Source organism: Dyella kyungheensis, from assembly GCF_016905005.1.
Lineage (GTDB): Bacteria > Pseudomonadota > Gammaproteobacteria > Xanthomonadales > Rhodanobacteraceae > Dyella > Dyella kyungheensis.
The window spans coordinates 109,277-166,240 of the sequence record NZ_JADIKC010000002.1 but is presented as its reverse complement, the minus strand read 5'-3'; the positions used below and the strand labels follow the sequence as shown (position 1 = coordinate 166,240).

At 65.0% G+C, this 56,964-nt stretch carries 50 protein-coding genes (1 of these 50 running past the window's edge); 28 read left to right on the top strand and 22 right to left on the bottom strand.

Features of this window, described 5'->3' with window-relative positions; all coding sequences use genetic code 11:
- Window positions 1-158: 158 nt before the first annotated feature.
- The 4 genes from ISP20_RS03945 (at window position 159) to hemC (ending at window position 3,661) form a co-directional block, all read left to right on the top strand.
- A complete protein-coding gene (locus tag ISP20_RS03945; protein ID WP_204634768.1) occupies window positions 159-824 on the top strand; it encodes an alpha/beta hydrolase in 666 nt (221 codons plus the stop codon).
- Between the two features lie 63 nt (window positions 825-887).
- Window positions 888-1,934: a sensor histidine kinase gene (locus ISP20_RS03940; RefSeq protein ID WP_204634767.1), complete on the top strand. Its 1,047-nt coding sequence runs from the start codon at window positions 888-890 to the stop codon at window positions 1,932-1,934.
- Between the two features lie 11 nt (window positions 1,935-1,945).
- Window positions 1,946-2,650, top strand: coding sequence for a LytR/AlgR family response regulator transcription factor (locus ISP20_RS03935; RefSeq protein WP_204634766.1), 705 nt, complete (start codon window positions 1,946-1,948; stop codon window positions 2,648-2,650).
- 93 nt (window positions 2,651-2,743) lie between these two features.
- A complete protein-coding gene (gene hemC, locus ISP20_RS03930) occupies window positions 2,744-3,661 on the top strand; it encodes a hydroxymethylbilane synthase (protein ID WP_204634765.1) in 918 nt (305 codons plus the stop codon).
- A 74-nt stretch (window positions 3,662-3,735) separates the two neighbouring features.
- Here hemC and ISP20_RS03925 read toward each other — a convergent pair whose 3' ends face one another.
- Both ISP20_RS03925 and ISP20_RS03920 read right to left on the bottom strand, forming a co-directional pair.
- Window positions 3,736-4,560: a DUF481 domain-containing protein gene (locus tag ISP20_RS03925; RefSeq protein ID WP_204634764.1), complete on the bottom strand. Its 825-nt coding sequence runs from the start codon at window positions 4,558-4,560 to the stop codon at window positions 3,736-3,738.
- Between the two features lie 112 nt (window positions 4,561-4,672).
- On the bottom strand, window positions 4,673-5,572 hold the full coding sequence (locus ISP20_RS03920; RefSeq protein WP_204634763.1) for a hypothetical protein: 900 nt from the start codon (window positions 5,570-5,572) through the stop codon (window positions 4,673-4,675).
- 143 nt (window positions 5,573-5,715) lie between these two features.
- Here ISP20_RS03920 and ISP20_RS03915 point away from each other — a divergent pair, with 143 nt between their 5' ends.
- Window positions 5,716-6,687, top strand: coding sequence for a helix-turn-helix transcriptional regulator (locus ISP20_RS03915; RefSeq protein WP_204634762.1), 972 nt, complete (start codon window positions 5,716-5,718; stop codon window positions 6,685-6,687).
- 94 nt (window positions 6,688-6,781) lie between these two features.
- Window positions 6,782-7,741 carry a patatin-like phospholipase family protein gene (locus ISP20_RS03910; RefSeq protein WP_204634761.1) on the top strand — a complete coding sequence of 320 codons (960 nt, stop codon included), beginning with the start codon at window positions 6,782-6,784 and terminating at the stop codon, window positions 7,739-7,741.
- Window positions 7,742-7,745: 4 nt separating this feature from the next.
- Here ISP20_RS03910 and ISP20_RS03905 read toward each other — a convergent pair whose 3' ends face one another.
- The 3 genes from ISP20_RS03905 to ISP20_RS03895 all read right to left on the bottom strand — a co-directional run bounded on the left by ISP20_RS03905 (window position 7,746) and on the right by ISP20_RS03895 (window position 9,970).
- Window positions 7,746-8,114, bottom strand: a complete 369-nt coding sequence (locus ISP20_RS03905) for a DUF488 domain-containing protein (protein ID WP_204634760.1) — start codon at window positions 8,112-8,114, stop codon at window positions 7,746-7,748.
- Between the two features lie 194 nt (window positions 8,115-8,308).
- Window positions 8,309-9,025, bottom strand: coding sequence for a glycosyltransferase (locus ISP20_RS03900; protein ID WP_204634759.1), 717 nt, complete (start codon window positions 9,023-9,025; stop codon window positions 8,309-8,311).
- A 120-nt stretch (window positions 9,026-9,145) separates the two neighbouring features.
- Window positions 9,146-9,970, bottom strand: a complete 825-nt coding sequence (locus tag ISP20_RS03895) for an AraC family transcriptional regulator (RefSeq protein WP_204634758.1) — start codon at window positions 9,968-9,970, stop codon at window positions 9,146-9,148.
- Window positions 9,971-10,210: 240 nt separating this feature from the next.
- Here ISP20_RS03895 and ISP20_RS03890 point away from each other — a divergent pair, with 240 nt between their 5' ends.
- The 5 genes from ISP20_RS03890 to ISP20_RS03870 all read left to right on the top strand — a co-directional run bounded on the left by ISP20_RS03890 (window position 10,211) and on the right by ISP20_RS03870 (window position 15,443).
- Complete coding sequence (locus ISP20_RS03890) at window positions 10,211-10,450, top strand: hypothetical protein (RefSeq protein ID WP_204634757.1); 240 nt, start codon at window positions 10,211-10,213, stop codon at window positions 10,448-10,450.
- 170 nt (window positions 10,451-10,620) lie between these two features.
- Entirely contained in the window at window positions 10,621-10,992 is a 372-nt protein-coding gene (locus ISP20_RS03885; protein WP_204634930.1) for a MarR family winged helix-turn-helix transcriptional regulator, read from the top strand.
- A 28-nt stretch (window positions 10,993-11,020) separates the two neighbouring features.
- Window positions 11,021-12,490, top strand: a complete 1,470-nt coding sequence (locus tag ISP20_RS03880) for an efflux transporter outer membrane subunit (protein WP_204634756.1) — start codon at window positions 11,021-11,023, stop codon at window positions 12,488-12,490.
- A gap of 11 nt (window positions 12,491-12,501) precedes the next feature.
- Window positions 12,502-13,698: an HlyD/EmrA/EmrK family protein gene (locus ISP20_RS03875; RefSeq protein ID WP_204634755.1), complete on the top strand. Its 1,197-nt coding sequence runs from the start codon at window positions 12,502-12,504 to the stop codon at window positions 13,696-13,698.
- Window positions 13,699-13,922: 224 nt separating this feature from the next.
- Window positions 13,923-15,443, top strand: coding sequence for a DHA2 family efflux MFS transporter permease subunit (locus ISP20_RS03870; RefSeq protein ID WP_204634754.1), 1,521 nt, complete (start codon window positions 13,923-13,925; stop codon window positions 15,441-15,443).
- 200 nt (window positions 15,444-15,643) lie between these two features.
- On the opposite strand, the gene ISP20_RS03865 is transcribed toward ISP20_RS03870, so the two are convergent.
- Window positions 15,644-16,159, bottom strand: coding sequence for a lipid A 3-O-deacylase (locus ISP20_RS03865; RefSeq protein ID WP_204634753.1), 516 nt, complete (start codon window positions 16,157-16,159; stop codon window positions 15,644-15,646).
- 258 nt (window positions 16,160-16,417) lie between these two features.
- Window positions 16,418-17,338, bottom strand: coding sequence for a bestrophin family protein (locus ISP20_RS03860; RefSeq protein WP_204634752.1), 921 nt, complete (start codon window positions 17,336-17,338; stop codon window positions 16,418-16,420).
- 122 nt (window positions 17,339-17,460) lie between these two features.
- On the opposite strand from ISP20_RS03860, the gene ISP20_RS03855 reads away from it, so the two are divergent.
- From ISP20_RS03855 to ISP20_RS03835, 5 genes are all read left to right on the top strand, one after another.
- Complete coding sequence (locus tag ISP20_RS03855) at window positions 17,461-18,054, top strand: DUF2239 family protein (RefSeq protein WP_204634751.1); 594 nt, start codon at window positions 17,461-17,463, stop codon at window positions 18,052-18,054.
- A 26-nt stretch (window positions 18,055-18,080) separates the two neighbouring features.
- Window positions 18,081-19,559 (top strand): MATE family efflux transporter, encoded by a 1,479-nt coding sequence (locus ISP20_RS03850; RefSeq protein ID WP_204634750.1) that lies wholly within the window; start codon window positions 18,081-18,083, stop codon window positions 19,557-19,559.
- 83 nt (window positions 19,560-19,642) lie between these two features.
- Window positions 19,643-21,298, top strand: a complete 1,656-nt coding sequence (locus ISP20_RS03845; protein ID WP_239535305.1) for a multicopper oxidase family protein — start codon at window positions 19,643-19,645, stop codon at window positions 21,296-21,298.
- Between the two features lie 524 nt (window positions 21,299-21,822).
- The gene (locus tag ISP20_RS03840; RefSeq protein ID WP_239535304.1) at window positions 21,823-23,847 is read left to right on the top strand and encodes an alkaline phosphatase family protein; all 2,025 of its coding nucleotides are present in this window, start codon (window positions 21,823-21,825) and stop codon (window positions 23,845-23,847) included.
- Window positions 23,848-23,919: 72 nt separating this feature from the next.
- On the top strand, window positions 23,920-24,381 hold the full coding sequence (locus ISP20_RS03835; RefSeq protein WP_204634749.1) for a DUF3617 domain-containing protein: 462 nt from the start codon (window positions 23,920-23,922) through the stop codon (window positions 24,379-24,381).
- A gap of 445 nt (window positions 24,382-24,826) precedes the next feature.
- Here ISP20_RS03835 and ISP20_RS03830 read toward each other — a convergent pair whose 3' ends face one another.
- The 3 genes from ISP20_RS03830 to ISP20_RS03820 form a co-directional block, all read right to left on the bottom strand.
- A complete protein-coding gene (locus tag ISP20_RS03830) occupies window positions 24,827-27,982 on the bottom strand; it encodes an efflux RND transporter permease subunit (RefSeq protein ID WP_204634748.1) in 3,156 nt (1,051 codons plus the stop codon).
- 298 nt (window positions 27,983-28,280) lie between these two features.
- Window positions 28,281-31,436 carry an efflux RND transporter permease subunit gene (locus ISP20_RS03825; protein WP_204634747.1) on the bottom strand — a complete coding sequence of 1,052 codons (3,156 nt, stop codon included), beginning with the start codon at window positions 31,434-31,436 and terminating at the stop codon, window positions 28,281-28,283.
- Between the two features lie 218 nt (window positions 31,437-31,654).
- Complete coding sequence (locus tag ISP20_RS03820) at window positions 31,655-32,407, bottom strand: GntR family transcriptional regulator (RefSeq protein WP_204634746.1); 753 nt, start codon at window positions 32,405-32,407, stop codon at window positions 31,655-31,657.
- A gap of 221 nt (window positions 32,408-32,628) precedes the next feature.
- On the opposite strand from ISP20_RS03820, the gene zwf reads away from it, so the two are divergent.
- The 5 genes from zwf (at window position 32,629) to ISP20_RS03795 (ending at window position 38,106) form a co-directional block, all read left to right on the top strand.
- Window positions 32,629-34,089, top strand: a complete 1,461-nt coding sequence (gene zwf / locus ISP20_RS03815) for a glucose-6-phosphate dehydrogenase (RefSeq protein ID WP_204634745.1) — start codon at window positions 32,629-32,631, stop codon at window positions 34,087-34,089.
- 134 nt (window positions 34,090-34,223) lie between these two features.
- On the top strand, window positions 34,224-34,937 hold the full coding sequence (pgl, locus tag ISP20_RS03810) for a 6-phosphogluconolactonase (protein WP_204634744.1): 714 nt from the start codon (window positions 34,224-34,226) through the stop codon (window positions 34,935-34,937).
- Between the two features lie 70 nt (window positions 34,938-35,007).
- Window positions 35,008-36,825 carry a phosphogluconate dehydratase gene (gene edd, locus ISP20_RS03805; RefSeq protein WP_204634743.1) on the top strand — a complete coding sequence of 606 codons (1,818 nt, stop codon included), beginning with the start codon at window positions 35,008-35,010 and terminating at the stop codon, window positions 36,823-36,825.
- 37 nt (window positions 36,826-36,862) lie between these two features.
- Window positions 36,863-37,504, top strand: coding sequence for a bifunctional 4-hydroxy-2-oxoglutarate aldolase/2-dehydro-3-deoxy-phosphogluconate aldolase (locus tag ISP20_RS03800; RefSeq protein WP_204634742.1), 642 nt, complete (start codon window positions 36,863-36,865; stop codon window positions 37,502-37,504).
- A gap of 74 nt (window positions 37,505-37,578) precedes the next feature.
- Window positions 37,579-38,106 carry a hypothetical protein gene (locus ISP20_RS03795; protein ID WP_204634741.1) on the top strand — a complete coding sequence of 176 codons (528 nt, stop codon included), beginning with the start codon at window positions 37,579-37,581 and terminating at the stop codon, window positions 38,104-38,106.
- A gap of 39 nt (window positions 38,107-38,145) precedes the next feature.
- Here ISP20_RS03795 and ISP20_RS03790 read toward each other — a convergent pair whose 3' ends face one another.
- A complete protein-coding gene (locus tag ISP20_RS03790; RefSeq protein ID WP_204634740.1) occupies window positions 38,146-38,511 on the bottom strand; it encodes a hypothetical protein in 366 nt (121 codons plus the stop codon).
- A 159-nt stretch (window positions 38,512-38,670) separates the two neighbouring features.
- Between ISP20_RS03790 and ISP20_RS03785 the strand changes: the two genes are divergently transcribed.
- Entirely contained in the window at window positions 38,671-39,204 is a 534-nt protein-coding gene (locus ISP20_RS03785) for a DUF2501 domain-containing protein (protein WP_204634739.1), read from the top strand.
- A 96-nt stretch (window positions 39,205-39,300) separates the two neighbouring features.
- Here the strand turns inward: ISP20_RS03785 and ISP20_RS03780 are convergent, their stop codons facing one another.
- The 5 genes from ISP20_RS03780 to cyoA are packed head-to-tail and all read right to left on the bottom strand — an operon-like array spanning window position 39,301 to window position 44,123.
- Entirely contained in the window at window positions 39,301-40,071 is a 771-nt protein-coding gene (locus ISP20_RS03780) for an SURF1 family protein (protein WP_204634738.1), read from the bottom strand.
- Window positions 40,072-40,105: 34 nt separating this feature from the next.
- Window positions 40,106-40,495, bottom strand: coding sequence for a cytochrome o ubiquinol oxidase subunit IV (gene cyoD / locus ISP20_RS03775; protein ID WP_204634737.1), 390 nt, complete (start codon window positions 40,493-40,495; stop codon window positions 40,106-40,108).
- Window positions 40,492-41,124, bottom strand: coding sequence for a cytochrome o ubiquinol oxidase subunit III (gene cyoC, locus ISP20_RS03770; RefSeq protein WP_425490767.1), 633 nt, complete (start codon window positions 41,122-41,124; stop codon window positions 40,492-40,494). Before cyoC ends, cyoD begins: the two co-directional genes overlap by 4 nt.
- 1 nt (window position 41,125) lies before the next feature.
- Complete coding sequence (gene cyoB, locus ISP20_RS03765) at window positions 41,126-43,099, bottom strand: cytochrome o ubiquinol oxidase subunit I (protein ID WP_204634926.1); 1,974 nt, start codon at window positions 43,097-43,099, stop codon at window positions 41,126-41,128.
- Window positions 43,100-43,145: 46 nt separating this feature from the next.
- Complete coding sequence (cyoA, locus tag ISP20_RS03760; RefSeq protein WP_204634736.1) at window positions 43,146-44,123, bottom strand: ubiquinol oxidase subunit II; 978 nt, start codon at window positions 44,121-44,123, stop codon at window positions 43,146-43,148.
- Between the two features lie 144 nt (window positions 44,124-44,267).
- Here cyoA and ISP20_RS03755 point away from each other — a divergent pair, with 144 nt between their 5' ends.
- A complete protein-coding gene (locus tag ISP20_RS03755; protein ID WP_204634735.1) occupies window positions 44,268-45,599 on the top strand; it encodes an MFS transporter in 1,332 nt (443 codons plus the stop codon).
- A 3-nt stretch (window positions 45,600-45,602) separates the two neighbouring features.
- Here the strand turns inward: ISP20_RS03755 and ISP20_RS03750 are convergent, their stop codons facing one another.
- The 4 genes from ISP20_RS03750 to ISP20_RS03735 form a co-directional block, all read right to left on the bottom strand.
- Window positions 45,603-47,789 (bottom strand): sensor domain-containing diguanylate cyclase, encoded by a 2,187-nt coding sequence (locus tag ISP20_RS03750; RefSeq protein WP_204634734.1) that lies wholly within the window; start codon window positions 47,787-47,789, stop codon window positions 45,603-45,605.
- Window positions 47,790-47,883: 94 nt separating this feature from the next.
- Window positions 47,884-48,189 (bottom strand): DUF1272 domain-containing protein, encoded by a 306-nt coding sequence (locus ISP20_RS03745; protein ID WP_204634733.1) that lies wholly within the window; start codon window positions 48,187-48,189, stop codon window positions 47,884-47,886.
- Window positions 48,190-48,243: 54 nt separating this feature from the next.
- A complete protein-coding gene (locus ISP20_RS03740; protein WP_204634732.1) occupies window positions 48,244-48,708 on the bottom strand; it encodes a GNAT family N-acetyltransferase in 465 nt (154 codons plus the stop codon).
- A 1-nt stretch (window position 48,709) separates the two neighbouring features.
- Complete coding sequence (locus tag ISP20_RS03735; RefSeq protein ID WP_204634731.1) at window positions 48,710-49,102, bottom strand: rhodanese-like domain-containing protein; 393 nt, start codon at window positions 49,100-49,102, stop codon at window positions 48,710-48,712.
- 78 nt (window positions 49,103-49,180) lie between these two features.
- Between ISP20_RS03735 and ftrA the strand changes: the two genes are divergently transcribed.
- The 4 genes from ftrA to ISP20_RS03715 all read left to right on the top strand — a co-directional run bounded on the left by ftrA (window position 49,181) and on the right by ISP20_RS03715 (window position 53,482).
- Complete coding sequence (gene ftrA, locus ISP20_RS03730) at window positions 49,181-50,170, top strand: transcriptional regulator FtrA (protein WP_239535300.1); 990 nt, start codon at window positions 49,181-49,183, stop codon at window positions 50,168-50,170.
- A 34-nt stretch (window positions 50,171-50,204) separates the two neighbouring features.
- Entirely contained in the window at window positions 50,205-51,062 is an 858-nt protein-coding gene (locus ISP20_RS03725) for an EamA/RhaT family transporter (RefSeq protein ID WP_204634730.1), read from the top strand.
- A gap of 348 nt (window positions 51,063-51,410) precedes the next feature.
- Complete coding sequence (locus ISP20_RS03720) at window positions 51,411-53,012, top strand: S10 family peptidase (RefSeq protein ID WP_204634729.1); 1,602 nt, start codon at window positions 51,411-51,413, stop codon at window positions 53,010-53,012.
- Window positions 53,013-53,107: 95 nt separating this feature from the next.
- Entirely contained in the window at window positions 53,108-53,482 is a 375-nt protein-coding gene (locus tag ISP20_RS03715; protein ID WP_204634728.1) for a nuclear transport factor 2 family protein, read from the top strand.
- 457 nt (window positions 53,483-53,939) lie between these two features.
- Here the strand turns inward: ISP20_RS03715 and rpoD are convergent, their stop codons facing one another.
- Both rpoD and dtd read right to left on the bottom strand, forming a co-directional pair.
- Entirely contained in the window at window positions 53,940-55,793 is a 1,854-nt protein-coding gene (rpoD, locus tag ISP20_RS03710) for an RNA polymerase sigma factor RpoD (protein ID WP_204634727.1), read from the bottom strand.
- A gap of 165 nt (window positions 55,794-55,958) precedes the next feature.
- Window positions 55,959-56,399, bottom strand: coding sequence for a D-aminoacyl-tRNA deacylase (gene dtd / locus ISP20_RS03705; protein ID WP_204634726.1), 441 nt, complete (start codon window positions 56,397-56,399; stop codon window positions 55,959-55,961).
- Between the two features lie 137 nt (window positions 56,400-56,536).
- Here dtd and ISP20_RS03700 point away from each other — a divergent pair, with 137 nt between their 5' ends.
- Window positions 56,537-56,964: the beginning of an LpxL/LpxP family acyltransferase gene (locus ISP20_RS03700; RefSeq protein ID WP_204634725.1), read on the top strand. Its footprint extends 454 nt past the window's final position; 428 of the gene's 882 nt are visible here — the first part of the coding sequence; it begins with the start codon at window positions 56,537-56,539; its stop codon lies beyond the right edge, outside the window.

The following is a 56,964-nucleotide window of genomic DNA, read 5'->3' as shown; positions in this document are numbered from 1 at the left end:
GCCTAGGCAGGTAATCTTGGCGGTTCCCCCCCGAGTCCATGAAGGGCTACCGCCCGGCACCTTGTCGGCCAACCTGCGGGCCATGCGTTCCGTGAGGTTCCCCTGCGTGTCTTCAAGGCATGCTATTTCCCCTGAAAGACCCAGCACGGCGAATCCCTATGCTCCTTCCCTCCGTTGAGATCGAAACCGCCCCGAATCCGGGCCACAGCGTGATCTGGCTGCACGGGCTGGGCGCCGACGGCAACGACTTCGCGCCCATCGTGCCGGAGCTGGTCTCGCCTTCGTGGCCGGCGCTGCGCTTCGTCTTTCCGCACGCGCCGGTGCGGCCGGTGACGGTCAACGGGGGCATGCCCATGCGCGCCTGGTACGACATCGTGGGCGTCGACCTGATTTCCCGCCAGGACGAAACCGGCATGCGCGCGTCCATTGCCAGCGTGGAAGCGCTGATCGCCCGCGAGAACGAACGCGGCGTGCCGAGCTCGCGCATCCTGCTGGCCGGCTTTTCGCAGGGTGGCGCCATTGCGCTGTCGGCGGGGCTGCGCCACGGCGCGGAGCTGGCGGGCATCATCGCGCTGTCCACCTACCTGCCGCTGCAGGACGTCTTCGCCGCCGAGCGCAACCCCGCCAACGGGCACACGCCGGTGTTCTGGGGCCACGGCACCGCCGACCCGATCGTTCCGCTTACCCGTGGCGTCAATTCGCGCGACCTGCTGCAGTCGCTGGGTTATCCGGTCAGCTGGCACACCTATCCGATGCCGCACTCGGTCTGTGCCGAGGAAGTGGCCGACCTGCGCCAGTGGATGACCGTGCGGCTGGGCGCCTGATCGCTGCACGTGCCGGGACGGCGCGCAAAGTAGCGCGCGCACGCATGCGGCATACTTCGGCGCATGAGGGAATCCACCACCGATACACCGACGCCTGGTCGCGCGGAGCTTCGCCCGCTGCCTGACTTCTGCAGCGGGCCGGTGATCTACGCCCTGCTGATCATGGCCTCGATCACGGTCACCGTGATGTGGCTGGCGCCCAACAACAGCCACGGCTGGCGCGGTTTCAGCGTGGGCATGCTGTTCGCCGACTGGCTGGCCGTGGTGATCGGTGTGGCGCTATGCAAATTGCGCCCGCTCTTGATGCGCCTGCCGGGCCGCGCGGGCTATGCCGGCGTGTGGCTGGCGATGGTGCTGATCGTGGCGGTCGGCAGCGCCCTGGTGCACTGGATGGATGCCGCCATGCAGATGGCCCTGCTGAGTGACAGCACCGACGACTTCGTGCTCAACAACACCTTGATCGCCGCCCTGCTGGGCGCCGCGATGCTGCGTTATTTCTACCTGCTGGCGCAGTGGCAGACGCGGCTGGAGGCGGTGACGCAGGCGCAGGTATCGGCGCTGCAGGCGCGCATCCGTCCGCACTTCCTGTTCAACAGCATGAACACGGTGGCCGCGCTGGTGCGCGTGGATCCGGCCGCGGCCGAACGAACGGTGGAAGACCTCTCCGAACTCTTTCGCGCCGCACTGGGCGAGCACAGCACGCGCGACGGCACGCTCGGCGAAGAACTGGGCCTGGTCGATCGCTACCTCGACATCGAGCAGTTGCGCCTGGGCGAACGCCTGCGCGTGCGGCGCGAGCTGGACGACCTGCCCGACGCCTTCCCGCTGCCGCGCCTGCTGCTGCAGCCGCTGGTGGAGAATGCGGTGCGCCACGGCATCCAGCCGTTGCGCGAAGGCGGCGAAGTGATCCTGCGCGGACGGCGCGAGCGCGGCGACATTCTGATCGAAATCGACAACCCGCTGGCTGGCGAGCCCGCGCTCGGCGGCCATGGCCACGGCCTGGACAATGTGCGTCGGCGTGTGGCCTATCGCTACGGTCCGCGCGCACGCGTCGTCGCCGGACCCGAAGGCGATCGCTTCGTGGTGCGTCTCCAGTTGCCTGCAACATAAATCGAATGTCCATGCGCGTACTCATCGTTGACGACGAACCCCTGGCCCGTGCGCGGCTTGCCGCGCTGCTCGGCGAATGCAAGGACGTGGAAGTCGCCGGCAGCGTCGCCGACGGCGAAGCGGCGCTGGCCGCGCTGGGCGAACTGCAGCCGGACGTGCTGTTGCTGGACATCAACATGCCGGGCATCAGCGGCACCGCGCTGGCGCAGCGGCTGGCCGGCAGCAAACGTCCGCTGGTGGTGTTCTGCACCGCCTACGAAAGCCACGCGCTGCATGCGTTCGAGCTGGGTGCGGTGGATTACCTGTTGAAACCGGTGCGCCTGGAGCGGCTCAACGAAGCCTTGCAGCGCGCGCGCCTGCGCCTGCAGAACGCGCCGCGCGAATCGGCCGGTTACCTGCACGGACGCTTGCGCGGGGAACAGGTGCGCGTCGCGCTGGCCGACGTGATCTGCCTGCTGGCCGAAGAGAAGTACGTGGTGGTGCAGCACCGCGGCGGCCAGCTGCTGCTGGAGGAATCGCTGCGCCAGCTGGAAGACGCCTATCCCGACACGCTGATCCGCCTGCATCGCAACTGCCTGGTGCCGGCACAACGCTTGATCGGCCTTAAGACACTCACGGATGGGCGCGTGCTCGCGCGGCTCGGCGGCACGGAACTGATGCCCGAAGTGAGCCGCCGCAACCTGCCGGCGCTACGCAAGCTGCTGCGCATGGGCTGAGGCGTGGGGCCGCCGTGCATGCAGCCGCGACCCTAATTACGCGACAATGAGGCCCCCGACGAAGCTTCGCGCTGCGCCCCCAACGAGACCACCATGACGCCAACCACGCTGCGCATCGCCACCCGCAAGAGCGCGCTCGCCCTTTGGCAGGCCGAACACGTCGTGGCGGAGTTGCGCGCGGTCCATCCGGGCCTGTTCGTGGACCTGGTGCCGATGTCCACGCGCGGCGACGAGATCCTGGACAAGCCGCTCGCCACCATTGGCGGCAAGGGCCTGTTCCTGAAAGAACTCGAAGTGGCGATGCTGGAGGGCCGCGCCGACCTGGCCGTGCACTCGTTGAAAGACGTGCCGTCGGAACTGGAGCCCGGCTTCACCCTGCCGGCGATTTTGCCCCGGGCCGATGCCGCCGACGCCTTCGTCAGCAACGACTACGCCAACCTCGCCGCGTTGCCGCTGGGCGCACGCGTGGGCACCTCGTCGCTGCGCCGGCAGGCGCAACTGCGTGCCGCACGCCCCGATCTGAGCCTGCTGGATCTGCGCGGCAATGTCGGCACGCGACTGTCCAAGCTCGATGCGGGCCACTACGACGCGATCCTGCTGGCCTGCGCCGGCCTCGAGCGGCTCGGTCTCGCCTCGCGCATCCGCGGCCGCCTTGCCGCCCCGGATTGGCTGCCGGCACCGGGACAGGCGGCCATCGCCATCGAGGCACGCTCGGATCGGCCGGAGGTGCTCGCACTGCTCAGCGCGCTGGACGACGCCCAGACCCGGCTCGCCGTCACCGCCGAGCGCGCCATGAACCATGCGCTGGGCGGCAGCTGCACGGTGCCGGTGGGCGCCTGGTGCACGGTCACCGAGCGTGGCCTGCATTTGCGCGGCATGGTGGGCGACGCGAGCAGCGGCCGCTTGCTGCATGCCCAGGCGCAAGCCGAGGGCGACCAGGCCGAGGCACTCGGCAAGCAGGTGGCCGCCGCGCTGTTCGAGCAGGGAGCCGGCGCGCTGCTCGGTCACTGAGAAAGAAAAAACCGCCCGGCGGAGCCGTCGTCGACGGTCGCACCAGGGCGGTTTTTGGCGAAGCGCGCGAACGCTTAGAAGTTGTACAGCAGGTTGGTCGTGACCAGCGAATCGGTGCTCTGCGTACCGGGCTGTACGTCGCTGTTGTAGCGCAGCTGGTAGCCGAGCTTGAGCGCCACCTTCTTGGTCATGCTGACCGACAGGCCGATATCGTTCTGGTAGTACTTGTTGTCCGAGCCCGCTTCGATCAGCAGGGTGTCTTCGAACGCGGTGTTGTCGGTAAGGCGGTACTTGTAGTTGACCAGACCGCGGCCGACCGCTTCGCCGATGGTGTTCTGGCGGACGCGCACCGTCTCGGTGGTGCCGTCGGGCTGGACCACCGCCTGGTCGACATCGGCGGGGCGGTAACGCTTGTAACCGGGGCCGGCTTCGAACGACAGCTCGGTGCGCTCGGTCTTCAGCGCGATGTAGCCGTAGCCCACCGACACGATGCCCTGCCACAGGTTGGCGCCGAAATCGTCGTGCTCGTAGCGGGCCGCCGTCACGATGTAGCTGCGCGGGTCGAGCTTGTAGCCCACCGAAGCGCCACTGTCATAGCGATTCGCCGTGGTGGTGAGGCGATCGATGGTGTTGCCTTGCTGGTCCTGCACCTCGACCTCGCCCTTGGAACGCAGGCCATTGAGGAAGAAGTTGTTCTTCCACAGGTCGTTCTCCTGGCTGACGCCGAGCTTGGCGTTGATGTTTTCCGAACGGGAATTGCCATAGGAAGACGCGAAACCGAATTCGCCCGAACCCGTCCATCCGCCGTTGTTGGCCGGATTGGATGACGCGTCGTCGGCCTGAGCGCCAAAACTGGCCAGCGCTGCGAGCAGGGCGCCTGTCATCAGGGTGCTTTTCATGTCTGATTGTTCCTTTTTCGTTAAAAGATGGAGGCCGCCACCTTAATGGGGCGGATTGAACTGCCTGTGAACCGGGGAGGGGTTGGTTCAGCGCTGACGCGCGGCGGGCCTGTCACGGGCCGCCTGGCAACGCTGCCAGGGCTTCATCATACAAACTAAGCTCGGTCGCCATACCCACCGTGCAGCTCACTGCTGCCAAAGCGGCCAGGGCCAGCCAGCCGTCGCTGAAGTTCATCAGCAGCAAGGCCAGGCACGGCAACGCATAGACCAGCAGTGCCGCCAGATAACGCCCGGGTTGCAATTCCAGCCGACCGCGCGGCCTGCCGACCCGCTGCAACGCGGCCTGCCAGCGCAGGCTTTCCACCAGGCCGCGCAGCAGCGCCAGCGCCAACAGTCCGATGATCCAGGCGCGCGGATGCAGCGCAGCGTCGTCGATGTCCTGGCCCGCGCTGCAAAGCCATAGCCAGAGCCCGCCGCCATAGGTGGCCGAAACCACGCGGCTCAACGGCAACTGGGTCGCCAGGCGGGAGTCCATGTCCGGGGCCTGACGCCGGGCATCGGCATAGGAGGTAACGATCAGGCTGCATAACCCACACAGCGACATGGCGGCGCCCGACAAGCGTGTTGCCCAGAAGGCGTTGTCGCCGCGCGCCAGGCCGGCGACCGCCAGCACCGGCAAAATGCACGCGAGCGCCACCAGCGCCGCCCGCGTGGGTCGCGAACCCTTGCCGATGACCCAGCCATGCCAGTGCGGTGTCCAGCGCGAGTGCAGGCAGGCGGCGAGCAGCCCTATCGCCACCAGCGCGGCGCCCAGGCTGATCGGCACCAACACATCGCCGCGTCCGGCGGGATAGACGCCCACGGCCAGGGCGAGTCCGAGCGTCATCCACAAACCGAAGCCGTCGTAACCGCTCACATGCAGCAGCGCGGCCGCCAGCGGCCGCGGTCGCGCGCGCGGGCTGCTGGCTTGTTCGTCATCGGCGTGCGGTGGGGCCCTGCGGCGTGGCTTCATGATTTTGGCGTCTTTTATGCGTGAAGGAGGGATCACGTGCGCGTGACCTTGGCGTGGTCTTGCTGAATCCGACCATCTGGTGGACTTGCGGCTATCGCAAACGGTGCGCATGCTACGCAGACGCAGCCGTCGAAAAACATTTCATGGACCGTTACGAGCGCATCCTCACCCTGCACCGATTGCTGAAGTCGGCGCACTATCCGGTCCCTCTGCCTCGTCTGATGGACGAGCTGGAGTGCTCGCGTGCGACGCTGTATCGCGACGTGGCGTTTCTGCGCGATGCGCTGGGCGCGCCGATCGAAAGCGCGGGCGGCGAACATGCCGCGTTCCGCTATGCGGTGGGCGAAGGCGAACGCTTCGAGTTGCCGGGCCTGTGGCTCACCTCCGACGAACTGGCGGCGTTGCTTGCCCTCAACGAACTGATCGGCCGCAGCGGACCGGGCGTGCTTGCCGGTGCGCTCGCACCGTTCAAGGCGCGCATCGAACACCTGCTGTCCGACCAGGGCACCGGCAAGACGCTGCCGATCGAACGCATCCGCGTGATCGCCTGGGGCGAACGCAAGCTCGACCAGCAAGTGTTTCGCGTGGTGGCCGGCTCGGTGCTGGAACGCAAGCAGCTGCGCTTCCGTTATCGCGCGCGCACCACCAATGCCGACAGCCACCGCCGCGTGTCGCCGCAACGCCTCACCCACTATCGCGACAACTGGTACCTCGACGTATGGGACCACGATCGCGAAGCGCTGCGCAGTTTCGCCGTGGATCGCATCGCCGAGCCGCAATCGCTGGAAGAACCCGCGCGCGACGTGGCCGAGCAGGAACTCAACGACGCGCTCGCCTCCAGCTACGGCATCTTCGCCGGCAAACCCAAGGCCTGGGCCACGCTGCGTTTCTCGCAGCATGCCGCGCGCTGGGTCGCCGACGAGCACTGGCACTCGCAGCAGAAGGGCGAGTGGCTGTCCGATGGCCGCTACGAGTTGCAGGTGCCCTACTCCAATTCCAAGGAACTGCTGATGGACGTGCTCAAGTACGGTCCGGATGCGGAAGTGGTGGCGCCCTTGTCGCTGCGCGAGGAAATGAAGATCCAGCTGCAGTTGGCGCTGGGTGGCTATCAGTGACGGAAGTGAGTAAACAGGAGTAAGCAGCGAGGAAGCGCCCCGAGGCACTCGCCCACCTGCCGATACTCTCCACTCACTTCTTGTCGTTTGAGCCATGAGCGCCACTGATATCGCCGATCCCTCGACGCTTCCCGCCGAAGCCGTCGTCACCAAGAAACCGACCGTCGCACTCGCACTTGGTTCCGGAGGCGCAAAGGGTCTGGCGCACATCGGCGCCATCCAGGAGATCGAGGCGCAGGGCTACGAGATCGTGGCCATTGCGGGCACCTCGATGGGCGCGCTGATCGGCGGCATCTATGCGACCGGCAAATTGGACGTCTATAGCGACTGGGTCTGCTCGCTGGCCAAGATCGACGTGCTCAAGCTGGTCGACTGGACCTTTTCCGGCGGCGGCCTGATCAAGGGCGAGCGCATCATCGAGACCATGCGCGGCCTGATCGGCGACGCGGCCATCGAAGACTTGCCCATCGCGTTCACCGCCGTGGCGACGGACCTGGACCGCGAGCGCGAAGTCTGGCTCACGCGCGGCCCGCTGTTCGATGCGATTCGCGCATCCATCGCCATTCCCAGCATTTTCCGCCCGCACACGCTGTCGGAGCGACGCCTGATCGACGGCGGCCTGCTCAACCCCGTGCCGGTGACGCCGCTGATCCGCGAGCCGGCGGACTATCTGTTCGCCGTGAGCATGGACGGCCCGCCCGATGCGGGCACGCCGGACGAAGTGCGGGCCACGCCCACCGAAGGCAGCGAAGGCCATCGCTCGCGGATCGGCGATTTCATCAGCAAGCTGGTGCCGCACGGCGCCGACAAGCCGCGCGAACCGGGCATGCTGGAACTGCTGATGCAATCGATGGACCTGATGCAGGCCAACCTGTCGCGCCTGCGTCTGGCCGCCTACGAGCCCGACCTGTTGATCCGCATGCCGCGCAACGTCGCCACTGTGTACGAGTTCTATCGCGCGGGCGAATTGATCGAGATGGGTCGCAAGCAGGCACGCCTGGCGCTGGCCAACTGGCAACCGACGCGTGCCGGCGTATACGCCACACGTCCCTGATGCATCAGGGTTGGCCGTGGGCCTTTAGCAGCGCATCCAGATAACCCTTCAATGCCACCGCGTTGTTGTGCTCTTCATCGCGCGCGCCGAACAGCAGGGTCACCCGATGGCGCGACGCCTGCGTCAGCAGCGGCCGCCAATGCTCGGCGGCGGCATCGAGTTCGGACGCGTAGCGATGGCGGAAACCTTCCCAGCGTGCGGGATCGTGGCCGAACCATTTGCGCAGGGCGGTGGAAGGCGCCAGCTCCTTGCTCCACGCGTCGAGCGCGGCATCTTCCTTCTTCATGCCGCGTGGCCATACGCGATCCACCAGGACGCGATAACCGTCGCTCCTGGCGGGCGATTCGTAGATGCGCTTGACGGCAATGCTCATGGACGGGCGGCCTCCCGAAGCACGAATGATCAGCATACGCTGATGAAGGGCGCGTTGAAGCCAAGTCCTTGTGGCAAGCCTTTTGTGGGAGCGTACTTGTGCGCGACAGCACCCCGTCGAATGGTCACGGCTTTCTGCGAGGTTTGTCGCGCACAAGCGCGCTCCCACAGAAAGCCAGGCTTCCGACGTGTGGATCAGATCTCTTCGACCTGGGTCACCTTGCCGCGACGCATCAGCCACGCCACGCCGCGCAGGTCGGCGATGCCTACCCACAGGCGATCGAGCATGCCGTACTTGGAGGTGCCCGCCGTGCGCGGACGATGACCCACCGGCACGCTGGTGCTCTGGAAGCCCGCGCGCTTGACCAGCGCCGGCAGATAGCGGTGCATGTGGTCGAAATAGGGCAGGCGCATGAACACCTCGCGGTCGAACAGCTTCAGGCCGCAACCGGTGTCGGGCGTGGAATCCCTGAGCATGCGCGAACGCACCGCATTGGCGATCTTGGAAGAAATGCGCTTGTTGAAGCTGTCCCGGCGCGTGGTGCGCCAGCCGGCGAACAAGCGCACATCGGGACCGCTCTGGTCGCGCTGGGCGAGCAGCTTGGGAATGTCGGCCGGATCGTTCTGGCCATCGCCGTCCAGCGTGGCGATCCACGGCGAGCGCGCCGCGCGCACGCCGTTCCACACCGCCGTGCTCTGGCCGCTGCGGGTCAGGTGGCGCACGATGCGCAGCTCCGGGTACTTCGCCTTCTCCGCCGCCAGCACGGCCACGCTGTCATCGCTGGAGTCGTCGTCCACGTAGATGACTTCGAAATCCGCCTTGCCACGCAGGGCGGCGGCGATTTCGGCGAGCAGCGGCGGGATGTTGTCGCGCTCGTTGAACACCGGCACGACGACGGACAGTTGTGGCATGGGGAAGACCTTGGTTTTTAGCAGGGGGCGCATGGCGCCAGCGCGCCATTCTAAAGGGTGGAAGGCTTGTCGTCAGGGCCAGCGGGTGGCTGGTTCCCGGCGGACAGCGACAGGATGGCGTTACTGCGCTGCCTGCGCGGCGAAATACCTGGCCGGCGGCTGCCCGAAGCTGCGTCGAAACATCGCCACGAATGCGCTCACGCTGGCATAGCCCAGCGCATCCGCCACCGCGGAGACGGGCTCGCCATCGGCCAGGCGTTCCAGCCCATGCGTGAGCCGCGCCAACTGCCGCCACTGCGCAAAACTCAACGCCGTTTCGCCGCGGAACAGCCGGCTCAGGCTGCGCGGCGAAAGGCCGGCCCAGGCGGCCCACTCATCGAGGCCGCGGTTGTCGTTGGGGTTCTCCAGCAGCGCCACCGCAATACGCAGCGCGCGCCGGTCCACCGGCATCGGCAGATGCAGCGGTTCGCGCCGGGCGCGGCAGATTTCGTCCAGCAGCACCGTGGTCAGCCGCTCCTGGCTTTCGTCCAGCTGGGGCTCTCCGATCCACGAACTGGCGCGGCGTACCAGTGCGCGCATCAGTTCGGTGACGCCGATGACGCAGGGCTCGATGGGCAGGCAGCCGCATTCGGGGGGCGTGACGAACACGCCCCAGCCGGTCATGGGGCCGCTGAGCGTGACGGTGTGCTGCACGCCCGGCGGCATCCAGCCGGCCCGGTGCGGCGGCAGCAACCACGAGCCCTGGGCCGTGCGCACATGCACCAGGCCGCTTTCCACGCAGTACAACTGCCCGCGCGCGTGCGAGTGCCAGCCGTATTCGCGCGTGCTTTCGGTGTACTCGCTGGCGACTTCGCCTTCCGTCCAGTAGGCGATCACCGGGGGCCCATCGAGGCGTTCGATCAGGGCGTGGAAGGCTTGCTCGTCTGTATGGGAGACATGTCCCATGGCCGGTTCTCGATAAAGTTTGACCAAATAACGCTAACAGTATTTCACCCTTCTGCCCAATCATGCTGACCCGATCCCCACCGCTGCCGCCGCTCGCGGTCCCCTGAACGTGCCGTCGGTCGCGGTTTGATGGTGCGTGCACAGGCGCCGGCTTGATCCGGCGCCGTCACGCCCGCACCCCGACGCTCGTCCTGTTTGAAGCCAGTGGCGTCGACATCCGGCGTCGAAGGGAGCTGATCCATGTCGATGACTGCCGTACGCATGCCCACCGCCGAGAGCGCGCCGCTCGAAGCGTTCGTGGCCTGCGCCCACCAGATGCTGGACCCCAACACGCCGGAGGCGGCCCGCCGCGCGCTGGAACCCCGGCTGGTCGCCTTGCTGCCGACGCTGCGCGCGCTGGGCGTGTTCGAACTGTTCGAAGTACGTCATCCGGCGCTGCGGGAGTGGCTGCAGGACGAGATGCAGGAGGGTGCTCATTGAGGGGATTGCAAAATTTGTCCGGGCAAAGCCTATTCAGAACATATTTGCCTTGACAAATATATTTCCGGCAATAGAATTGCCTTCCCATGAGCCCCTCAACCCCCCTTTCCGTCCAGAAAGACAGCATCGGCGTCCTGATCGGACTGGTTCGCAGCGAACTGGTCCGCAAGATGGAAGCCGAATTGCAGGCCTCCGGTGTGGAACTGCGCTTCACCCAGTTCCTGATCCTCAAGCGGCTCGCCCTGGTCGGCCCGATGTCGGCCAGCGAACTGGCCCGCTCGGTGGAGCTCGACGGCGGTGCCATGACGCGCCAGCTCGACCAGCTCGAAGGCAAGGGACTGCTGCGCCGCCACCCCCATGAGCAGGATCGCCGCGCGCTGCGCATCGAACTGACGCCGGCAGGCGACGCGATGTGGCGGCAGATGACGCCCTGCAACGACCGCGTACTGGAAGCCGCGCAAAAAGCGCTGGACCCCACCGAACGCGAACAACTGCGCGATTACCTGGAGCGTGTGCTGCACGCGCTCCGCGACAAGAACTGACCCGTTTCACTTTCCTGGAATCAAGCCCATGCGTCTGCAACTCCTTGCGGCAGCCACCGGCCTTACTTTCGCGCTGGCGGGATGCGTCAGCAGCGGTGGCCTGCATCCGGAAGGCACGCTGACCGATGCCTCGTCACTGAAGGCCGATCGCAGCCTGTCCGGCGCCACGCTCTCCCCCGCCGCCTGGCCGTCCAATGACTGGTGGACCGGCCTGGGCGATCCTCAGCTGAGCGCGTTGATCGCCGAAGCATTGAAGGACAACCCCAGCCTCAGCGTCGCCGACGCACGCTCCCGCCAGGCGCAGGCGCAAGCCGGTGCGGCCGATGCCGAGCGCGGCCCCAGCGTGACGGCTGGCGCCAACGTGATCGGCCAGCGCCTGCCGCTCACCGCCGCGCCGCCGGATCTGGGCGGCGGCAAGTTCACCTGGTTCAAGGACGCCCGCGCCAGCCTCAGCTGGGACCTGGACCTGTGGGGCGGCAAGCGCGCCGCCTGGGAAGCGGCCGTCGGCCAGCAGCATGCGGCCGAGATCGAGCAGCAGGCCGCACGCATCGAGCTTTCCACCAACGTGGCGCGCGCCTATGTGCAGCTTTCCTATGCGTACGCGCAGCAGGATGTGGCGAAGGCCGAGCATGATCGCGCCGCCACCGCGCGTCAGCTCACCCAGCAGCGCGTCTCGGCCGGTCTCGACAACCAGCTGCAGCTCAAGCAGAGCGACACCGAAGTGGCCAACGCCGACCAGCAACTGGCTGCCACCAACCGCGCCATCGATGCGGCGCGTTCGTCGTTGTCGGTATTGCTGGGCAAGGGTCCGGATCGCGGCCTCGACATCGGCCGTCCGCAGGCGCTCAATCCCGGCGCGCTGACCGTGCCGGCCGATGTGCCGACCGAACTGATCGGCCACCGCGCCGACCTGGTCGCCGCACGCTGGCGCGTGGAATCGGCGGGCAAGGAAATCAAGGTCGCCAAGACGCAGTTCATGCCCAACGTCAGCCTCAGCGCGATGGCCGGCGTGGCCGCGTTCGGCAGCATCAATCCGCTGCAGTTGCCGGCGCGCTTCTACACCTTTGGTCCGTCGCTGAGCTTGCCGATCTTCGACGGCGGCCGACTGCGTTCCAATCTGTCCGCGAAGGACGCGCAGTACGACGAAGCCGTGGCCCAGTACAACCAGACGCTGGTGCGCGCGGTGAACGAAGTGGCCGACGATTACGACGCCGTGCAGTCGGCGCAGGAACAGGTCGCCGCCCAGCAGCGTGCCGTCGATGCGGCTTCGCAGGCCTGGCAGCTCTCCGAGCAGCGTTACAAGGCCGGCGTGGGCAGCTATCTCGAATCGCTGATCGTGCGCCAGCAATTGCTGGGTGCGCAGGAGCGTCTCGCCGCGCTGCAGTCGCAGCAGGTCGACTTCTCCGTGCAACTCATCCAGGCCCTCGGCGGCGGTTTCCGTCCGCAGGCGGCCGCGGCCGATGTGGCCGTCCAAAACTCTTCTGATCATTCGCTCTAAGGGCTATCCCCATGTCTAGCCAGAATCCGCTTGCGGCCGAGACCGCCGCAGTGCAACCCCCCAAGAGCCGTCGCGGTTTCCTGCTGAAGACGCTCGTCGCCGTGCTGGTGATCGCCGCCATCGGCTGGGGCCTGTGGTACTTCTTCGACGGTCGCTGGTATGAAGATACCGACGACGCCTACGTCAACGGCAACATCGTGCAGATCACCCCGCAGGTGTCGGGCACGGTGATCACCATCGGCGCCGACGACGGCGACCTGGTGCACGCGGGCGACGTGCTGGTGAAGCTCGACCCGGCCGATGCCGACGTCGCGCTGCAGCAGGCGCGTGCCAATCTCGCCAACACCGTGCGCAAGGTGCGCGGCCTCTACAGCAACGTGAGTGGCGCGCAGGCCGAAGTGGCAGTGCGCAAGGTGGCGGTGGACAAGGCCCAGGCCGACTACAGCCGCCGTCGCGACCTGGCCAAGTCGGGCGCCATCTCGGCCGAAGAGCTGTCGCACGCACTCGATGCACTGACCACCGCGCAGAGCGCCTTGACCACCGCGCAGCAGCAGTTCCAGACCAACAAGGTGCTGGTGGACGATACCGTCGTCGCCTCGCATCCGGACGTCCAGGTCGCCGCTGCCCATCTGCGTGCCGCCTATCTCGACGACGTGCGCACGGCGCTGGTCGCGCCGGTGGACGGCTATATCGCCAAGCGTTCGGTGCAGCTGGGCCAGCGCGTGGCACCGGGCGCGCCGTTGATGGCGGTGGTGCCGTTGCATGGCGTGTGGGTCGACGCCAACTTTAAGGAAACGCAGCTCAACAACATGCGCATCGGCCAGCCGGTGGAAATCCGCGCCGACGTGTACGGCGGTTCGGTGAGCTACCAGGGCAAGGTCGAGAGCCTGGGCGTGGGCACCGGCAGCGCGTTCTCGCTGCTGCCGGCGCAGAACGCCACCGGCAACTGGATCAAGATCGTGCAGCGCGTGCCGGTGCGTGTGTTCTTCAACGACCCCAAGCAGCTGGAAGCGCATCCGCTGCGCATCGGCCTGTCGACCAAGGTCTCGGTGAACCTGCACGACACCAGCGGCCCGCTGCTGGCCAAGCAGTCGCCGTCGCAACCGGCGTTCAACACCGATGTGTACAAGACGCAGCTGGCCAAGGCCGACGGCATGATCGCGGACATCATTCACGCGAACATGGCGGGTGAGAGTCAGAAGCAGTAATTCGGAGTGCGTGGAAGCCTACGCGTCTCCACGTCTTCCTCAGTACTACACCGTCATTCCGGCGCAGGCCGGAATCCAGTAGCGACACGGCATGAAGACTACGGCACGTGTCAGCCCTGACGTCACTGGATTCCGGCCTGCGCCGGAATGACGAGCAAAAAAAGCAGCGGCCGCTCCGCATCCGCGCAGAGCGCTGAAACTTTCTACCGCAGGTCACCCGTGCGATGAACCAAGAATTCCGTCCACCCAACCTGGCGCTGACCACCGTCGGCCTCTCGTTGGCGACCTTCATGCAGGTGCTGGACACCACCATCGCGAACGTGTCGTTGCCGACCATCGCCGGCAACCTCGGCGTGAGCGTGAACCAGAGCACCTGGGTCATCACCTCCTTCGCGGTGAGCATGGCCATCTCGTTGCCGCTCACCGGCTTCCTCACCCGCCGTTTCGGCGAAGTGCGGATGTTCATTCTTTCAACGCTGCTGTTCTCGATCGCCTCATTCCTGTGCGGCATCGCGCAGAGCATGCCGATGCTGATCCTCTTTCGCGCGATCCAGGGCGCGGTGGCGGGACCGATGTATCCGGTCACGCAGAGCCTGCTGATCTCCATCTATCCACCCGCCAAACGCGGCATGGCGTTGGCGCTCTTGGCGATGGTGACGGTGGTGGCGCCCATCGCCGGCCCGATCCTGGGTGGCTGGATCACCGACAACTACTCGTGGCCATGGATCTTCTTCATCAACGTCCCCATCGGCATCTTTGCCAGCATGGTGGTCGCCAACCAGATGAAGGGCCGCAAGGACGTGATCATGCGTCCGAAGATGGACTACGTGGGCCTGATCACGCTGATCGTCGGCGTTGGCGCGCTGCAGATCGTGCTGGACAAGGGCAACGACGAGGACTGGTTCAACTCGCAGTTCATCGTGATCACGGCGATCGTGTCGGCCATCGCGCTGGCGGTCTTCCTGATCTGGGAACTGACCGACAAGGAACCTATCGTCAACCTGCGCCTGCTGCGCCATCACAACTTCCGCATCGGCACGATCGCGCTGGTGCTGGCGTATGCCGCGTTCTTCGCCATTGGCCTGCTGGTGCCGCAGTGGTTGCAGCGGAACATGGGCTACACCTCGACCTGGGCGGGTTTTGCGGCGGCGCCGTTGGGCATCCTGCCGGTGATGCTCACCTTCATCGTGGGCAAATACGCTTCGCGCACCGACATGCGGCTGCTCGCATCCTGTGCGTTCCTGGTGATGGGCGCGACCTGCTTCATGCGCTCGGAATTCTTCCTGCAGATCGATTTCTGGCATGTGGCCGGCGTGCAGTTGTTCCAGGGTCTCGGCGTGGCGTTGTTCTTCATGCCGGTGACGACGATCCTGCTGTCGGATCTGCAGCCGAACGAGATTGCCGCGGGCGGCGGTCTGGCGACGTTCCTGCGTACGCTGGGCGCGAGTTTCTCCGCATCGCTCACCACGTTCCTGTGGGACCACCGTGCGATCGTGCATCACGCGCATCTCACCGAGCACTTCACGCCTTATGACAATTCGGCGCAGACGACGCTGCAGGCGGCGGGTGTGAGCGCGCAGGCGAGCAACGGTTTCCTGGAACAGATGATCACGCAGCAGGCGTTCCAGATCTCGTTCAACGAGGTGTTCCATTTGCTGGGCTGGGTGTTCTTCAGCTTGATCGTGGTGGTGTGGCTGGCGCGGCCGCCGTTCGGGGCGAAGTCGGGGCCAGCAGCGGATCATTGATCCGGATTCGGTACGAAAAAGGCCGCAGCAATGCGGCCTTTTTTGTGCGCAGTGCTGCGCGCCCTCGCTCCCTCTCCCCTCCGGGGAGAGGGTTGGGGTGAGGGGCCAATCTTGCCTTGTCGCTTCCACTGGCTGGCTTTTAGCCATCCAAACAACAACGGCCCCTCAGGGCCGTTGCATGTCTAACGCGGGCCTACCTATCAAGGATTGAACGCAACGCCGACCAGCGCCATCGTTTCGCCCCGGTTGGAGCCCTTGATGCCGGCGTTGGAGACGTGGCGGATCTGGAAGGTCCAGTGGTCGTCGGTCCAGCCGATGGAGTTGACGAATTCGCCGCCGCTGCTCAGGGCCAGCGTGCGGTCGCTCTGGGCGGCGATTTCGGAGGTCCAGAACAGGTGGTGGTACCAGTCGCCGCTGGTGCCGTAGCGCATGCGTACGCCACCGCCGAGCAACCACACGTCGTCGGAGACGGCATTGCCGTACTTGCTCACGTTGCGTCCGTTGATGAAGCCGAGCGAGACCGCCGGCGACCAGGTGTACTGACTATTGCCGAAGGCGTGCTCGCTCCAGATGCCTTCGATCCAGGCGGTGTTGCTCCAGTAACTGTCCGAGTAGCTTCGGCCGCCATTGATCTCGATACGGGGGTCGGCCAGGGTTGTTGCGGAAATGCCCATCAGGGCCAGCGCAACGGCACTGCGCAGGAGGGGAGATTGCATGGGTCTTTCTTCTTTTTGACAGAGTGGGGAGGGGTTTGTGCACCGCCAAGTTTAATAACTTAATGGACCGACCGGTACTGGAAATAGGTCGAATCGAGACAACACTGCGTTGCCTGGGCGGTACGAATGGCCGGCTGCCTTCCCGACCACGCGTTCAGTCTGTCTCAGGGGGCGTGAAGCACACGCGTAAAGCACCGTAAAACTACGGCAAGGAGTGGCGACGGAAGCCGCTTTCGGGTCAGCAGGGGATCGTGCTTGCTACAGCAGGATGCCGTCCACGGGCTGCAGCGGTGGCGGCAGTTCGCGCTCGCCGAGCAGTTCGCCCAGGCCGATCTCGATGGTGCGGCACATGGCGTCCAGGGGCAGGTCGTTGGGCAGGCGGTCGAACGGGTTCTCGATCTGGTCGCCCAGCGCATCGAGTCCGAAGAAGGTATACGACAGCACGCCTACCATCAGCGGCGTCACCCAGCCCACGCTGCCGATCAGGCAGAACGGCAGCAGCAGGCAATACACGTAGACGGTGCGGTGCAGGAGCAGGATGTAGGCGAAGGGAATCGGCGTGCCCTGGAGGCGCTCGCACCCGCCCAGCACATAGGACAGCCGCGTCACCTGTGCGTCGATAGTGGCCAGGAGGATGGGGTCGAGACGGCCCGCCCGCTGCCATTGGGCATAGCCCTGGCCGATCAGGCCGAGCAGGACATTCGGCGGATTGGGACGGCCGGCGAGCGCGGCCGCCTCCTCGGGCGTCAGCCAGCGCGATACCTCGTCGCCGGCTGCCGTACCGCGTAGCTGGTGACGGAGGGCGTGGGCAAAGGCGATCAGCCGATGCACCATGCGCGCCTGCTCCTGCCCGGATACGCCTTCGGGCAGGCTTACCGTCTGCCGCGCCAGGTTGCGCACCACGATCAGCAACTCGCCCCACAGCGTTCGCGCTTCCCACCAGCGCTCGTAGGCGACGGTGTTGCGAAAGCCCAGGAAGATCGCCAGCGTCAGTCCCATCAAGGTGAGCGGCACCGCACCAAGCTCCACGCCGGTGCGCGGCAGGTAGCGTTCCAGCACCACCACCGCCACGGCCAGCAACACCATGGCGGTCACCCGCTTCCAGATCACCGGGATGATCGAGCCGCGCAGGGTGAACAGCATCAACCGGAGCGAGCGATGCGGAGGGTGGATGACCATGGGAAGCACGCGACCTGCGGGGTTGGGAAATTTTACCCCGCGCCACCCGCCCGCTCTCATGGTGTTGACCTTTATTTATTACCCGGGCAATATTCACTCCTTCTTTCTACCCGGGCAAAATCATGTCGGCATCCGATATCGTCTCCTGCGTGGCCTTCGACGGCCATCGCCGCATTGCCGCCGGCACGCTGGCGGAAGTCGCGCTGGCGACCAAACAAGCCGTGGATGCCGGTGTCGACGGGCCGGTGCTGGTGTTCGACGACTTCAACGGCCGCCCGGTGGAGCTGGACCTGCGTGGCACCCCCGGCGACGTGCTCGCCCGTCTTCCCGCCCCTACGCCGAACGACGAATCGGCACCGCGCGGCCCCGGCCGCCCGAAGCTGGGCGTGATCGCGCGTGAGGTCACCTTGTTGCCGCGTCACTGGGATTGGCTGGCCGGCCAGCCGGGCGGCGCATCCGCTACTTTGCGCCGCCTGGTCGAAGAGGCCCGCCGCAGCCATCGCGAACGCGATTCGGTGCGCCTGGCCGGTGAAGCGGTGGATCGTTTCATGAGCGCGATGGCGGGCAATCTCCCTGGTTATGAAGAAGCATCGCGCGCGTTCTGGCGCAACGAGCGCGAGCGTTTCATCCACGTGACGGATGCATGGCCGGCCGATGTGCGCGAGCATGTGCGAGCGCTGGCAGCGCGCGCATGGCAAGCTCCTCACGCCGACTGATCCCCTTCCCCTGGCGGAACGATTCGATGTCCTCTCTTGCCGCACGGCAGCCCCTGCTTACCGAAGGTCCGATCGCCAAGACGCTGCTGATGTTCGCGTTGCCGATCCTGGGCAGCACGGTGCTGCAGTCGCTCAACGGCTCGGTCAACGCGATGTGGATCGGCCACTTCCTGGGCGAGGCCGCGCTCTCGGCGGTAAGCAATGCCAACCTGATCCTGTTCCTGCTGCTGGGCGCGGTATTCGGACTCAGCATGGCCTGCACCATTCTGATCGGCCAGAGCCTGGGCGCGCGCAACATGCTCGAAGCCAAGCGCGTGGTCGGCACGGGCGTGACCTTCTTCGTGTCGGTATCCGTTCTCGTCGCCATCGGCGGCTACTTCGGCACGCCGTGGATGCTGCGCGCGATGAATACGCCGCTGGATGCGCAGGCGTTTGCCGTGCCGTACCTGCGCATCATCTTCATTGCCGTGCCATCGATGTATTTCTACAACTTCCTGATGATGACGCTGCGCGGCGCGGGCGATTCGCGCACGCCGTTCTTCTTCATGGCGTTCTCGGTGGTGATGGATATCGTGCTCAACCCGCTGCTGATCTTTGGCGTGGGACCGTTTCCGCGCATGGGCATTGCCGGTTCGGCCACGTCGACCCTGATCGCGCAGACCATCGCGCTGTTTGCGTTGATCTTCACGCTGTACAGGCGCAAGCATTTCCTGCGGCTGACCCGCCATGAACTGAAATTCCTCAAGCCCGATCCGGAAATCCTGCGTTCGCTGGTCTTCAAGGGGCTGCCGATGGGCCTGCAGATGATCGTGATCTCGACCTCCGCGATCATCATGATCCACATGGTCAACGACTACGGCTCTAAGACCACCGCCGCCTACGGTGCCGCCACGCAGCTGTGGACCTATGTGCAGATGCCGGCCATGGCGATCGGTGCGGCGGTATCGTCGATGGCGGCGCAGAACGTGGGCGCCGGGTTGTGGGATCGCGTAAGCCGCATCACCAAGGTGGGCGTGGTCTACAACTTCCTGTTGAGCGGCATGCTGATCGCGCTGATCTACCTGTTCAACCACGCGGCGCTGGGCCTGTTCCTGCCCAGCGATGCTGAAGCGTTGTCGCTGGCGCAGCATCTCAACAGTATCGCGGTGTGGTCGTTCATGTTCTTCGGCGTCACCTTCGTGTTGTTCGGCGTCGTGCGTTCCACCGGTGCGGTGATACCGCCGCTGGTGATCCTGTTCATTTCGATGTGGCTGTTTCGTCCGCCGTTTGCCCTGTTGCTGGAACCGACGCTGGGCGCCGATTCGATCTGGTGGAGTTTCCCGCTGGGTTCGCTCGCCTCGATGCTGATGGCGATGGGTTACTACAAGTGGGGTGGCTGGCGTCGCGCGCGGATGCTGGCTACACCCATCGAGAAGGCCGGGTTGGACAAGGCCGCCGAAGACGCCACCGTTGCCGGCCAACAGGCGCCGACGACCGGGCAGGGAGTGCCTGCTTCGGCGGATTGACCGACGCGCATGGATGCGCGAACGGTGACCTGGATTTCGCGCGCTGCCACGTGACTGTCACAAGGGCTGCCTAGGGTGGCTCGATGACTCGCATCAATCTCACGCGCCGGCAGTTCCTGCGCGGCTTCGTCGACATGGTGGGCGCTGCCACGGCCGCGGAGCTCGGGTTGCTTGCCTGGTCATCGCCCGCCATCGGCGACGAAACGATGCCGCGCATGGCGATGCCCCAGCTCGCCGCGCCCAAGGTGCCACTGGTGAATCCGGTGACGTTGGCGCGTTTCGTCGATCCGCTACCGTTGCCCGCGCTGGCCAAGCCGGTGGGACAGCGCGCGCATCCGGCCTACCCCGGCAAGCAACTGCCGCTGTACCGGATGGAGATGCGCGCGTTCAAGACGCAACTGCATCGCGACTTGCCGGCGACGCCACTGTGGGGCTACGGCGGAACATTTCCCGGCCCGACCCTGCTCGCCCAACGCAACCATCCGCTGTTGATCGAATGGGCCAACGCGTTGCCCGAGAAACATTTCCTGCCGATCGATCACACCATCCACGGTGCCGAGCGCGACAAGCCGCAAGTGCGCACGGTGGCGCATGTGCATGGCGCGCGCGTGTCGCCGTCGAGCGATGGTTACCCTGAGGAATGGTTCGCGCCTGGGCATGCCACGCTATCGCACTACCCGAACGCGCAGGACGCGGCGACGCTCTGGTATCACGATCACGCCATGGGCATCACCCGTTTGAACATCTATGCGGGGTTGCTTGGCGCGTATCTCATTCATGACGACGCGGAACAGTCGCTCGGTCTCCCGAGCGGCGATTGCGACCTGCCGCTGATCCTGTGCGATCGCCTGATTGCGAAGGATGGCCAGCTTTACTACCCCGTGTCGGACGATCCGCAGGCGCCGTGGGTTTCCGAATGCAACGGCAACGCCATCCTGTGCAACGGCAAGCTGTTTCCCTTCCTGGAGGTCGAGCCTCGCCGTTATCGCCTGCGTCTGATCAATGCGGCCAATACGCGCTTCTATGAGATGTCGCTGTCCGGCGGGTTGTCGTTGACGCAGATCGCCAGCGATCAAGGCCTGCTGGCTGCACCCGTATCGCGTCAGCGCGTCACGCTGTATCCCGCCGAACGCGCCGATGTGGTGATCGATTTCTCCGGCATGGATGGAAAGCACGTGCAACTGCGCCAGCAGGCGGAAGCCATCATGGAATTTCGCGTGCGCGACCGGGGCCGCCGCGATACCGGCACGATGCCAGCCACGCTGCGCACCATCGAACGCCTGGCGCCGGCCAGTGCAGTGCGTGATCGCGTGCTCTCGCTGGGCGAACAGGACGATGCCGGCGGCAGCGCCATGATGATGATGCTCGGCGGCAAGCACTGGTCGGCACCGGTCACCGAAGACCCGCGCCAGGACACCACCGAAATCTGGAGCATGGTCAATCTCACCGGCGACGCGCATCCCATGCATCTGCATCTGGTGCGCTTCCAGGTGCTGGAGCGCCGCCCGTTCGACCTGTTCGCATGGAACGAGAGCAAGACGCTCAAATACACCGGCCCGGCGATACCACCCACGCCCGAAGAGATGGGCTGGAAGGATACGGTGCGCGCCGACCCGGGCATGGTCACGCGCATCATCGCGCGCTTCGAGGGCGAGCCCGGTCGATATGTGTGGCATTGCCATCTGCTGGAGCATGAGGACAACGAGATGATGAGGCCGTTTCAGTTGTTGCCGGCGTGACACGCCGGTAGTAGCGAACATCTCGCGAGTCTGTTTCCACAATCTCCCGCTTCGTTGAAACCTTCCCGCGAGCACCCGCCCCTCACCCCGGCCCTCTCCCCGCAGGGAGAGGGAGAAGTGGGATGTATCGCGAAGCAGTGACGCCAGGACGAGCTCCGCTTCAAGGCCGCCGCGCGGACGCGCTGCTCACCCAACGTTTAGACGTCCAAACGTGCGCCACCGCACGAACCTAGACACCCGTCGCAAGAGCAATTTCTTGCCGATCCGCATCCTTGAACGCCGGCCGGGGCGCCGCTATCCCAGCTGGCACGGTCATTCGCACGCTGTTCCGAAACGCAAGCACTTGCGACGCAACCCCGCTGTCACGAAAGCAGAAATACTTGTCGTAAAAACGCCAAGGGTCGGTCATCTGCCCGGACGAGACTCGCCCCCGGCTGAGCCGCCAAACGTTGCGAACAGGCGCCAGCCAATCAGGGGGTTCATTCGCGCAGCCTTCCTTCGGAAGCTGCTGGGAGATCGAAGTCATGTCTATGGCGCACGTTCGCAAGCGGCTGTTGCCGTTTGTCCTTGGAACGCTTTCCGTCGGCCTTGCCGGCGTAGTGAGTGCCCAGAGCAATTCCACCGAACAGAATGCCGTCCCGACCAGCCAGGTGCCCGCCTCTGGCGTCGCCGTGCTGCACCGGCCGGGCGGCGACGACAGCAACGACGATCGCACCAACACTCCGATCAAGCACGTGATCCTGCTGATCGGCGAGAACCGCACCTTCGATCACGTCTATGCCACGTACACGCCGCCACGCGGCCAGAGCGTGCAGAACCTGCTGTCCGAAGGCATCGTCAATGCCGACGGTACGCCGGGCCCGAATGTGGGTGCTGCCAAACAGTGGCAGGCCAGCAGCACCGGCAAGTTCGCGCTGGCACCCAAGCACACGACGGCCTTCGCCACGTTGCCGCCGATGAACACGGGCGGCGCTCCCACGCAGGCTCCGTTCGCGTCCGCGGCACAGGCGCAGGCCATCGAGCCGGCACTGCCTGCCGACGCGTACGGCGAGCTGGCGGCGGGTGGTACCGGATTGCCGAGCTCTGTGGTCGATACACGCTTCCCGTCGCAGCTGGCCAACGCGCCGGTCGATATGCACGCGTCGATCAGCTACGACGACTACGCCAACAGCCCGGTACACCGCTTCTTCCAGATGTGGCAGCAGATGGACTGCGACACGCGCGCCGCCAGCGCCAAGAATCCCAGCGGTTGCCGCATGGACCTGTTCCCGTGGGTGGAAACCACCGTGGGCGCCGGCACCAACGGCAAGGCGCAGCCGGCCGGTTTCGACGACCAGACCACCAGCGAAGGTTCGACGGCGATGCAGTTCCTCAACATGGCCAAGGGTGATGCGCCCTACTTCGCCGAACTCGCCCGCACCTACACGCTCAGCGACAACTTCCACCAGTCGGTGATGGGCGGCACGGGCGCCAACCACATCATGCTGGGCTTCGGCGACCTGGTGTACTACGCCGATGCGAACGGCGAACCGGCCACGCCACCGGCGAACCAGATCGAGAATCCGGACGCGCAGTCCGGCACCAACAACTGGTACGTGCAGGACGGCTACAGCGGCGGTTCCTACGTGAACTGCGCGGACGATTCGCAGCCCGGCGTGGCCGCCGTGAAGGACTATCTGAAGTCGCTGCCGTATCGCACCTTCCACGGCACCGATTGCAAGAAGAACGCCTACTACCTGGTGAACAACTACAACCCGGGCTATCTCGGTGACGGCACGCCGGCACCGCTGGGCGCGCAGCAGTTCACCATCCCGCCGACGCGCCAGGACAACCTCGCGCTGCTGCTGAACCGCCATCATGTGTCGTGGAAGTACTACGGCGAAGGCTACGCCGGCGGCAAGGAGAACGGCGAGGCAGGTACGTTCTGCAACATCTGCGATCCGTTCCTGTACTCCACGCAGGTGATGACCAATCCGAAGCTGCGCGCGAACAACCAGGACATCACCGACCTCTACAACGACATCCAGAACGACACGCTGCCGGCGGTTTCCATCGCCAAGCCGGACGGCATCCTGGACGGCCACCCGGCCTCGTCCAAGCTGGACCTGTTCGAAGGCTACGTGAGGAAGATCGTCGACCTGGCCAAGGCCAACCCGAAGGTGTGGAACGACACCGTGATCATGGTGACCTTCGACGAAGGCGGCGGCTACTACGACTCGGGCTACGTGCAGCCGATCGACTTCTTCGGCGACGGCACGCGCATCCCGCTGCTGGTGATCTCGCGCTACTCCGAGGGCGGCCGCGTGGTACACACGTACTACGACCACGTGTCGTTCGACAAATTCGTCGAAGCGAACTGGGGCCTGCGCGAAACGATCTCCCATCGCAGTCGCGACAATCTCCCCAACCCGGTGTCGTTGCCGAACAACCCGTATGTGCCGCTCAATGCACCGGCCATCGGCAACCTGATGAACATGTTCGAGTTCGGCAGCAGCGATGGTCATGGCCACGGCCATGGCAATGTGGCGGCCGCCGATACGCAGGACTGATGTTCTGACACATGCCTGGCCCTGCCCGCGGAAGCGGGCGGGGCCTTTCTTGCGTTTGGAGTACTGCCGGCCATGAGTTCTTCAAGTTCATCTGCCCGCGGCTGCGTGATCGCGCGCCGCATCGCGCTCGTGGTGTTGCTGGTTGCCGCGTTTATCGGTGAGCCAGGGCGCGCCGACCCGGGCGATTTTCAGGCGATGCCGGGTCTATGGAAGATCGTCACGCGCGTGCTCGATCACGGCAAGCCGGGTGAGCCGCAGCTGGCCTGGCATTGCGTGGACGAGGGCCCGGATCCGTGGGCGGAGTTTGCGCAGTTGCCTGTGCCGGGTCATGCGCAATGCGAGCGCTCGGAACAGCGACGCAGCAGTACGGCGTTGAGTTGGACGTTGCAGTGTGGGGGACTGATGGAGGCGGCGCGTGGGCGAGTGAGGTTCGACTCGGCGGAGCATTACACGGCGACCGTCGAAGTCGGGGGGAACGCGGTGGTGCAGGTGGAGGGGACGAGGTATGCGGCTTGTACGAGTCCAAAGGACTAAATGAGCCGTTTTTTGCGCTGCGATTGTCGCGTTGAGGCCAGGGTGCCGCTTACGCAGCGGGCGTTTCGATCGGCTGCCGCCGCTCGAGCCACTTTTCTTTGCTGGCCCACGCATGCGCAGGAGCGCATGCGAACGGCGAAGCCGGCCCGAAGGGCGGAGGGCAGGATGCCCGGAGTAAAGAAAAGTAACCCAAAGAAATGGCCTCAGAAGCTCACACCGACTGCGGTATACGAGCCTGCAGGATTCGGAGCCCGGATCGTCACGATCTCCCTAATCCACGGTATGGCTACATCGCGAGTAAGGCGGTGCTGAAGACTTAAAGCAGAGCGCTACGCGCCTTTGCGCCCTCTCCCCTGCGGGGAGAGGGCTGGGGTTAGGGGCGGGTGCTCGCGGAGCGTTGCTAGTTCGGGCTTTGGCTAGTGGGGCTGTGAGCAAAACCGCTTACTCATCCCGCCGCCGTCTGCGCCTTCAACGCCCGCTTCGCCGCCCGCTTCACGCGCCGCGCTTCCTTGCGGATCTTGCGGTCGTAATTCCACAGGTAGATCGCCGGCGTGCTGAGCAGCGTCAGCAGCTGCGAAACCAGCAGCCCGCCCACGATGGCCACGCCCAACGGTTGGCGCATTTCCGAACCGATGCCGAAGCCGATGGCCAGCGGCAGTGCGGCGCCCATCGCCACCAGGGTGGTCATGGTGATCGGACGGAAGCGCACCAGGGCGGCTTCGCGGATCGCGTCCGGTGGCGAGAGTCCGCGTTCTCGCTGCGCCACCAGGGCGAAGTCCACCATCAGGATGGCGTTCTTCTTCACGATGCCGATCAACATCAGGATCGCGATGATCGCCATCAGGGTGAGCTGTGTCTGCGTCACCAGCATCGCCAGGAACGCACCCATGCCGGCGGCGGGCAAGGTGGAGAGGATGGTCAGCGGATGGCCGAGGCTTTCGTAGAGAATGCCCAGCACGATGTACATCGCAATGATGGCGCCGAACAACAGCACCATGCCGTTGCTCTTGGCCTGCTGCAGGCGCTGGTTCTGGCCGGTCCATTCGATGCGCACGCCTTCGGGCAGGCCCACGATGATGCCCGCATTCTCCACCAGCCGGGTGCCGACGTCCTGCGTCACATCCTTGGCCAGGTTGTAGTTGATGGTCGAGGCTTCGAGCTGGTTGTGGTGACGGACGCGCGTGGGGCTCATGTTGGGCTCGATGCGCGCGATGGCCGAGAGCGGAATCATCTCGCCCTGCGCATTGCGTACGCGCACGTTGAGCAGCGCCTCGGGGCTCAGCGACGTCGCGGAACTGGAGGTCAGCACTACCCAGTACTGGTTGATGTCCGAATAGATCACCGACACCTGCCGCTGGCCGAAGGAGTTCAGCAGCGCGGTGTCCACGTCGCCCATGGTCACGCTCAGGCGTCCGGCCGCATTGCGGTCCACTTTCAATTGCTGCTGCTTGCCGACCAGGTCGAAGTTGCTGCCGACGTCGCGGAACTCCTTCATCTTGCGCATCTGCTGCACCATCTTCAGCGTCCACGGCTGCAGGTCTTCGCCGTTGCTGCCGATCAGCTGGAATTCGTAGGCGCCGCCCTTGTCACCGCTGCCGCCGCCGCCGAGGAACTGCACCAGGCTCAGCGAGACACGGATGCCCGGCAGCGTGTCGTACTTCTTGGACAGACGCTCCATCACCACCTTGGCGCTGTCGTGGCGATCGTTCGGCCCGCTGCCCTTGGGCTTCAGGTCGACGAACATGGTGCCCGCATTGCCCACGGCGCCGGAGCCGTCGTTGCCGCCCAGGGTGGTGAGCACGTCGAGCACGGCGGGGTCGGCTTTCATGATGTCGGCCGCGTGCTGCGCCTGCGTCGCCATCAGCGTGGGCGAGATATTGGCGTCGGCGCGGATGTCGCCCTGAAGCATGCCGATGTCTTCTTCCGGCATGAAGTTGCCGCCGGCCGTGGCCACCACCGCCCAGCCGAGCACGAACGTCGCGATCAGCAGGAACAAGGGCTGCCAGCGCATCACGCGGCGATGGTGCATGGCCCAGTCCAGCGCGCGCTCGTAGGCCCGGTGGAAGCCCTTGTCAAAGCGTTCCAGCGCTGCCTCGATGCGGCCCGGCGTACGTTCGCCCGGCTCTTCGTGCTTCAGCAGCTTGCCGCACAGCGCGGGCGTGAGCGTGAGCGAGACGATGGCGGAGATCACCACCGCCGCCGTCAGCGTGACCGAGAATTCGCGCAGCAACATGATCAACATGTTGTTGCCGAACAGCAGCGGCGCGAACACGGCCACCAGCGACAGCGTGATCGACACCACCGTGAAACCGATCTCGCGCACGCCGATCAAGGATGCCTGCAGCGGCGGTTCGCCGCGCTCCATATGGCGCACGATGTTCTCGATCACCACGATCGCATCGTCCACCACGAAGCCGATGCACAACACCAGCGCCACCAGCGACAAGGTATTGAGCGTATAGCCCAGCGCCAGCATCACCACGAACGCGCCGGCCAGCGACAGCGGCACGCTGAGCGAGGCAATCAGCGTGGGGCGCATGCGGCGCAGGAACACCAGCATCACCAGCACCACCATCACGATACTGATCATCAGGGCGACCTGCACTTCGTGCAGCGCCGACTTGGTGGTGGTGGTGAGATCGAAGATCGGCGTGATCTGAACGTCCGCCGGCATCCACTGGCGGAACTCCGGCAGGCGCCGGCGGATTTCGTCCACCGTCTCCACCGCGTTCGCCTCGGGACGCTTGCTGATCTGCATCGCCACGGTCGACTGGCCGTTGAACCATGCGCCCTGGTAGATGTCCTGCTGGCCGCTGGTCACCTTCGCCACGTCCGACAGGCGCACGGGCGCGCCGTTCTTGGAGGCGATCAGCACGTTGGCGAAATCGGCCGCTTCGCTCAGGCCGTCGTTCGCCGTCACCGTCATCTGCGTGTTGCCGTCGGTGAGGATGCCTTGGGGTGACGTCACGTTCGCCGCGATCAGCGCGTTGCGCACGTCGTTGGCGGTGAGCTTCTTGCTGGCCAGCGCGTTGATGTCCAACTCCACGCGAACCGCATGCGGCGTACCGCCGAACACCTGCACCTGTGCCACGCCGGGAATCTGCGCCACGGCGGGCTTGAGCAGGGTATCGGTGAGGTCGTACAGCTTGTCCTGCGGCAGGCCGGTGGAGGTGAGCGAGACCAGCAGGATCGGTATCTGCGAGGTGTCGAACTTGAAGTACTGCGGCGGGCTGGGCAACTGCGGCAGGTCGGCCTGCGCCGCATTGATCGCCGCCTGGACGTCGCGTGCGGCCTTGTCGGCGGTGCGGTCGAAGGTGAAGCGCACCTGGATCGAAGCCGAACCCTCCGACGCGTTGCCGTACATGTCGTCGATGCCGGGAATGCGCCCGATATGCCGTTCCAGCGGCGCCAGCACGGTGGACGCCATGGTCTGCGCGCTCGCGCCCGGCATCTGCGCCACGATGTACACGCCGGGAAATTCCAGCGACGGCAGCGCGGCCACGCCCAGCAGGCGATACGCGAAGGCGCCCGCCAGCAGCAGGCCAAGCGCCAGCAGCGAGGTGCCCACGGGTCGACGAATCAGGGGGGCGAAGATATTCACGGGGTTTCCATACCGGTTAGGGCGCGTGCCCGTCACCCAGGCAGACCATCAGCGAGGGTACGCGTTCACGTAAGCGAGGCGAGAAGCCCGCCTATAGTGCCATTTATGCCTGCGGGGGCGGTTCGGGCGAATGTGCCTGAAGTCGGTCCGTGCCGGAAGGCAGGGGGTGGGATGGGTTATGGGTTACGCAGTGCGTAAGGCGAAGCACCGCGCGCCTTTTGGCTCCCTCTCCCCTGCGGGGAGAGGGCTGGGGTGAGGGGCGGGTGCTCGCGGCGGACTTGCTACTCGAGCGTTGCTCTCATCCTGCCGCCGTCTGCACCTTCAACCCCCGCTTGGCCGCTCGCTTCGCCCGCCGCGCTTCCTTCCGCACCTTGCGGTCGTAATTCCACAGATAGATCGCCGGCGTGCTCAACAGCGTCAGCAGCTGTGAGACCAGCAAACCGCCCACGATGGCTACGCCCAGTGGCTGGCGCAGTTCCGAGCCGATGCCGAAACCGATGGCCAGCGGCAGCGCCGCGCCCATGGCGACCAGGGTGGTCATGGTGATGGGGCGGAAGCGGACCAAGGCGGCTTCGCGGATCGCGTCCGGAGGCGACAGGCCGTGTTCGCGTTGCGCCACCAGGGCGAAGTCGACCATCAGGATCGCGTTCTTCTTCACGATGCCGATCAACATCAGGATCGCGATGATCGCCATCAGCGACATCGGCGTGCCGGTGACCAGCATCGCCAGGAACGCACCCGCGCCGGCCGCCGGCAGCGTGGACAGGATGGTCAGCGGATGACCGAGGCTTTCATAGAGGATGCCCAGCACGATGTACATCGCCAGGATCGAACCCAGCAGCAGCACGTTCGCATTGGACTTGGTCTCCTGCAGGCTCTGCGCATCGCCCGAATAGCCCAGCTGGATGCCCGCCGGCAGGCGCGCCTCGGCCACGATCTGTTCGATCAAGGCCATCGCCTTGTCCTGCGGCATGCCTTGCTCGACGTTGTAGTAGATCTGCGTCGCTTCCATCTGGTTGGTATGGATGACGAACGTGGGTATCACGGTGGGCTCGATGCGTGCCACCGCGGAAAGCGGCACCATCGCGCCGGTGTCGCTGCGAACATAGGTATTGAGCAAGGTCTCCGGACTCAGCGAGCGCTCCGAGGCCGACGTCAGCACCACCCAGTACTGGTTGATGTTGGAATAGATGATCGACACCTGCCGCTGGCCGAACGCGTTGTACAGCGCGGAATCGATGTTGCCCATGCTCAGGTGCAGGCGTCCCGCCGCGAGACGGTCCACGGTGAGCATCTGCTGTTTGTCGATGTCGTCGTAGTCGCTGCTGACGTCGCGGAATTCCTTGTGCTTGCGCATCAGCTGGGTGACTTTGTACGCCCACGGCTGCAGGTCCGCATTGTCGCTGCTGACCAGCTGGAAACTCTGGCTGCCCCGATTGCTGTTGTCGTTGTCGTTGAAGAAGCCGATCGGATTGAGCGCCACGTGCAGCTCGGGCAGCTTTTCATAGGCCTTGTTGAGCCGCGCCATGGTCTCCTTGATCGACTCCTGCCGCGTACCCGGTCCGTGGCCGCGCGGTTTGAGATCGACGAACATGGTGGCCTGGTTGCCCACCGCACCGCCCGCGTTGTCGCTGCCCAGGAAGGTGGTGACATCGAGCACGGCCGGGTCGGCCAGCATGATCGCCGCGGCCTTCTTGGCTCGTTCGGCCATCAGCGTGGGCGAGATGTTGGTGTCCGCGCGCACGTCGCCCTGAATCATGCCGATGTCTTCCTGCGGCATGAAATTGAAGCCGTACAGCTTGACCACGCTCATCGCCATGCCGATGGTGAGCACCAGCAGGATCAACGGCTGCCAGCGCATCAGGCGACGATGATGCATCGCCCAGTCCAGGCCGCGCGCGTAGATGCGGTGCAACCAGCGGTCGAAGCGCTCGAGCACCTTCTCCATGCGGTTGGGCTCGCGCCCGCCGGCACTTTCCAGGGTGAGGTAGCGGCCGCACAGCGCCGGCGTCAGCGTCAGCGAAATCACCGCGGAGATCACCACGGCCGCGGTCAACGTCACCGAGAACTCGCGCAGCAGCATGGTGAACTGGTTGTTGCCGAACAGCAGCGGCGCGAACACGGCGATCAACGACAAGGTGATCGACACCACCGTGAAGCCGATTTCCTTGACGCCATCCATCGACGCCTGCAATGGTGGTGAACCGTGCTCCATATGGCGCACGATGTTTTCGATCACCACGATCGCATCGTCCACCACGAAGCCGATGCACAACACCAGGGCCACCAGCGACAACGTGTTGAGGGTGAAATCCAGTGCCCACATCACGGTGAACGCGCCCGCCAGCGACAGCGGCACGCTCAGCATGGCGATCAGGGTGGGACCGACGCGGCGCAGGAACACCAGCATCACCAGCGCCACCAGCGCCACGCTGATCAACAGCGCCACTTCCACTTCGTGCAACGCCGACTTGGTGGTCTGGGTCAGATCGAAGATCGGCGTGATCTGCAGATCCGCCGGCAACCACGCGCGCATCTGCGGCAGCTTCGCGCGGATGGCGTCGGCGGTGGCGACGGCGTTCGCTTCCGGTCGCTTGCTGATGCGCACGGCGACGGCGCGCTGGTTGTTGAACCACGCCGCCTGGTATTCGTCCTGCTGGCCGGTCTTGACCTTCGCCACGTCGGACAGGCGCACCTGCGAGTCTTTCTGCACGGCGATGAGCAGCTTGCCGAATTCCTGCGGCGTGCTCAGCGCGTCGGTGGCCGCCACCGTCATCTGCGTACGGCCGTCGCTCAACGCCCCTTCGGGTGAAGTGACATTGGCGGCGCGCAAGGCGTTGGCCACGTCGTTGGCGGTCAGGCCCTTGGCGGCCAATGCGGCCGTATCCATTTCCACGCGCACGGCGCGCGGACGACCGCCGATCACACGCACCTGCGCCACGCCCGGGATCTGCGACAGCGCGGGATTGATCAATGTATCGGCAAGGTCGTACAGCTTGTCCGGCGGCAGCGTCTTAGAGGTCAGCGACAGCAGCAGCACCGGGATATTGGCGGTGTTGAACTTGAAGTAGCGCGGCGGTATCGGGATGTTCGCCGGCAGGTCGGCCTGCGCTGCGTTGATGGCCGCCTGCACGTCACGCGCAAGCTTGTCGGTGTTGTTGCCGAAGTTGAAGATGATGCGCACCGAGGTGGAACCATCGTTGCTTTCCGAGTGCATCTCCTTGATGCCGGGGATGCGACCCAGATGGCGTTCCAACGGCGCGGCCACGGTGGATGCCATGGTCTGCGCGTTCGCGCCCGGCAACTCGGTATAGACCACCATGCCCGGAAATTCGAGCGACGGCAGCGCGGCCACACCCAGCAACAGGTAGGCACAGAAACCGGCCAAAGCGAGTCCGATGGCCAGCAACGAAGTGCCGATGGGGCGACGTATGAATGGTGCGAACAGGTTCACGGCAAGCGACCGTTGAGACGGCGCGCCCCATCCGCGCCTCGTGACACGGGATGCTACCCATACCAGCCATCCCGGACGCCTTTATGCCCGCAAACACGAGCGACCGAATGTGCCGTTAGTGGTGTGCCGAAAGCCATGTCCTGCGCCGGCGGAGCGACACTGGCAAAGCGTTTCACCGCATCGTCACGGTAACGCCGTAGCTCGTGCGACAGGCAACCTCAGTCGGTCTGCAATTCCGCCACGAAGTCGTAGATGTCGCCGCGATACCACGAGGTGGTGAACTCCACCACGCGGCCGTCGTCGAGGAAGCTGCGGCGTTCGATATTGAGGCCGGCACTGCCCGCTGGCACGTGCAGCAGGCGTGCCTGCTGCGCGCCCAGCGAGACCGCGCGCAGGCGTTGCAATGCGCGGCGCGGACGGGCGCCCAGCGCTTCGAGCACTTCGTACAGCGAGTCCTGCACGATGGTCGGATCGGGCAGGATGCTGGCGGGCACCACGCTGCGTTCGATCGCCAGCGGCTCTTCCTTGGCGTAACGCACGCGGTGCAGGCGCGCCACCAGCACGCCCGGCGAGAGGTTGAGCGCCATCGATTCTTCCGGCGTCACTTCGCCAATGATGCGTTCGGAAAACTCGGAGCGCGGATTGAGGCCACGCGCACGCAAGTCCTCGGTGAAGCTGGTGAGGCGCGACATCGGCTTGATGATGCGTTCCGCCACGAAGGTGCCGGCGCCATGGCGCTGGTTGAGCAGGCCTTCCTCGACCAGGCCCGAGATGGCCTTGCGCACGGTGACGCGTGAAAGCTGCAACAGGCGTGAGAGATCGCGCTCGCTGGGCAACGCCTGACCCGGCTCGATATCGCGGTGTTCGACCACGTTGCGGATGGCCCGGCGCAGGCGCAGATACGCCAGCGGCTGGCTGGTGGCGGGGTCGCGGCTGAGCCGGCGGTATTCGTTGACGAGGGCGGTTTCCATACCGGAACGATACCAATGACCATACCAATGTGGCAATCAGGTGTTTTTTCGCGGCCTTGCGCGTGGTACCAATTTTGCTGGCGAATCCTTGCCCAGCGCGGGTTCACCGGGTGTCGCCGGGGAACTGGTGTTGTCTGGTATGTCACTGGTACGATCTGCGGGCCAGGTGCGTGGTATGCATGCCACACACCCGTTCCCCGCATCGCCTCGAGGTGACTGAAGTGACTGCTTCTTCCCAGCCGGTCGAGATCTTCGACCTGGTGATTTTCGGCGGCACCGGCGACCTTGCCCTGCGCAAGCTGCTGCCAGCGCTGTACCACCGTTACGCGGACGGCCAGATCCCCGCCGGCAGCCGCATCATCGGCATCGCCCGCGAAGGCCTCGACGACGAAGGCTACCGGGACAACCTGCGCAGCGTCCTGAAGAAGGACGGCAACGGCAAGGTCGAAGACTTTCTCAAGCTGGTCGGCTACCGCTCGCTCGATGCCCGCAAGGACGACGGCTGGGACGATTTCGCCCAGCTGATGGGCAAGGACGCGGAGCGTATCCGCGTGTTCTACCTGTCCACCTCGCCCGACCTGTTCGTCGACATCTGCAACCGCCTGGGCAAGTACGACCTCAACAAGGGCAAGTCGCGCGTGGTGCTGGAAAAGCCCATCGGCCACGACCTCAAGAGCGCCAACCAGATCAACGACGACGTCGGCCGCTTCTTCGAGGAGTCGCAGACGTTCCGCATCGATCATTACCTCGGCAAGGAAACGGTGCAGAACCTGCTCGCGTTGCGCTTCGGCAATGCGCTGTTCGAACCGCTGTGGAATGCCGAGCACATCGACCACGTGCAGATCACCGTGGCCGAAACGCTGGGCGTGGGCCAGCGCGCGGGCTATTACGACCATGCCGGCGCGCTGCGCGACATGGTGCAGAACCATATCCTGCAGCTGCTGTGCATGCTGGCGATGGAGCCGCCATCCTCGCTCGCGCCCGACGCGGTGCGCGACGAGAAGCTCAAGGTGCTGCGTTCGCTCAAGCCGATCAATGAAAGCAATGCCGCCCAGCTCACCGTGCGCGGCCAGTATCGCGCCGGCTCCGCCGAAGGCCAGGCCGTGCCGGGTTATCTCGACGAGCTGAAGGACCACAAGTCCAACACCGAGACCTTCGTGGCGGTGAAGGCCGAGATCGCCAACTGGCGCTGGGCCGGCGTGCCGTTCTATCTGCGCACCGGCAAGCGTCTGCCCGAGCGCGTGTCGGAGATCACGGTGGTGTTCAAGGCCGTGCCGCACTCCATCTTCGATCCGTCGGCCGGCCCGCTCGCGCAAAACCGCCTGGTGCTGCGTCTGCAGCCGGACGAAGACATCAAGCTGTGGCTCACCATCAAGCATCCGGGTCCCGGCGGCCTGCGCCTGCGCCATGTGCCGCTGGACATGAGTTTTGCCGAAGCGTTCGGCGTGCAGCAGCCCGATGCGTACGAGCGCCTGCTGCTCGACGTGGTGCGCGGCAATCCCACGCTGTTCATGCGCCGCGATGAAGTGGAAGCGGCATGGCGCTGGGCCGATCCCATCCTCGGTGCGTGGGCGGACAGCGGCGAAGCGCCGCGTCCGTATACCTCGGGTACCTGGGGTCCGAGTGCTGCCGTGGCGCTGATCGAGCGCGATGGCCGCACCTGGAACGAGGACAGTGAATAAGCCGTCGTTCGGTTTGGTCGAAAGCGATGCACGGGTGCTTCACCTGTGCATCGCGGAACGGTTCCTAGACTGCCCGCCCGTCTCATCTTTTCGCGACGCGTGTGTTTCCGCGAAGCCGCCGCTGCCTATCCATCATGCCTGACACCCTCGACGTCACCAGCCACAGTTTCACCGACTGCCATGCGCTTGCCCGTGCATTGGCCGAACGCATCGCCGGTCGCCTGCGCAACGCCGTCACCGAGCGCGGCCATGCACTGCTCGCCGTTTCCGGCGGCAGCACGCCGAAACACTTCTTCGAGGCGTTGTCGCGCCAGACGCTGGACTGGTCGAAGGTGCAGGTGACGCTGGTGGACGAGCGCTGGGTGCCCGAGAGCAACGAGCGTTCCAATGCCGCGATGGTCAAGGCCATGTTGCTGCAGCACGAGGCGAGCCAGGCGCAGTTCGTGCCGCTCTACAGCGATGCGCCCACGCCCGAGGCGGGTCTTGCCGCGGTGCGTGCACGCGTGGCCTCGCTCGAGCTGCCGTTCGACGCGGTGATCCTGGGCATGGGCAACGACGGGCACACCGCATCGTTCTTTCCCGAAGGCGATCGTCTGCCCGAAGCGCTCGACCTCAACAACACCGCGCGCGTCCTGCCGATGCGTGCGGCCGGTGCCGGCGAACCGCGCATCACCTTCACCTTGTCGGCGCTGCTCGACACGCGTGCGTTGTATCTGCACATCGAAGGCGAGGCCAAGCGACAGCTGCTGGCCGACGCGCGGCTGGCCCTGGGCGAGGCCGCGAACTTTCCCGTGCGCTCGGTGCTGACCCAGCAGCGCGTGCCGGTTGCCGTGTACTGGTGCCCTTGAGGCATCCGCGGCTTCACCGATGAATCGATGCGCTGACCGGCGCATCGCCTGATGCTTCCGGAGTTCGAACATGACTGTGCTGCACCCCGTCCTCGTCGAAGTCACCGAACGCCTGCGTGAGCGCAGCCGCGACTCGCGTGTCGACTATCTGCGACGCATCGACGCCGCCAAAGGCAACGGCGTCCATCGCGAGCGCCTTTCCTGCGGCAATCTCGCGCACGGTTTTGCGGCCTGCGGCCCGACCGACAAGGAACGCCTGCGCGAAGGCCACACGCCCAACCTCGCCATCATCAACGCCTATAACGACATGCTTTCGGCGCATCAGCCGTACGAGCGTTATCCGGAGCTGATCCGCAACGTGGCGCGCGAAGCGGGCATCACCGCGCAGATGGCCGGTGGCGTGCCGGCGATGTGCGACGGCATCACCCAGGGCCGGGCCGGCATGGAGATGTCGCTGTTTTCGCGCGATCTCATCGCCATGGCCACGGCCGTCTCGCTGTCGCACGACATGTTCGACGGCGCCTTGTACCTGGGCATCTGCGACAAGATCGTGCCGGGCCTGTTGATCGGCGCGCTGAGCTTTGGCCACCTGCCCGGCATCTTCGTGCCCAGCGGCCCGATGCCCAGCGGTATCAGCAACGAACAGAAATCGAAGGTGCGCCAGGCCTATGCCGAAGGCAAGGCGACCAAGGCCGAATTGCTGGAGGCGGAAGCTGCGTCGTATCACACGGCGGGCACCTGCACCTTCTACGGCACCGCCAACTCCAACCAGATGCTGATGGAGATCATGGGCCTGCACCTGCCCGGCTCCAGCTTCGTGGCGCCGGAAACGCCGCTGCGCGATGCGCTCACGCGCGAAGCCGTGCATCGCGTGGCCGAGTTGGGCGCACCGGGTTCGTCGTATCTGCCGGTCGGACACATCATCGACGAACGCGCCATCATCAACGGCGTGATCGGGCTGCATGCCACCGGCGGTTCCACCAATCACCTGTTGCATCTGGTGGCGATCGCACGCGCCGCGGGCATCGAACTGCGCTGGGACGATTTCGATGCGCTGTCCTCGGTGGTTCCGCTGCTGGCACGCGTCTATCCGAACGGCTATGCCGACGTGAACCAGTTCCACGAGGCCGGCGGCATGGCCTTCCTGATCGACCAGCTGCTGAGCCATGGCCTGCTGCATGCCGACGTGCACACCGTGTTCGGCACGGGCATGGACGGCTATACGGCGGTGCCGCATATCGACGAACACGGCGCGCTGGCATGGACCCCGGTGTCCAAGGAAAGCGGCAACCGCGGCGTGCTGCGCGGCGCGGCGGAACCGTTCCGCGCCGACGGCGGCCTGCGCATGCTGGACGGCAATCTCGGCCGCGCGGTGATCAAGGTTTCTTCGGTGCCGGACGACCGCCTCGTGATCGAAGCGCCGGCTATCGTGTTCCACGACCAGGACGACGTGCGCAAGGCCTTCGAGCGCGGCGAGCTCAATCGCGATTTCGTCGCGGTGGTGCGCTTCCAGGGTCCGCAGGCCAACGGCATGCCCGAGCTGCACAAGCTCACGCCCACGCTCTCGGTGCTGCAGGACCGCGGCCATCGCATCGCCCTGCTCACCGACGGCCGCATGTCGGGCGCGTCGGGACGCGTGCCGGCGGCCATCCATGTGACGCCGGAAGCGCAGGCGAACGGACCGATCTCGCGCATTCGCGACGGCGACATCGTGCGCCTGGATGCCGTGCACGGTCGCCTGGACGTGCTGGTGGAGGCTGCCGATTTCGAAGCGCGCGTGCCGGCCACGGCGGACTTGTCCGCGCACCAGTTCGGCTTGGGCCGCGAACTGTTCGGCATGTTCCGCCGCAACGCCACCACCGCCGATCTCGGCGCCGGCGTTTTTTGACGCCGCGCCTTATCCACCTCGATACGTACGGAAAGCCATGAGCATCGAAAACAAGCAGAAGCAGGTCGAATCCACGCTGCGCCTCGCGCCGGTGGTCCCCGTGGTGATCATCGACGACGCCCGCCAGGCGGTGCCGATGGCGCGCGCCCTGGTGGCCGGCGGCATTCCCGCGATCGAAGTCACGCTGCGCACGCCGGCTGCGCTGGATGCGATCAAGGCGATCGCCGAGGAAGTGGAAGGCGCGGTGGTCGGCGTGGGCACCGTGCTCAGCGCCAAGGACCTGCGCGCCGCGCACAAGGCTGGCGCGAAGTTCGCCGTATCGCCCGGCGTGTCGCCGGGCTTGCTGGATGCGGCTGACGACAGCGAACTGCCGCTGCTACCCGGCGCTGCTACCGCCAGCGAAGTGATGACCCTGCTCGAGCGCGGTTATCGCTTCCTCAAACTCTTCCCCGCCGTGCCGGTCGGCGGGCACAAGCTGCTCGGCGCCTGGGCCAGCCCGCTGCCGCAGGTGAAATTCTGCCCCACCGGCGGCATCAGCCTGAGCAGTGCACCCGACTTTCTTTCGTTATCCAATGTTGTCTGCGTCGGCGGTTCATGGCTTACCCCCGCCGACAAACTGCATGCCGGCGATTGGGCTGGTATCGAGTTGCTGGCGCGCGAAGCGGCCGCACTACGCTGAGTGCCTGCAGGGTATCTGGCGTGGCCCAGATGCCCATGGCACAGTGCGCCCATCCCATATTCCGGAGGGGCGGAATGCGCATCGGCAAGGCAGTTGGCTGGTTGTTGTGCGGCTCACTGATGTCTTTCGTCGCAGACGCGCACGCCGCGGAGCCCGACGACGCCATCACGGCATGTCCCGTGCGCAAGCTTGAGATGGACATCGAGCGCTTGAAGTCCGAAGCGGATGTGCAATCCGTGATGCTCGATCCGGCTGGGCTGCGGGCGACCGTGTTGTACCGCAACGGTGATGTGCTCCGGGTGGGCACCATCGGATGCATGACGCCGATGATCGCTGCGCGCCTCTGGGTGGTGAACGATGAAGGCCGCACCGATCAGGGATGGATGGCGCGTGCGCGTACGATCGCGCAGGTGGTGCTTACGACGAGTCAGTTCTCGCGGGTCGATGCCGCGCTGCAGGGGGCTCAGACCGTCATTCCAACCGACACCGGCTTCAAGTTCGAGCGTGCGCTGACCGGCGGTGCGGGTTACTCCGTAGCGGTGCTTCGCGCTCCGCATGACAGCCTGGGGCCGTCGCTGTCGGCGGTTTTCAGCAACCTCTGATGCGCCGTGGCCCGTGCAAGCCGGGCCACGGTTTACCCGTTACGGCGCGGGAGCCGGCGTCTTGTCGACGCATTCCTGCACCTGCTGGAAATACCAGGTGTCGTCTTCGTCGAAGTTCGAGTAGTACGTGGCCACCGTGTGGTCGCTCACCGGTTTGATGTCCACCAGCGCCACGGCAGGGCCGTTCTCGGTCTGATGGATCTCGATGGTGGTGCCGGTGTAGAGCACGTACGACTCCAGGTGCACCGGCTTGCTGCCCCAGGCGCCGGAAATGCACGAGGCGATGTCGGCCGCGCTACCCGGCCCCGCATACGAGGCGGTGGGCTTGGAATTGCGCAGGCTGCCGGCGCTGGCGCAACCGGCCAGCAGCGTTACCGTCATGGCAAGAACCACATATCGTTTCATCGAGCGTCTTCCGTGGGTGGGATGGGAGCTGTCGTGCCCATGGTAGGTGGGCAAGGCTTTGGTGCAAGTCCTTGTAGGAAACGTACCATCCCTGCACTCCGCTTACGCGGTCGTAACGGCGCGAGGTGTTGAATGCCCGCACCTGACGGAGGGATACACATGAACAAGCGCATCGGCAGCATCGGTACGGCCTGCATGGCCATCGCCCTGGGCCTGGCTTGCAGCACGGCGGGCGCACAGGACCTGGGCAAGCTCGGCGGCATGATTCCCGGCGGCGGCTCCATGACATCCGGCAGCATGGGCAACGTGGCGGGCCTGCTCCAGTACTGCGTGAAGAACAATTATCTCGGTGGCGACTCCGGCGCCTCGGGCATCCAGAACCAGCTGATGGGCAAGCTGGGCGGCGGTTCGGCCTCCAACTCGTCCAGCAATAGCAGCGGCTCCAGTACCAGCGACATGCTCGGCCAGCTCACCGGCAGCAAGAAGAAGTCGTCGAGCAGCATGGCCAGCACGGGCAGCGGGACCAACGATCCGGGCTATCTGAGCGGCGCCAAGGGCATCCTGCAGGGCAGCAGCGGCCAGAGCGTGGATTTGAACAGCGTGGGCGGCGGCTCCAGCGACTTGAAGTCGCAGATCACCACCAAGGTGTGCGATACCGTGCTCAAGCAGGGCAAGTCGTTCCTGAAGATGTAAGTGCATGCAATCACTGTGGGAGCGCACCCTGTGCGCGACAGGCGCTGCGTTGCATAGAGAGGCACGGCTGTCGCGCACAGGGTGCGCTCCCACAGATTATGGGTTGTGGCGACGCAAGCGCAGCTCGTCCCGCGCCACATACACGCCCGCCGCCAACACCATCAAAGCCAGCACATACCAGGTGATCAGATAGCTGAGATGGTTGTTGGGAAAGGCGATCACCGTGAGCCCGCCCTGCGGCCATGTGCGTTGGCCGGCGGCCAGACTTCCGGGTGCGGCGTCCTCGTCGACGAAATACGGTGCGACGTCACGGAGCCCGCGCTTCGCGGCGATCCCCGAAACGTCGCGCGTATACCAGCTGTCGCGCGCGGGATCGTTGTGCCGAATGAAGTTGCCCTGCTCGCTCATGCGCAGCAGGCCAGTCAGGTCGACCTCACCTTGGGGGCCACGCTCGCAGCGGCCGCTGATGCCGCACCAATCGGTGAGCACGAAGCCGCGATTGACCAGCACGACGGAACCGTCGGCCTGGCGTAGCGGTGTGACGACCCAATAGCCGCTGCCGAGATCCGTGGACGCCCACACCAGCGTCTGCTGGTCGTGCGCGAACGTGCCGCGCAGTGCGACGTGGCTGTATTCCGACGACTGTGCCGTGAGATCTCGCCATTGCGCCCGGGCTGGCGCCGGCGACGGCAGCGCATGCGCGCGCGCGTCCACCCGCGCGATCAGCTCGCGCTTCCAGCCGAGGCGATAGACCTGCCAGGTACCCAATGCGACAAAACCGGCGAACAACACCACGCCAAGCAGGGTCAGCAAGGCCAGCGCCACGGGGCCGCGCGGCGGGCGGCCCGGTTCTTCAGCAACACTCATCGGGATTCACACGGCGAAGGTTGAACGCGGATCGTCAGGGCAGGTTCGACGGATCCATCATCGACGGCATCATGTTGCTGTTGAGGTGATACATGATCCAGATCGACCCGCTCAGCGTGATGACGACCAGCACGATGGTAAACACCAGCGCCAACATGTTCCAGCCGCCTTCCGATTTCGCGTTCATGTGCAGGAAGTAGATCATGTGCACCACGATCTGCACGGCGGCCAGCGCCAGGATGATCACGGCCGCGGTGCTCGACTTGGTGATCACATGGCCCATCACCAGCCAGAACGGAATGACGGTGAGGATCACCGACAATACGAAGCCCGTCATGTAGCCACTGAGGGTGGCGTGGATGCCCAGATCGTCGTCGTGACCGTGACCGTCGTCGTGGGCGTGCAGTTCGTCATGCGCGCTCATGGCAGCACTCCCATCAGATAGACGAAGCTGAAGACGCCCACCCACACCACGTCCAGGAAGTGCCAGAACATCGACAGGCACAACAGGCGCCGCTTGTTGGCGGTAATCAGGCCTTTCTTCAGCACCTGGGTGATCAACACCACCATCCAGATCAGGCCGCAGGTCACGTGCAGGCCGTGCGTACCCACCAGGGTGAAGAACGAGGAAAGGAAGGCGCTGCGCTGCGGCCCCGCGCCGATCGAGATGAGGTGCGCAAACTCGCGCAGTTCCAGCGTGATGAAGCCCGCGCCCAGCAAGCCGGTGATCACCAGCCAGACCAGCATCGGGTTCTGCCGGTTGCGCTGCATCGCCAGCACGGCAAAACCGTAGGTGATCGACGAAAGCAGCAGCAACGTCGTGTTCACCGCGACCGCCGGCAACTCCAGCACTTCCTGCGCGGTGGGTCCGCCGGCGTATTCGCGTCCGAGCACACCGTAGGCGGCAAACAGGCAGGCGAAGATGAGGCAGTCGCTCATCAGGTAGACCCAGAAACCCAACAGCGTGCCGTTGGCCGGGTGGTGATCGGTGGACTCGTGGAACAGCAGCTGCTCCGTACGGCCGCCGCTGCCCGGTGTCATGGAGGTGGTCATATCAGACATGGCTGGCCAGTAGATCCGTGCGGGACTGTTCGATGCGGCCGACTTCATCGGCCGGGATGTAGTACTCGCGGTCGTAGTTGAACGTGTGTCCGATCGCCACCACCAGCAGCGCGACGAACGCCACGATCGCCAGCAGCCACATGTACCAGATCATGGCGAAACCGAGCACGAAGCTCAGCACGGCCATGAAGAAGCCGGCGCCGGTGTTGTGCGGCATGTGGATCGGCAGGTAGCCGCTCAGCGGCCGCTGCCAGTGATACTTCTTCATCATCCACCAGGCATCGTGGTCGTGGATGCGTGGCGTAAAGGCGAAGTTGTACTTCGGCGGCGGCGACGAGGTGGACCATTCCAGCGTGCGTCCACCCCACGGATCGCCGGTGACGTCGCGCAGTGCCTCGCGGTTCTTGAAGCTCACCACGAACTGGATGATGTTGCAGGCGATGCCCAGCGCGATCAGGAAGGCGCCGAATGCCGCGATCAGGAACCAGATCTGCAGTGAGGAATCCTCGAAGTGGCTGAGGCGGCGCGTCACGCCCATCAGGCCCAGCATGTAGAGCGGCATGAAGGCGAAATAGAAGCCCGACACCCACAGCCAGAACGAACACTTGCCCCAGAACGGATCGAGCCGGAAACCGAACGCTTTCGGAAACCAGTAGGTGATGCCGGCAAATAGCCCGAATAGCACGCCGCCGATGATCACGTTATGGAAATGCGCGATCAGGAACAGGCTGTTGTGCAGCGAGAAGTCCGCCGGCGGCACCGCCAGCAGCACGCCGGTCATGCCGCCGATCACGAAGGTGACCATGAACGCCACCGTCCACATCATCGGCAGCTCGAACTCGACCCGGCCGCGATACATCGTGAACAACCAGTTGAAGATCTTCGCCCCCGTGGGGATCGAGATGATCATGGTGGTGATGCCGAAGAACGAATTGACGCTGGCGCCCGAACCCATGGTGAAGAAGTGGTGCAGCCACACCAGGTACGACAGCACCGTGATCACCACCGTGGCGTAGACCATCGAGGCATAACCGAACAGCGGCTTGCGGCTGAAGGTGGCGGTCACTTCCGAGAAGATGCCGAACGCCGGCAGGATCAGGATGTAGACCTCCGGGTGGCCCCAGATCCAGATCAGGTTCACGTACATCATGGCGTTGCCGCCAAGCTCGGTGGTGAAGAAGTTGGTGCCGGCGTAACGGTCCAGCGCCAGCATGGCCAGTACGGCGGTGAGTACCGGGAACGCGGCCACGATCAGCACGTTGGTGCACAGCGCGGTCCAGGTGAACACCGGCATCTTCATCAGCGTCATGCCCGGCGCACGCATCTTCACGATGGTCACCAGCAGGTTGATGCCCGATAACAGGGTTCCCACGCCGGCGATCTGCAGTGCCCAGATATAGTAGTCGACGCCCGCATCGGGGCTCGACATGATGTCCGACAGCGGCGGATAGGCCAGCCAGCCGGTACGGGCGAACTCGCCCACGAACAGCGAGGTCATCACCAGCATCGCGCCGGCCACGGTCATCCAGAAACTGAAATTGTTGAGGAAGGGAAACGCCACGTCGCGAGCGCCGATCTGCAACGGCATCACGAAGTTCATCAGCCCCGTCACCATCGGCATGGCGACGAAGAAGATCATGATCACGCCGTGCGCGGTAAAGATCTGGTCGTAGTGCTCAGGTGGCAGATAGCCCTGCGAGGCACCGAACGACACCGCCTGCTGGCCGCGCATCATGATCGCGTCGGAGAAGCCGCGCAGCAGCATCACGAAGCCCAGGATCATGTACATGATGCCGATCTTCTTGTGATCGATGCTGGTGAACCATTCGTGCCACAGGTAACCCCACAGCTTGTAGTAGGTGACGGCACCCAGCAGCGCGATCGCGCCCAGCGCCACCACCACGAATGTCCACATCACGATCGGCACGTGCAGCGGCAACGCTTCCAGCGTCAGTCGACCGAAGATCAGCTTGGCAAGGTCGGGATGGGAAAGCATCGTGGACACCACCGGATCAGTCGGAGTGAGGATGGGTTGCCGAGGCCGCCATGCCGTTGGCCTGACCGGATCGGAGCATGGCGCCGGAATCGCCGCTGTCGTGCGGACTCAGGTCCATGCGCGTCATGCACGATGGGTTCTCCGGATCCAGGCAGCGCGTAAGGATGGCGCGATAAAGCCCTGGCGCCACCGTGGCGTAGTACGTCACCGGATCGTTCTCGCTGGGCGCAGCCAACTTCACATAGGCATCACGATTGAGATCGCCGCCGCTGGCCTTGGCCTTCTGCACCCATTGCGCAAAGCCTTGCTCGGTGACGCCGTGGAAGAGGAAGTGCATGCCCGAGAAGCCTTGCCCGCTGTAGTTGGCCGAGAACCCCTGGAATTCGCCGGGTGCGTTGATCACCGCCTGCAGTTGCGTCTCCATCCCCGGCATGGCGTAGATCTGGCCGGCCAGCGCGGGTATGAAGAACGAGTTCATGACCGTGGACGCCGTGATCTTGAACTGGATCGGCCGGTCCACCGGCGCGGCCAGTTCGTTCACGGTGGCAATGCCTTGTTCCGGGTATATGAACAGCCACTTCCAGTCGAGCGCGACCACGTTGATCTGCAAGGGCCGCACATCGGCCGGTACCGGCCGGTTGGCGGCGATGCGTTCGAGTTGGCGATAGGGATCGAGCTTGTGCGTGCTGACCCAGGTGATCGCGCCCAGTGCAATGATGATGAGCAGCGGTGCAGCCCAGATCAGCAGTTCGAGAATGGTGGAGTGATCCCATTCGGGATCGTAGTGAGCCTTCTTGTTGGATGCGCGGAAATGCCAGGCGAAGAACAACGTCAGCACGATGACCGGCACGATGATCAACAGCATCAACAGCGTCGAAGTGATGATCAGGTCGCGTTGCTGCACCGCGAGGTCGCCGGATGGCGCCATCAATACGGTCTGGCAACCCGCGAGCAGGAAGACGACACAGACGAGCAGTCCACGCAGCAGCTTCATAGGCATGACCGACGGCGCAACCAATGTGGAAAACGGTACGCCCTTCGGCGCGAAACGGAAACAGGAAAATGTTCCCCGTGACGCGAGAGGCGTGGCGGTGCCATAGTACGGCCGCGACATACTCCTTCTTTATGAGTAATGACTATGTCAAGCACCTTCCCTGATCACGGCAGCACTCCGGGCACCACGGCGGAAGACATTGGACGCCTGCATGCGCGCGCCAAGGTGGCGCCCGGCGAGATCGCCATCGGTGTGATCATTGGCCGCACCTCCGAACAGTTCGACTTCTTCGTGTTCGGTATTTCTTGCGTGCTGGTGTTTCCCGCGGTGCTGTTTCCGTTCGCCAGTGCGCTGGATGGCATTCTTTACGCTTTCACGGTCTTTTCACTGGCCTTCATCGCGCGCCCGTTCGGCACCGCCTTGTTCATGGGCTTCCAGCGACGCTGGAGTCGCGGCACCAAGCTCACCATCGCGCTGTTCCTGCTGGGCAGCGCTACCGCAGGCATCGCGTTTCTGCCGAGCTACCGGCAGATCGGCAATTGGGCGATCGGACTGCTGATCCTGTTTCGCCTGTTGCAAGGCATCGCCCAGGGCGGCTCGTGGGACGGTCTGCCCTCGCTGCTGGCGCTCAACACGCCGCCGGAGCGCCGCGGTTGGTACGCCATGCTGGGCCAGTTGAGTGCGCCGATCGGCTTCATCGTGGCCAGTGCGCTGTTCCTGTTCCTGCACTCCAGCCTGGATGAAAAAGACTTCATCGACTGGGGTTGGCGTTATCCGTTCTTCGTGGCATTCGCCATCAACGTGGTGGCGTTGTTCGCGCGGCTGCGCCTGGTGGTGACCGAGGAATACACCGTCGCCATGGAAGAACGCGAACTGGAACCGATCGGCATCACCGAGATCCTGCGCACGCAGGGCTACAACATCTTCATTGGCGCGTTCGCCGCATTGGCGAGCTATGCGCTGTTCCACCTGGTGACGATCTTCCCGCTGTCGTGGATCGTGCTGAAGTCGACGCAGGCGGTGGATTCCGTGCTGTTGATCCAGATCTTCGGCGGCGTGGCGGGCATCTTCGGCATCGTGATGTCGGGCTATGTCGCGGACCACATCGGCCGGCGCACCACGCTGGGCGTGGCGGCAGGGCTGATCGGCCTGTTCGCGCTGGCTGCGCCCTGGATGCTGGATGGCGGCAAGGAATTGCAGGATGCCTTCATCATCGTGGGCTTCCTGTTGCTTGGTTTTTCGTACGGACAGGCGGCCGGCAGCGTGACCTCCAATTTCGAGGTGCGCCTGCGCTACGCGGGCGCCGCCTTGACTACCGACTTCGCCTGGCTGATCGGCGCGGCCTTTGCGCCGCTGGTGGCACTGGGCTTGTCGATGCGTTTTGGCCTGGGCGCCGTGAGTGCCTATCTGCTCTCCGGCGTGGTGTGCACCTTGCTCGCGCTGCGCGTGAATCGCGCACTGGCAACACGCGAATAGCGCTCAGACGCCCGTGACCGAGAGTTCGTAGCAGGCCCTGCCGCGTTCCTTGGCGCGGTAGAGCGCTTCGTCGGCGCGCTGCATCAAGGCGTCGACCGAGCCCGCGTTGCGGCACAGCGCCGCGCCCACGCTCAAGGTGACCGTGAGCGTATGCGCACCGACGGCGATGGGCATTTCCATGGCGCGGGTGATCTTCTGTGCCAGTGTTTCGGCGATCTCGTGGCTGGCGATGTCGTCGCACAGCACCACGAATTCATCGCCGCCCAGGCGCGCGAGCAGATCGGTCTTGCGGATCGAGCTCTTGAGCCGCGTGGCGATTTCCGCCAGCACGGCATCGCCGGTGGCGTGGCCGTAGCTGTCGTTGATCTGCTTGAAGTGGTCGATGTCGATCAGCATCACCAGCAGCGGCGAGTTTGCCATCGAGGCATGCCGCACGGCCGCGTTGATGCCTTCGCTGAAGAAGCGGCGATTGGCGATGCCGGTAAGCACGTCGTAATGGGCGAGATAGCTCAGCTGCTGCTCGGCCTGCTTGATGCGCGTTATCTCGGTGGTCAGTGCGTAGAAGCCGCTCTGCTGTCCGGTGCCGGTCGTCGCGGGAAGATAGGTCGTCTGGAAATAATGGTGACGGCCGCCGTACTCCGCTTCGTATTCGAAGATCTCGGTTTCTCCACGCAGCACCCGTTCGATATGCGGCTTGAGCGAGGCGTAGAGCACGGGGCCGCGAATCTCCGCGACGGTCTTGCCGACCATCTCCTCGGGCGTTTGGCCGGCCACTTCGCGCACGTAACCGTTGACGAAGGTATAGCGCTCGTTGGCATCGATGTGGGCGATCACCGCGGGCACGTTGTCGGTGATGGTGCGCAGGCGCTTCTCGCTGTCCGCGAGCGCACGCTCGGCCTGCATGGCTTCGGTGATGTCGCGCCCGGTATAGATCAATTCCATCTCGCCCGGACGATCGGGGCTGGGCGCGATGCGCACCAGCGCCTCGATCCAGATGTAATCGCCGGAGCGGCGTTGCAGGCGGTATTGCGTCAGCGACGGCTTGCCGCTGTTCCACAGCTCTTCCGCAGCGGCGGCGACCCGTTCACGGTCGTCGGGATGGATCAGCTCGGAGCGATAGTCCATGAAATCGCCCACTTCCCAGCCCAGCAGGTCCTTCACCGAGGGCGACACATAGCGCCGTGTACCGTCGCGCGCGATGCGCATCACCAGGTCGCTCGCATAGTCGGCCAGCAGGCGGTAACGGCTCTCGCTTTCGGTCACGCGACGGCCCAGTCGCCGACGATCGGCCAAGGCCAGCGCCACCGGCAGCGCCGTGATGCAGAGCACGCCAAGGAAGATCTGCGCCAGCATGGCCTGCCGTTCCGGCGTGGCGGGCACGATCAACTGGAACGGACCGGTGCCCAGTGCGGTGGCGATGCTCGTCACCAGCGCAATGATGGCGATGCCCAGGACCAGCCCTGGAAAGCGGTGATGGAACACGACATACAACAAGGGCGCGAACACCACGAACAACAACGGGTAGCGCGCCTGGAAGAACACCGCGACGGTGACGAGCGCCAGCCCGACGATATCGCGCAACAGCAACAGGCGCTGCCCTGGCAGTCCCAGCATGCGGCGGCGCTGCAGCAGCGCCACCAGGGTCAGCGTGGCCGCGATGACCAGGCCCAGCAGATGCCCGCGGAACCACCAGTCCGCCGTGGTCCAGAACGGCTGCCCGTTGGCGGCGCGCAGCACCGTGGCGGCCAGCAGCGCAGAGGCCATGCATGCCACCAGACCCGAGCCCAGCGCGATGCGACCGAGCAAGAGGAAGCGCGTGTCCTTGGCGATGCGCGGGAAGACATGGCGCACCACCGCCGCCACGATCAGGATTTCCACGCCATTGCTCAGGCCGAGCGCCAATGGCAAGGCAAAGCCGCTGCCGAGCACGCCGCCGTGGCCGATGGCCTGTCCTGCCATGAAACCGAGGAACGCGGCGATCAGGTACGCCGGCCATTTCTGCCGCGGTACGCTGAGCAGTGCGCCGAGCACGATGCCGTTGGGGATCCACAGGGTCAATACGCTGCCGGTATGCCGGGCGAGCAGCAACGAATAGCTGACGGTGACCAGCACCGCAGCAAAAAGACCGGCCGCCTCGGCGAAGAGGGCCAGCAGGGCGTGGCGGCGCGGCTGTGCTTCGGGCATGACCATGACGGAAGGAAACGTGCAAGCGGTAAGCACGCCCCGTGCCATCTTTAAGCGGGGCCACGTCAACGATCTGTCGTGCCGGCGCGAATCGCCTGCCTCAGCGTTCGGCGGGGACCCGCCCGTTCACTCGCGCCACCAGCGCTGCGTGGGCGGCCAGGTCCACGGGCCGATGGGTCACCTGCGTGGTCGCAGGATGCTGCGATACGGTGTTCCGGTTCTTCCAGTCCCGCGCGGGCCGCACCGGCCGAGGCGTGAAACCGCCGCCGCAATTGGGGCACACGTCCTGCAGCAAGGCGACGCAATCGCGGCAGAAGGTGCATTCGAAGGAACAGATCATGGCATCCGTGGATGCCGGCGGCAGCGGCTTGTTGCAATGCTCGCAGCTTGGTCGAAGTTCCAGCATGGGGTCTCCCCGCGGTGGTTGTGGGAAAGCATGACACGCCGCCATCATGCGGCGTCATGCGCCGCTCAGCGGCAACACGTAACGCAGCTTGGCAGATTCGCTTGCGCCAAGCCTTCGATAGAACCGGGCGGCGCCGTCGTTCCAGGACGGTGTCTGCCACTGGACGGCAGCGCAGCCCAGCGAGGTCGCCTGGTCCAGCACGGCGTTCCACAGCTGCTGGCCGATGGCCCGGTTGCGCCAAGCGGCGCGCACATAGAGGCAATCCATGTGCAGATACGTGTTGCGATCGAGCGTGGAGAAGTCCTGCGTGGCGCTGGCATAGCCCACCAGCGCCTCGCCGATGCAGGCGAGCCAGGCGTAAAGCTGCGGCGGCGAGCCGTGCAGCGCATCCGCCAGCACCTCGGCGCGGACAGCGGGAGCATGCGGCAGTCGTTCGAACGCCGCATGCTCCGCGCAGATCGACATCAGCGCGGGCACGTGGCTGCGCGTGGCGCAGACAATCGCGACGTCGTGCGGCATGTCAGCGATCGAGGCCGAAACCTTCGTCGATCCAGCCGGTGAGGCCGCCGATCATCTCCTTCACCGGCCGCCCCAGCTGGGCGAGCTTCACCGCCGCCTTGTTGGCGCCGTTGCAATGCGGACCGGCGCAATACACCACGAACAGCGTGTCGGCCGGATAGTCCAGCAGACGCTGTTCGCTGATCGTGCGCGTGGGCATGTTGAGCGCGCCCGGTACATGGCCTGCCGCATACATCGTGGGCGTGCGCACGTCGAGCAGCACGAAATCCTTGGTTTCATGGTTGGTCGCGTAATAGACGTCCGCACAGTCGGTTTCGAAGCCGAGCCGGGCCTGGAAATGCGCCAGCGCGTCATCGCTGGTCGCGGCGGAAACACGTTGCACCACACTGCTCATGGGTTCACTCCGGTGGAAACACGGCGCCAGTATCGGCACTGGCGCGGTTCGCCGACATTGGCAAGAATGACAGTCACCATGAAGAAACCGCCAAAACGATCCGGACGTCCATCCGGGCCGCCCAACCGTCGGGTGGCAGCCCTGGTCTACGACGGCTTGTGCACGTTCGAGTTCGGCATCGCTGTCGAAATGTTCGGCTTGCCACGGCCCGAGCTGGCCCAGTGGTACGAGTTCGGGCTGTGCGCCGTGGATCGCGGCCCGATGCGGGCGGCGGGCGGCATGCGGGTGATGGCGGAGGGCGGCCTCGAGCAGCTCGCTGCCGCCGGCACCATCATCGTGCCCGGTTGGCGCGGCATCGATGCGGCACCGCTCGCAGCGCTGCTGCAGGCACTGCGCGCGGCGCATGAACGCGGCGCGCGGCTGCTCTCGTACTGCTCGGGCGTGTTCGTGCTCGCTGCCACCGGATTGCTGGATGGCCGTCGCGCCACCACGCATTGGCGCTATGCGGAGGCGCTGGCGCAACGCTATCCGCGCATCCGGATCGAACCGGATGTGCTCTACGTCGACGAAGGCCAGTTGCTTACCTCGGCCGGCAGTGCCGCGGCGCTGGATCTCTCGCTGCACCTGATCCGCCGCGACTTCGGCCCGGAAGTGGCCAACAGCGTGGCGCGCCGCGCCGTGGTGCCGGCGCATCGCGATGGCGGGCAGGCGCAGTTCATCCAGTCGCCGATGCCCGCGCAAGGCGATGGCCTGGGCAAGCTGCTGGACTGGATGCGCCGCCACCTGGACCAGCCGCTGCCGGTGTCCGTGCTGGCCGAGCGCGCCCGCATGAGCGAACGCACGTTGTTGCGACGCTTCGAAGAAGCCACCGGCTGTTCGCCCAAGCAATGGCTGACCCACGAACGCCTTGGCCGCGCGCGCGAACTGCTGGAAGGCAGCGACATGGGCGTGGAGCGCGTGGCGGAGGTGTGCGGATTCGGCAGTACGGATACGCTACGGCACCATTTCCGGCAGCATCTGCAGCTGAGCCCGGCGCGCTACCGCGAGCGATTCGCTCTCCAGCGATAAGTACTCGCAGCACGGCCACCCACAAGGATTACCCATGATTTACGTGTTGCTGAGCGTGGTCTGCAGCGTGCTGGTGTCGGTGCTGCTGAAGCTGTCCCGCCGGTTGTCGATCGACGTGGGGCAGGCCATTGCCTGGAACTATGTGGCGACCAGCGCGCTGACCGCGTTGGTGTTCCGCCCGTCGCTATCGGTGCTGTCGAGCAGCCAGGCACCGTGGCTTGGCTTCATCGGTCTGGGTCTGTTGTTGCCGCTGATCTTTCTTGCGCTCGCCGCCTCGGTGAGCAGCGCGGGCATCGTGCGCACCGATGCGGCGCAGCGCCTGTCGCTGCTCATTTCGCTGGTGGCGGCGTTCCTGTTGTTTGGCGAAACGCTGAGCGTCGGCAAGGGTGCCGGCATTGCGCTTGGCCTGGTCGCGCTGGCCTGCATGGTGTGGCGCGTTGGGCCCGCGAGCGAGCGACATGGCGAACCGGGCTGGTTGTGGCCGCTGGTGGTGTTCGCCGGCTTTGGTGCCATCGATATCCTGTTCAAGCGGGTGGCCGCGGCTGGTACGCCGTTCGCGGCGTCGCTGCAGGCGATGTTCGCACTGGCGCTGGTGGTGTCGCTGCTGATTTTGCTGTGGCGCCGCTGGCACGACCGCACGTTCTTCACGTTGCGCGATGCGATGGCGGGCCTGCTGCTCGGCCTGGCGAACTTCGGCAATATCGTGTTCTACGTGCGCGGGCACCAGGCGTTGCCGGATCATCCGTCGCTGGTGTTCGCGAGCATGAATCTCGGCGTGGTGGCGCTGGGTGCGGTGGTCGGCACCATGGCGTTCCGCGAGCGCTTGAGTTGGATCAATGGGGTGGGTGTGGCGTTGGCGTTGGGGGCGATTGGCGTGATCGCCTGGGGGTGACGCGCTCTTGCTCCCTCCCCCTGTCGGGGTGAGGGGCGGGTCCACCGGAACGTGTCTGCTTTTCTGTGGGAGCGCACTTGTGCGCGACAAGCCGACGGAGCGATACACCCAAGCGTGGCTTGTCGCGCACAAGTGCGCTCCCACAACAGCCAGCCCGGCCCGATGTACTTCACTTCTCACTCTCCCCGCCAGGGAGAGGGTTCCTCTGTGAAGCCACCGAAGGGACTTGCGGGAAGGGGTGGCTCGCTCCGAACCCCTCCGCCAATGACTTCTGGCGTATGAAACCGACCTGCCCTGGCACCTAAGCTGGAGCGTCGCGCTGTCGCGCTCGTTCAGAGGTTCACCTTTATGCGCAAGCTTCCCCTCGCTGTGGCGCTCGCCACGCTGTTGCTCGGTACGGCGGTCCATGCGGCCGACAAGAAGGACAAGGACAAGCCGGACGACAAGCCGGATGCCGCGATGTTGAAGCCGCAGTCGTCGGAGACGTCGGGCACGGTGAAGGTGGAAGGCAAGAGCATCGACTACAAGGCGGTGGCAGGCACGCTGGTGCTGCACGGCAGTGGCGACAAGGAGAACGAGCCGCAGGTGAGCATGTTCTATGCGGCGTACTTCAAGAAGGGCGTGGAGCCGGGCAAGCGGCCGATCACCTTCGTCTACAACGGCGGGCCGGGCTCGGCCACGGTGTGGTTGCACATGGGCGCGTTCGGGCCCAAGCGCGTGGTGACCAGCGACGATGCGCACACGCCCGCCGCACCGTATGGCCTGGTGAACAACGATTACAGCCTGCTCGACGCCACCGACCTGGTGTTCATCGACGCGCCGGGCGCAGGTTTTAGCCGCCTGCTTGCCGACGATGCTGACAAGGGCAAGCGCGACGAGCAGATGAAGGATCGCAAGAAGACCGTCTACAGCGTCGATGGCGACGGTCACGCGTTCGCGCAGTTCATCACCCAGTTCCTCTCGCAGTACAACCGTTGGAACTCGCCCAAATACCTGTTCGGCGAGAGCTACGGCACCACACGTTCGGCGGTGGTGGCGAACATCCTGGAGAACGAGAACAGCGTCGACCTCAACGGCGTGATCCTGCTGTCGCAGATCCTCAATTTCGACAGCAGCATCGATGGTCCGGCCAACAATCCGGGCGTGGATCTGCCGTACGTGGTCGGGCTGCCGACGTTCGCAGCCACGGCCTACTATCACCACAAGCTGCCGCAGCAGCCCGCCGCGCTCGAGCCGTTCCTGCATGAAGTGGAACAGTACGCCCTGACCGACTACGCCTCGGCATTGATGGCCGGCTCGCGCCTGGACGATGCGCGCAAGCAGGCGGTGGCGCAGAAGCTGCACCAGTACACCGGCCTGCCGGTGGCCTATCTGCTGAAGGCCAACCTGCGTGTCGACGGCGGCATGTTCGAGCACGAGCTGCAGGCCGACGGCGATCTCACCACCGGCCGCCTGGACAGCCGCTTCTCCGGCCCGTCGATCGATCCGCTGAGCAAGTCGTCCGACTACGATCCGCAGTCCTCGGCGATCAGCTCGGCCTATGTGGCCGCGTTCAACGACTACGTACGCCGCCAGCTGAAGTTCGGCGAAAACCAGACCTATCGCCTGTTCGCGGATATCGATCACTGGGACTTCTCGCACAAGGCGCCCGGTGCCACCGAGTCGCTGCAGCAGTCGACTAACGTGATGCCCGATCTCGCCACCGCGATGAAGACCAATCCGAACTTGCGCGTCTCGCTCAACGGCGGCTACTACGATCTGGCCACGCCCTACTTCGCGGCCGATTACGAGATGCACCACATGCCGATCCCCGCGAACCTGGAGAAGAACATCTCCTATGCGTGGTACCCGTCGGGCCACATGGTCTACGCACACGAGGATTCGTTGAAGAAGCTGCACGACAACGTGGCGAACTTCATCTCCGAAACCGACAACGTCAGCAAGCATTGATGGTAGCGTGAAGGTGCGCCGCAACGGCGCACCTTCACATCCGGCTGCCGCAGCCGGCGTTACGCTCGCGGGCCTCGCCAGCCGGAGATTTCGTCATGAGTACCGAATCCGTCGCCAAGCGCCTGGTGGCCATGTGCCGCCACGGCCAGTTCGAGGAAGCGCAGCACGAGTTGTACGCCAAGGACGCCGTAAGCATCGAGCCGGAAGGCATGGCCCAAGGTCCGCTCGGCAACGTCAAAGGCCTGGACGCCATCCTCGAGAAGGGCAAGCGCTTCCAGGCGGGCGTGACGGAGATGCACGGCGTCGAAGTCAGCGAACCGCTGATCGCCGGCAACTGGTTCAGCGTGGTGATGACGCTGGATGTGACCATGAAGGAATACGGCCGCGTGAACATGCAGGAGATCTGCGTGTATCACGTCAAGGACGACAAGATCGTGCAGGAGCAGTTTTTCTACGATGCGGGCGGGTGAGGCCGCCCGACCGGCAACAGCATCCGATCACTTGTGGGAGCGCACTGGTGCGCGACGGGTGAGCGGCGATGTACCGGGTCGCATGGTCATGCCGCGGCGCGTCGCCGCTTCGCTCCTGTCGCGCACCAGTGCGCTCCCACAAGGTTTTCGCGAGCGACACGCGCCTTGAGGAGATCTGCATGTACCACGTCAAGGACGACAAAATCGTGCGGGAGCAGTTTTTTAAAGATGCGAGTAGGTGAGGTCGCGCTCCGGCTGCGGTAACCCTGTGGGAGCGCACTTGTGCGCGACGGGTGAGCGGCGATGTACCGCGTCGCATGGTCATGCCGTAGCGCGTCGCCGCTTCGCTCCCGTCGCGCACAAGTGCGCTCCCACAAGGTTTCTTCGCGGCCGACACACGCCCCAAACAAAAAGCCCCGCTTTCGCGGGGCTCTTCGCAACTTGCACCAGCGTGTGCTCAGTCGATGTCGAGGAACGAGCGCAGCTGCTCCGAGCGGCTCGGGTGACGCAGCTTGCGCAGCGCCTTGGCCTCGATCTGGCGGATGCGCTCACGCGTCACGTCGAACTGCTTGCCGACTTCTTCCAGCGTGTGATCCGTGTTCATGTCGATGCCGAAGCGCATGCGCAGCACCTTCGCTTCGCGCGGCGTGAGGCCGGCGAGCACGTCGCGCACGGTTTCCATCAGGCCCGTTTCGGTGGCCGACTCGATCGGCGAGGACGCGTTGGTGTCCTCGATGAAATCGCCCAGATGGGAATCCTCGTCGTCGCCGATCGGGGTTTCCATCGAGATCGGTTCCTTCGCGATCTTCAGCACCTTGCGGATCTTGTCCTCAGGCATGTCCATTTCCTTGGCCAGCTCTTCGGGCGTCGGCTCGCGGCCGAACTGCTGCAGCATCTGGCGGGAAATGCGGTTCAACTTGTTGATCGTCTCGATCATGTGCACCGGGATACGGATGGTGCGCGCCTGGTCGGCGATCGAGCGGGTGATGGCCTGGCGAATCCACCACGTGGCGTACGTGGAGAACTTGTAGCCGCGGCGGTATTCGAACTTGTCCACCGCCTTCATCAGGCCGATGTTGCCTTCCTGGATCAGGTCGAGGAACTGCAGGCCGCGGTTGGTGTACTTCTTGGCGATGGAGATGACCAGGCGCAGGTTCGCCTCGACCATTTCCTTCTTGGCACGGCGGGCCTTGGCCTCGCCGATCGACATCGTGCGGTTGATTTCCTTGATGTCGGTCAGCGGCAGGAACAGCTTGCGCTCGATGGAGGCGAGCTTTTCCTGTTCGCCGTCGATCGCTTCCTTGTAACCCTTGATGTTCGGCGACCACTTCTGGCGCTTGCGGCCCAGCTCGTTGGCCCACTCGAGGTTGCCCTCGTTGCTGGGGAACGCCTTGAGGAACTCGGCCTTGGGCATCTTCACGTGCTTGACGAAGATGTCCATCAACACGCGCTCGTGGTGACGGATGTCGTTCACCACTTCGCGCAGCTTGCGCACGAAGCTGTCGATCAGCGCGGACGGCAGCTTGAGCTTGAGGAATTCCTCAGCCATCTGGTCGCGCAGCTTGGTGACCTTCTTGTCATTGATGTCGGTGGCCTTGGGGGCCGCCTTCTGGAACTTGCCGTAGTAGTCGCGCAGCAGTTCCATGCGGCGCTTGACCTCTTCCGGATCCGGACCGGTCGGGCCAGCCTCTTCTTCCTCGGCGCCTTCGACGTCGTCGTCTTCCTCGACTTCGGACTCGTCCACTTCGGCATCGGCCGCAGCAGCCTGGGCGGCGTCGGCGGCTTCTTCCAGATCGGCGAAGCCGGCCAGGATTTCGCTCAGGCGGCGCTTGCCGTCCAGATGCTGGTCGTATTCCTCGAGCAGCAGCTCGATGGTCAGCGGGAAGCTGGCAAGCGCGGTCTGCACCTGGCCCAGGCCTTCCTCGATGCGCTTGGCGATGGCGATTTCGCCTTCGCGCGTCAGCAGCTCGACCGTACCCATCTCGCGCATGTACATGCGCACCGGGTCGGTGGTGCGGCCCACTTCGGAATCGACAGCCGACAACAACGCGACCGCTTCTTCGGCGGCAGCTTCATCGTCGGTGGATGCGCCAGGCGCGTTGTCCGACAGCGGATCGGAATCCGGCGCGGCGTCGTGCACTTCAATGCCGACGCCCTTGAGCACCGCCATGATGTCTTCGATCTGCTCCGGATCGACGATGTCGTCGGGCAGGTGGTCGTTGATCTCGGCGTAGGTCAGGTAGCCCTGCTCCAGACCCTTGGAGATGAGCGCCTTGATTTCAGACTGTTGCTCAGGAGCTTTGCTATTCATACCTACCGCCGCGTATGCAGGAACCGATCAGTATACCTATGTGATGCTTTTTTGACCAGTTTTCAAGGAAGAGACTCGGCAGTGCCGACACGCAAAAATCGCGCCAAATCGGCATCTTCCGGGGATTTTGTCGCAGTTGGTCGAGGCGCGCCGGGGTGATCGCGATCATGGCGTCTCCAGCCAGAAGGTGACCGGGCCATCGTTGACCAGATGTACCTGCATATGGGCACCGAACTGGCCGATTTCCACCCCCGGGTGGGCGGCGCGGGCCAGTTCGACCAGGCGGTCGAACCAGCGGCGCCCTTCCTCGGGCGTGGCGGCGCTGGTGAAGCTGGGGCGCATGCCCGAGCGGGTGTCGGCGGCCAGGGTGAACTGGCTGACCAGCAGCAACTGGCCGCCGGTGTCGGCGAGGCTGCGGTTCATGCGGCCCTGCTCGTCGGCAAACACGCGGTAGCCGAGCAGGCGTTCGAGCATGCGGCGGGTACGCGGTTCGTCGTCGCCCGGCTGCACGGCCACGAGCGCGAGCAGGCCAGGACCGATGGCCCCGACAGTGGTGTTTTCGACATCGACACGGGCTGACAGGACACGCTGGATCAGGGCGATCATCGAATGGGTAACGGCCGGAGACGGCGGAAGCTTAGGGCCTGACCGTCGCCGACGGTAGCCTCGTTGCACAGAACGTAAGCAGGCGACCCGTGGTTGACCCGTGAACGGGCAGCGCGGGCGGTTACACTGCGTCGCCCATGCGATTCGACATCACCCTTCTCTATCTGCTCCTGCGCCTGTTCGGAAAGCTGCCGTTGCGCACGCTGCACGCGATCGGCGCGGGCATCGGCCGGCTCTCGCTGGCCTTGCGCACGCGCACCGCGCACAACACCTCGGTGAACCTGCGGCTGACCCGTCCTTCGCTGGACGAACGCGCCCATGCCGCCTTGCTGCGCGAGGTGATGGAGGACGCCGGCCGTTCCGCCACCGAGATCACCAAGATCTGGGGCAACGATGCCGAGCGCGCGCTCGACATGGTGCGCGAAGTGCGCGGCGAGGCGCTGTTCGATGCCGCGCTGGCCGCCGGCAAGGGCGTGATCATCGCCGCGCCGCACCTGGGCTGCTGGGAGTTGCTCAACTACTGGCTGTGCCGCAAGACGGCGATGGCGATCCTCTACCGCCCGCC

What these genes read in the sequence shown, in the direction of transcription:
- ISP20_RS03755 (WP_204634735.1), top strand. Translation starts at nt 44,268, where the DNA reads ATGTCAAGCACCTTCCCTGATCACGGCAGCACTCCGGGCACCACGGCG.
- ISP20_RS03875 (WP_204634755.1), top strand. Translation starts at nt 12,502, where the DNA reads ATGTCTAGCCAGAATCCGCTTGCGGCCGAGACCGCCGCAGTGCAACCC.
- cyoA (WP_204634736.1), bottom strand. Translation starts at nt 44,123, where the DNA reads ATGAAGCTGCTGCGTGGACTGCTCGTCTGTGTCGTCTTCCTGCTCGCG.
- ISP20_RS03785 (WP_204634739.1), top strand. Translation starts at nt 38,671, where the DNA reads ATGAACAAGCGCATCGGCAGCATCGGTACGGCCTGCATGGCCATCGCC.
- ISP20_RS03790 (WP_204634740.1), bottom strand. Translation starts at nt 38,511, where the DNA reads ATGAAACGATATGTGGTTCTTGCCATGACGGTAACGCTGCTGGCCGGT.
- ISP20_RS03720 (WP_204634729.1), top strand. Translation starts at nt 51,411, where the DNA reads ATGCGCAAGCTTCCCCTCGCTGTGGCGCTCGCCACGCTGTTGCTCGGT.
- hemC (WP_204634765.1), top strand. Translation starts at nt 2,744, where the DNA reads ATGACGCCAACCACGCTGCGCATCGCCACCCGCAAGAGCGCGCTCGCC.
- ISP20_RS03900 (WP_204634759.1), bottom strand. Translation starts at nt 9,025, where the DNA reads ATGCCACAACTGTCCGTCGTCGTGCCGGTGTTCAACGAGCGCGACAAC.
- ISP20_RS03925 (WP_204634764.1), bottom strand. Translation starts at nt 4,560, where the DNA reads ATGAAAAGCACCCTGATGACAGGCGCCCTGCTCGCAGCGCTGGCCAGT.
- ISP20_RS03725 (WP_204634730.1), top strand. Translation starts at nt 50,205, where the DNA reads ATGATTTACGTGTTGCTGAGCGTGGTCTGCAGCGTGCTGGTGTCGGTG.
- rpoD (WP_204634727.1), bottom strand. Translation starts at nt 55,793, where the DNA reads ATGAATAGCAAAGCTCCTGAGCAACAGTCTGAAATCAAGGCGCTCATC.
- ISP20_RS03940 (WP_204634767.1), top strand. Translation starts at nt 888, where the DNA reads ATGAGGGAATCCACCACCGATACACCGACGCCTGGTCGCGCGGAGCTT.
- ISP20_RS03905 (WP_204634760.1), bottom strand. Translation starts at nt 8,114, where the DNA reads ATGAGCATTGCCGTCAAGCGCATCTACGAATCGCCCGCCAGGAGCGAC.
- edd (WP_204634743.1), top strand. Translation starts at nt 35,008, where the DNA reads ATGACTGTGCTGCACCCCGTCCTCGTCGAAGTCACCGAACGCCTGCGT.
- ISP20_RS03750 (WP_204634734.1), bottom strand. Translation starts at nt 47,789, where the DNA reads ATGGTCATGCCCGAAGCACAGCCGCGCCGCCACGCCCTGCTGGCCCTC.
- ISP20_RS03840 (WP_239535304.1), top strand. Translation starts at nt 21,823, where the DNA reads ATGTCTATGGCGCACGTTCGCAAGCGGCTGTTGCCGTTTGTCCTTGGA.
- ISP20_RS03795 (WP_204634741.1), top strand. Translation starts at nt 37,579, where the DNA reads ATGCGCATCGGCAAGGCAGTTGGCTGGTTGTTGTGCGGCTCACTGATG.
- ISP20_RS03845 (WP_239535305.1), top strand. Translation starts at nt 19,643, where the DNA reads ATGACTCGCATCAATCTCACGCGCCGGCAGTTCCTGCGCGGCTTCGTC.
- ISP20_RS03920 (WP_204634763.1), bottom strand. Translation starts at nt 5,572, where the DNA reads ATGAAGCCACGCCGCAGGGCCCCACCGCACGCCGATGACGAACAAGCC.
- ISP20_RS03910 (WP_204634761.1), top strand. Translation starts at nt 6,782, where the DNA reads ATGAGCGCCACTGATATCGCCGATCCCTCGACGCTTCCCGCCGAAGCC.
- ISP20_RS03850 (WP_204634750.1), top strand. Translation starts at nt 18,081, where the DNA reads ATGTCCTCTCTTGCCGCACGGCAGCCCCTGCTTACCGAAGGTCCGATC.
- ISP20_RS03735 (WP_204634731.1), bottom strand. Translation starts at nt 49,102, where the DNA reads ATGAGCAGTGTGGTGCAACGTGTTTCCGCCGCGACCAGCGATGACGCG.
- ISP20_RS03740 (WP_204634732.1), bottom strand. Translation starts at nt 48,708, where the DNA reads ATGCCGCACGACGTCGCGATTGTCTGCGCCACGCGCAGCCACGTGCCC.
- ISP20_RS03935 (WP_204634766.1), top strand. Translation starts at nt 1,946, where the DNA reads ATGCGCGTACTCATCGTTGACGACGAACCCCTGGCCCGTGCGCGGCTT.
- ISP20_RS03880 (WP_204634756.1), top strand. Translation starts at nt 11,021, where the DNA reads ATGCGTCTGCAACTCCTTGCGGCAGCCACCGGCCTTACTTTCGCGCTG.
- ISP20_RS03715 (WP_204634728.1), top strand. Translation starts at nt 53,108, where the DNA reads ATGAGTACCGAATCCGTCGCCAAGCGCCTGGTGGCCATGTGCCGCCAC.
- ISP20_RS03800 (WP_204634742.1), top strand. Translation starts at nt 36,863, where the DNA reads ATGAGCATCGAAAACAAGCAGAAGCAGGTCGAATCCACGCTGCGCCTC.
- ISP20_RS03915 (WP_204634762.1), top strand. Translation starts at nt 5,716, where the DNA reads ATGGACCGTTACGAGCGCATCCTCACCCTGCACCGATTGCTGAAGTCG.
- ISP20_RS03865 (WP_204634753.1), bottom strand. Translation starts at nt 16,159, where the DNA reads ATGCAATCTCCCCTCCTGCGCAGTGCCGTTGCGCTGGCCCTGATGGGC.
- ISP20_RS03835 (WP_204634749.1), top strand. Translation starts at nt 23,920, where the DNA reads ATGAGTTCTTCAAGTTCATCTGCCCGCGGCTGCGTGATCGCGCGCCGC.
- ISP20_RS03870 (WP_204634754.1), top strand. Translation starts at nt 13,923, where the DNA reads ATGAACCAAGAATTCCGTCCACCCAACCTGGCGCTGACCACCGTCGGC.
- ISP20_RS03780 (WP_204634738.1), bottom strand. Translation starts at nt 40,071, where the DNA reads ATGAGTGTTGCTGAAGAACCGGGCCGCCCGCCGCGCGGCCCCGTGGCG.
- ISP20_RS03860 (WP_204634752.1), bottom strand. Translation starts at nt 17,338, where the DNA reads ATGGTCATCCACCCTCCGCATCGCTCGCTCCGGTTGATGCTGTTCACC.
- ISP20_RS03885 (WP_204634930.1), top strand. Translation starts at nt 10,621, where the DNA reads ATGGAAGCCGAATTGCAGGCCTCCGGTGTGGAACTGCGCTTCACCCAG.
- ISP20_RS03895 (WP_204634758.1), bottom strand. Translation starts at nt 9,970, where the DNA reads ATGGGACATGTCTCCCATACAGACGAGCAAGCCTTCCACGCCCTGATC.
- ISP20_RS03855 (WP_204634751.1), top strand. Translation starts at nt 17,461, where the DNA reads ATGTCGGCATCCGATATCGTCTCCTGCGTGGCCTTCGACGGCCATCGC.
- ISP20_RS03945 (WP_204634768.1), top strand. Translation starts at nt 159, where the DNA reads ATGCTCCTTCCCTCCGTTGAGATCGAAACCGCCCCGAATCCGGGCCAC.
- cyoD (WP_204634737.1), bottom strand. Translation starts at nt 40,495, where the DNA reads ATGAGCGCGCATGACGAACTGCACGCCCACGACGACGGTCACGGTCAC.
- ftrA (WP_239535300.1), top strand. Translation starts at nt 49,181, where the DNA reads ATGAAGAAACCGCCAAAACGATCCGGACGTCCATCCGGGCCGCCCAAC.
- ISP20_RS03890 (WP_204634757.1), top strand. Translation starts at nt 10,211, where the DNA reads ATGTCGATGACTGCCGTACGCATGCCCACCGCCGAGAGCGCGCCGCTC.
- ISP20_RS03820 (WP_204634746.1), bottom strand. Translation starts at nt 32,407, where the DNA reads ATGGAAACCGCCCTCGTCAACGAATACCGCCGGCTCAGCCGCGACCCC.
- pgl (WP_204634744.1), top strand. Translation starts at nt 34,224, where the DNA reads ATGCCTGACACCCTCGACGTCACCAGCCACAGTTTCACCGACTGCCAT.
- ISP20_RS03745 (WP_204634733.1), bottom strand. Translation starts at nt 48,189, where the DNA reads ATGCTGGAACTTCGACCAAGCTGCGAGCATTGCAACAAGCCGCTGCCG.
- dtd (WP_204634726.1), bottom strand. Translation starts at nt 56,399, where the DNA reads ATGATCGCCCTGATCCAGCGTGTCCTGTCAGCCCGTGTCGATGTCGAA.
- cyoC (WP_425490767.1), bottom strand. Translation starts at nt 41,124, where the DNA reads ATGACCACCTCCATGACACCGGGCAGCGGCGGCCGTACGGAGCAGCTG.